The 48,019-nt window shown below is 63.0% G+C and carries 41 protein-coding genes and 2 pseudogenes; 31 read left to right on the top strand and 12 right to left on the bottom strand.

What is annotated here, in order from left to right; genetic code table 11:
- The coding region (gene scpB / locus AC1DNE_RS28925; RefSeq protein ID WP_476841343.1) for an SMC-Scp complex subunit ScpB at positions 1-504 on the top strand (504 nt) is incomplete at its 5' end.
- Between the two features lie 274 nt (positions 505-778).
- On the opposite strand, the pseudogene AC1DNE_RS28920 reads toward scpB, so the two are convergent.
- Positions 779-1,055, bottom strand: a pseudogene (locus tag AC1DNE_RS28920) (aldo/keto reductase); the annotation flags it as partial.
- Positions 1,056-1,346: 291 nt separating this feature from the next.
- Between AC1DNE_RS28920 and AC1DNE_RS28915 the strand changes: the two are divergent.
- From AC1DNE_RS28915 to AC1DNE_RS28880, 8 genes are all read left to right on the top strand, one after another.
- Positions 1,347-2,096 carry a Crp/Fnr family transcriptional regulator gene (locus tag AC1DNE_RS28915; protein ID WP_476767364.1) on the top strand — a complete coding sequence of 250 codons (750 nt, stop codon included), beginning with the start codon at positions 1,347-1,349 and terminating at the stop codon, positions 2,094-2,096.
- Between the two features lie 34 nt (positions 2,097-2,130).
- Positions 2,131-2,385 (top strand): DUF6894 family protein, encoded by a 255-nt coding sequence (locus AC1DNE_RS28910; protein ID WP_441473658.1) that lies wholly within the window; start codon positions 2,131-2,133, stop codon positions 2,383-2,385.
- Between the two features lie 169 nt (positions 2,386-2,554).
- Entirely contained in the window at positions 2,555-4,051 is a 1,497-nt protein-coding gene (locus tag AC1DNE_RS28905; protein ID WP_441473659.1) for a sensor histidine kinase, read from the top strand.
- A gap of 26 nt (positions 4,052-4,077) precedes the next feature.
- A complete protein-coding gene (locus tag AC1DNE_RS28900; RefSeq protein ID WP_441473692.1) occupies positions 4,078-4,491 on the top strand; it encodes a response regulator in 414 nt (137 codons plus the stop codon).
- Positions 4,492-4,513: 22 nt separating this feature from the next.
- Positions 4,514-5,581, top strand: coding sequence for a histidine kinase dimerization/phosphoacceptor domain -containing protein (locus AC1DNE_RS28895; RefSeq protein ID WP_441473660.1), 1,068 nt, complete (start codon positions 4,514-4,516; stop codon positions 5,579-5,581).
- A 1,058-nt stretch (positions 5,582-6,639) separates the two neighbouring features.
- The gene (locus AC1DNE_RS28890) at positions 6,640-7,275 is read left to right on the top strand and encodes a hypothetical protein (protein WP_476841342.1); all 636 of its coding nucleotides are present in this window, start codon (positions 6,640-6,642) and stop codon (positions 7,273-7,275) included.
- Between the two features lie 637 nt (positions 7,276-7,912).
- Positions 7,913-8,098 (top strand): hypothetical protein, encoded by a 186-nt coding sequence (locus AC1DNE_RS28885; protein ID WP_441473662.1) that lies wholly within the window; start codon positions 7,913-7,915, stop codon positions 8,096-8,098.
- Between the two features lie 804 nt (positions 8,099-8,902).
- Entirely contained in the window at positions 8,903-10,999 is a 2,097-nt protein-coding gene (locus tag AC1DNE_RS28880; protein WP_441473663.1) for a catalase, read from the top strand.
- 30 nt (positions 11,000-11,029) lie between these two features.
- Here AC1DNE_RS28880 and AC1DNE_RS28875 read toward each other — a convergent pair whose 3' ends face one another.
- From AC1DNE_RS28875 to AC1DNE_RS28850, 6 genes are all read right to left on the bottom strand, one after another.
- Entirely contained in the window at positions 11,030-11,533 is a 504-nt protein-coding gene (locus AC1DNE_RS28875) for a hypothetical protein (protein WP_441473664.1), read from the bottom strand.
- Between the two features lie 8 nt (positions 11,534-11,541).
- Positions 11,542-12,039, bottom strand: a complete 498-nt coding sequence (locus tag AC1DNE_RS28870) for an MmgE/PrpD family protein (RefSeq protein ID WP_441473665.1) — start codon at positions 12,037-12,039, stop codon at positions 11,542-11,544.
- A gap of 12 nt (positions 12,040-12,051) precedes the next feature.
- Entirely contained in the window at positions 12,052-13,113 is a 1,062-nt protein-coding gene (locus tag AC1DNE_RS28865) for a methyltransferase (protein WP_476765775.1), read from the bottom strand.
- A gap of 419 nt (positions 13,114-13,532) precedes the next feature.
- Positions 13,533-14,969, bottom strand: coding sequence for an NAD(P)/FAD-dependent oxidoreductase (locus AC1DNE_RS28860; RefSeq protein WP_441473667.1), 1,437 nt, complete (start codon positions 14,967-14,969; stop codon positions 13,533-13,535).
- 82 nt (positions 14,970-15,051) lie between these two features.
- On the bottom strand, positions 15,052-15,396 hold the full coding sequence (locus tag AC1DNE_RS28855; protein ID WP_441473668.1) for a RidA family protein: 345 nt from the start codon (positions 15,394-15,396) through the stop codon (positions 15,052-15,054).
- A gap of 57 nt (positions 15,397-15,453) precedes the next feature.
- Positions 15,454-16,071, bottom strand: coding sequence for a cupin domain-containing protein (locus tag AC1DNE_RS28850; RefSeq protein WP_441473669.1), 618 nt, complete (start codon positions 16,069-16,071; stop codon positions 15,454-15,456).
- Positions 16,072-16,372: 301 nt separating this feature from the next.
- Here AC1DNE_RS28850 and AC1DNE_RS28845 point away from each other — a divergent pair, with 301 nt between their 5' ends.
- The 3 genes from AC1DNE_RS28845 to AC1DNE_RS28835 are packed head-to-tail and all read left to right on the top strand — an operon-like array spanning position 16,373 to position 19,932.
- Positions 16,373-18,049 (top strand): peptide ABC transporter substrate-binding protein, encoded by a 1,677-nt coding sequence (locus AC1DNE_RS28845; RefSeq protein WP_441473693.1) that lies wholly within the window; start codon positions 16,373-16,375, stop codon positions 18,047-18,049.
- 45 nt (positions 18,050-18,094) lie between these two features.
- Positions 18,095-19,048: an ABC transporter permease gene (locus tag AC1DNE_RS28840; RefSeq protein ID WP_441473670.1), complete on the top strand. Its 954-nt coding sequence runs from the start codon at positions 18,095-18,097 to the stop codon at positions 19,046-19,048.
- On the top strand, positions 19,048-19,932 hold the full coding sequence (locus tag AC1DNE_RS28835; protein WP_476765774.1) for an ABC transporter permease: 885 nt from the start codon (positions 19,048-19,050) through the stop codon (positions 19,930-19,932). The genes AC1DNE_RS28840 and AC1DNE_RS28835 overlap by 1 nt, the downstream gene beginning before the upstream one ends.
- Positions 19,933-21,042: 1,110 nt before the next feature.
- Here the strand turns inward: AC1DNE_RS28835 and AC1DNE_RS28830 are convergent.
- From AC1DNE_RS28830 to AC1DNE_RS28820, 3 genes are all read right to left on the bottom strand, one after another.
- The gene (locus AC1DNE_RS28830) at positions 21,043-21,912 is read right to left on the bottom strand and encodes a flagellar motor protein MotB (protein ID WP_441473672.1); all 870 of its coding nucleotides are present in this window, start codon (positions 21,910-21,912) and stop codon (positions 21,043-21,045) included.
- A 28-nt stretch (positions 21,913-21,940) separates the two neighbouring features.
- Positions 21,941-22,984 carry a flagellar motor stator protein MotA gene (gene motA / locus AC1DNE_RS28825; protein ID WP_441473673.1) on the bottom strand — a complete coding sequence of 348 codons (1,044 nt, stop codon included), beginning with the start codon at positions 22,982-22,984 and terminating at the stop codon, positions 21,941-21,943.
- Between the two features lie 547 nt (positions 22,985-23,531).
- A complete protein-coding gene (locus AC1DNE_RS28820; RefSeq protein WP_476765773.1) occupies positions 23,532-24,275 on the bottom strand; it encodes a hypothetical protein in 744 nt (247 codons plus the stop codon).
- 104 nt (positions 24,276-24,379) lie between these two features.
- Here AC1DNE_RS28820 and AC1DNE_RS28815 point away from each other — a divergent pair, with 104 nt between their 5' ends.
- From AC1DNE_RS28815 to AC1DNE_RS28775, 9 genes are all read left to right on the top strand, one after another.
- Positions 24,380-25,810, top strand: a complete 1,431-nt coding sequence (locus tag AC1DNE_RS28815; protein WP_441473675.1) for a chlorohydrolase family protein — start codon at positions 24,380-24,382, stop codon at positions 25,808-25,810.
- Between the two features lie 243 nt (positions 25,811-26,053).
- Complete coding sequence (locus AC1DNE_RS28810; protein WP_476841341.1) at positions 26,054-26,773, top strand: FadR/GntR family transcriptional regulator; 720 nt, start codon at positions 26,054-26,056, stop codon at positions 26,771-26,773.
- A 229-nt stretch (positions 26,774-27,002) separates the two neighbouring features.
- Positions 27,003-28,622, top strand: coding sequence for an ABC transporter substrate-binding protein (locus AC1DNE_RS28805; protein WP_441473677.1), 1,620 nt, complete (start codon positions 27,003-27,005; stop codon positions 28,620-28,622).
- A gap of 18 nt (positions 28,623-28,640) precedes the next feature.
- Entirely contained in the window at positions 28,641-29,618 is a 978-nt protein-coding gene (locus tag AC1DNE_RS28800; RefSeq protein ID WP_441473678.1) for an ABC transporter permease, read from the top strand.
- On the top strand, positions 29,615-30,460 hold the full coding sequence (locus AC1DNE_RS28795) for an ABC transporter permease (protein WP_441473679.1): 846 nt from the start codon (positions 29,615-29,617) through the stop codon (positions 30,458-30,460). The genes AC1DNE_RS28800 and AC1DNE_RS28795 overlap by 4 nt, the downstream gene beginning before the upstream one ends.
- On the top strand, positions 30,438-31,958 hold the full coding sequence (gene hydA / locus AC1DNE_RS28790) for a dihydropyrimidinase (protein WP_476765781.1): 1,521 nt from the start codon (positions 30,438-30,440) through the stop codon (positions 31,956-31,958). The genes AC1DNE_RS28795 and hydA overlap by 23 nt, the downstream gene beginning before the upstream one ends.
- 29 nt (positions 31,959-31,987) lie before the next feature.
- Positions 31,988-32,902 carry an N-carbamoyl-D-amino-acid hydrolase gene (locus tag AC1DNE_RS28785; protein ID WP_441473680.1) on the top strand — a complete coding sequence of 305 codons (915 nt, stop codon included), beginning with the start codon at positions 31,988-31,990 and terminating at the stop codon, positions 32,900-32,902.
- 52 nt (positions 32,903-32,954) lie between these two features.
- Positions 32,955-33,695: an aspartate/glutamate racemase family protein gene (locus AC1DNE_RS28780; protein WP_441473681.1), complete on the top strand. Its 741-nt coding sequence runs from the start codon at positions 32,955-32,957 to the stop codon at positions 33,693-33,695.
- 337 nt (positions 33,696-34,032) lie between these two features.
- A complete protein-coding gene (locus tag AC1DNE_RS28775; RefSeq protein ID WP_441473682.1) occupies positions 34,033-35,445 on the top strand; it encodes a M20 family metallopeptidase in 1,413 nt (470 codons plus the stop codon).
- A 512-nt stretch (positions 35,446-35,957) separates the two neighbouring features.
- On the opposite strand, the gene AC1DNE_RS28770 is transcribed toward AC1DNE_RS28775, so the two are convergent.
- Together AC1DNE_RS28770 and AC1DNE_RS28765 are read right to left on the bottom strand one after the other, a co-directional pair.
- On the bottom strand, positions 35,958-36,164 hold the full coding sequence (locus AC1DNE_RS28770; protein WP_441473683.1) for a hypothetical protein: 207 nt from the start codon (positions 36,162-36,164) through the stop codon (positions 35,958-35,960).
- Positions 36,165-36,764: 600 nt separating this feature from the next.
- Positions 36,765-37,247, bottom strand: coding sequence for an alkaline phosphatase family protein (locus AC1DNE_RS28765; protein WP_441473684.1), 483 nt, complete (start codon positions 37,245-37,247; stop codon positions 36,765-36,767).
- A 339-nt stretch (positions 37,248-37,586) separates the two neighbouring features.
- Here AC1DNE_RS28765 and AC1DNE_RS28760 point away from each other — a divergent pair, with 339 nt between their 5' ends.
- The 10 genes and pseudogenes from AC1DNE_RS28760 to AC1DNE_RS28715 form a co-directional block, all read left to right on the top strand.
- Positions 37,587-37,904, top strand: a complete 318-nt coding sequence (locus AC1DNE_RS28760) for a carboxymuconolactone decarboxylase family protein (protein ID WP_441473685.1) — start codon at positions 37,587-37,589, stop codon at positions 37,902-37,904.
- 216 nt (positions 37,905-38,120) lie between these two features.
- Positions 38,121-38,280: pseudogene (locus AC1DNE_RS28755) on the top strand (IS6 family transposase); the annotation flags it as partial.
- A 179-nt stretch (positions 38,281-38,459) separates the two neighbouring features.
- Positions 38,460-39,482, top strand: a complete 1,023-nt coding sequence (locus AC1DNE_RS28750) for an ABC transporter substrate-binding protein (protein ID WP_476765770.1) — start codon at positions 38,460-38,462, stop codon at positions 39,480-39,482.
- An 82-nt stretch (positions 39,483-39,564) separates the two neighbouring features.
- A complete protein-coding gene (locus tag AC1DNE_RS28745; RefSeq protein ID WP_476841340.1) occupies positions 39,565-41,151 on the top strand; it encodes an ABC transporter permease in 1,587 nt (528 codons plus the stop codon).
- 10 nt (positions 41,152-41,161) lie between these two features.
- A complete protein-coding gene (locus AC1DNE_RS28740; protein ID WP_476765768.1) occupies positions 41,162-42,259 on the top strand; it encodes an ABC transporter ATP-binding protein in 1,098 nt (365 codons plus the stop codon).
- A 21-nt stretch (positions 42,260-42,280) separates the two neighbouring features.
- A complete protein-coding gene (locus AC1DNE_RS28735) occupies positions 42,281-43,513 on the top strand; it encodes a phosphopentomutase (protein WP_476765767.1) in 1,233 nt (410 codons plus the stop codon).
- A 158-nt stretch (positions 43,514-43,671) separates the two neighbouring features.
- Positions 43,672-44,997 carry an NAD(P)H-dependent oxidoreductase gene (locus AC1DNE_RS28730; protein ID WP_441473689.1) on the top strand — a complete coding sequence of 442 codons (1,326 nt, stop codon included), beginning with the start codon at positions 43,672-43,674 and terminating at the stop codon, positions 44,995-44,997.
- Between the two features lie 3 nt (positions 44,998-45,000).
- Entirely contained in the window at positions 45,001-46,032 is a 1,032-nt protein-coding gene (locus AC1DNE_RS28725) for a thiamine pyrophosphate-dependent dehydrogenase E1 component subunit alpha (RefSeq protein ID WP_441473690.1), read from the top strand.
- A complete protein-coding gene (locus tag AC1DNE_RS28720) occupies positions 46,032-47,030 on the top strand; it encodes an alpha-ketoacid dehydrogenase subunit beta (protein WP_476841339.1) in 999 nt (332 codons plus the stop codon). The genes AC1DNE_RS28725 and AC1DNE_RS28720 overlap by 1 nt, the downstream gene beginning before the upstream one ends.
- A 2-nt stretch (positions 47,031-47,032) precedes the next feature.
- A partial coding sequence (locus AC1DNE_RS28715; protein ID WP_476841338.1) for a dihydrolipoamide acetyltransferase family protein occupies positions 47,033-48,019 on the top strand: 987 nt, incomplete at its 3' end.

Here is a 48,019-nt window from a genome sequence, read left to right as displayed (position 1 = left end):
GAGTTGGCCGGCCGACCCTACGAGCTCGTTTCTGTCGCCGGCGGCTGGCAGCACCGGACGAAGAAGGGATTCGCGGTCGCGATCCGGACGGCGACCGGGCTTGGCGAGCGCTGCGACAAGGCCTTGTCGCAGTCCGAGAGCCTGGTGCTGCTGTGCATCGGTTACTTCCAGCCGATCACCCGCGCCGAGCTTGGCCAGGTTTTTGGTAAGGAGGTCAGCCGCGACACGATCGGGCATCTGCGCAAGCTCGGCTTCATCGCCGCAGGACCGCGCAGCCCACAGCCCGGCGCGCCCTATACCTATGTGACGACGCCAGCGTTCCTGTCGCAGTTCGGTTTCGAGACCCTGCGCGATCTGCCGGATTTCGAGCGGCTCGAGGATGCCGGACTGCTTAGCAAGGACAGGCTGCTGGAGGGGGATCTGCTGCCGCTACTGTCGGTCGGCGAGAGCGCGGGAGACGCTGAGCAAATTGATCGCGCGGACACCTCTTTCGACGACGAATGAGCGGGCAGGCGATTTCGGGCTAACGCGCAACTTTGGCCCTCTCCGGATACTGACAACGTCCGGTTTCGGGCGGTTCAGTTTGAGATAAACTGGCCATGCCCCCGGCCGGTTCGCATCCTCCCCGGGGCTTCCCGACTATAATGCCCCCCGCGGGGTCGGAAACAGTCTACAGCAGTCGCCGTCCGCGACCGCCCGACCCTTCCACGCTGTCGGATTCCCGCGCCCCCGTCACGACGATTTCCTGACGCGAAGGTCACCGCGAGTAATCCGCTGTTCACGCTTTGGGTGCCGACAGGGATTCGGCGATCGACTCTAGGCGGGCAAGAACCGCATCATCCAGGTCGACACGTGCAGCGGCAAGATTCTCGCGCAGATCGCCGCGTGACGTTGTCCCGGGGATCAGAAGGACGTTGGCCGACCGGCGCAGCAGCCAAGCCAGTGCGGTCTTGCATCGGCGTCACTCCAAGCGTGGCGGCGGCGTCCGACAGAACGGTCGATTGAAGCGGCGAGAAACCACCGAGCGGGAAGAATGGCACGCAGGCGATACCGTCTTCACGCATGGACAGTCTGCAACGGGTGACAGACATGTCTACGCTAACCGGACCCGCTTCAATCCGAATGCGCTTCGCAGGCAGTGTGAGCGGACGGCCCGGCCCATCTCAGCCCCAGACCGCCCTCGGGCTTCGCCGGGAGGACCGAAGGTTGATGTCAGGGCCAAGATGCGCGGCATGTGGCGATGACATCGAAGGGGTATAGTTGCGTTCTGCTGGCATCGCATTTGAAGTGCGCATGGAACTGGATGACACGTCCTGGCATCGCGCCACCTGAACGGCAGGGAACGAATGGATAAGCAGCTTTATCTGGAGCGTCTCGTTCTCAAGCTCGAAACCCATGTTCCTCTGCCGCCTGCCGAGCGGGAGAAGCTGCTGGATTTGCCGCTCGCCCTGAAGCGGTTCGAAGCCGGCCAGGACATTGTCCGCGAGGGAGAGATCACGAAGCAGTGCTGCTTGGTCGCCGAAGGGCTCGTTTGCCGCTACAAGATCGTGGGCGATGGCGCCCGACAGATCCTGTCGCTTCATCTTCCCGGCGACATTCCAGATATCCACTCGCTGCTCATCGAGCGCATGGATCATTGCCTGGGGGCACTGACGCCGGCGGTGGTTGGCTTGATTCCTCACGATGCCGTTCGCGCACTCACAAGGGCATCCTACCGAATTTCCGAAGCGTTCTGGCGAGAAACGCTCATTGAAGCCTCGATTTACCGCGAATGGATGGTGGGCATTGGGCGCCGCTCAGCGTCCAGTCGGATCGCCCACTTGTTCTGCGAGTTCATCACCAAGATGACGGCGATTGGCCTGTCCGATGGCGTGACCTGCAACCTGCCTTTGACGCAGCCCGAAATCGCCGACGCACTGGGGCTGTCCACGGTCCACATGAACAAGAAACTTCGAGAAATCCGGGAGGCCAAACTCGTTCGGATTCGAGCCAACCGCCTGACGGTTCTGGACTGGAAGGGGCTCTGCCATTTGGCGGGCTTCGATCCGGATTATCTGCATCTCCAGCCTGGCGCCGCGAAAATCGAGAGCGATTGAGGAACAGGTTGGGCCCCGAGGGCATTAGGCTGGCATGCCCAGCTACTTCTTTCATACGCGCGACGGAGAGAAGCTCGAGATCGACGAGGAGGGCACGGATTTGCCCGATGACCAAAGCGCGCGAAATGCCGCCAAGGAACTGCTCGCTGCTTTGAACCGTGAAAAGCTGCCCAATGGCGATCATATGTCGCTTTCGGTCACGGTGCAGAACGCGCAAGGGACAGAGATCTACGTAGCCAATTTGCGTTTGGACGGCCTTCCGTCGTCAAATCCCAACAGAAAAAGTTGAAGGTAGGCCCAGCGCGCAGCCGCACTCAGCCAATGCCGCATAGTGGCAATCCAGCGGATAAGTCTTTCGCCGCCCTGCACAGGGACAAGCGCGTAGCAATGTCTTTTGCTGTTGCTCGGGAAGCTTTGATTGGCGCAGAAGAGGTTTATCTCACCAACCGGTCCTCTGCATGCCTATCTCCCAGGCGTTCTTCCAACGCTCTAACGCCCTGCTTTTGGCCGTCGGCATCGCGGTGCTGGTCGTCATCGTGGCCACGTCGCTCTGGCTGACGACGGCCAGCGAACGCTATTTCGGCGAGGTGACCGCGGCCCGCGCGGTACGCAGCTCTTCCGCCGATCTGCTGTCGCTCGTGCAGGACGCGGAGACCGGCCAGCGCGGCTATCTGCTGACGCGCGATGAAAGCTATCTCGCTCCCTATAATGCTGCGGTCTCGAGGCTTCCGGAACAGCGCGCCAGGCTTGAACGGGCCGCGGCCCGGCTGCGCGAGATCGGCCCGATCCTACAGCGGGTCAACCGCGTACTCGACCAAAAGATGGCGGAGCTCGCCGCAACGGTCGAGACGACGCGCAAGGGCGATACCGAGGCGACGATGAACCTAGTCCGCAGCGGCGCCGGCAAGCGGCTCATGGATGAATTGCGAGCCGACCTGAACGCGATTCTCGCCATTTCGGAAACGGAGCTCAGGGAAGCGATCGACGCGCAAGTCACGGCATCGGCCAGGCTGCGCTGGACGACGATCATCGGCGCAATCCTGCTTCTGGCAATGGCCGGGGCGGCGAGCTGGACGATCATCAGCTACACGCGCGAGCTCGTCGAGACGCGCCGGGAGGTCGAGGGGCTCAATATCGGACTTGAGGAGCGCGTACGCCAGCGCACCGATGCACTCGTCAAAGCGAACGAGGAGGTTCAGCGCTTCGCCTATATCGTGACGCATGATCTTCGGGCGCCGCTGGTAAACATCATGGGCTTCACCAGCGAGCTGGAGGCGATGTTCAAGCCGATCGACACCTATGTCGGCGCCGGAGCCGTCGCCTCGCCGGAACAGAAGGCTGCGGCCGAGGAAGCGCTGCGCGTCGATGTCGCCGAGGCGATCGGCTTCATCCGCTCGTCGACGCGCAAGATGGACGGGCTCATCAACGCGATCCTCAAGATCTCCCGAGAGGGCCGGCGCGAGTTGCGGCCCGAGAGCCTCGATCTCACCGCGCTCATCGAGACCGCTGCAGCGGCGGTCCATCACCAGGCCAGCGCGGAGGAGGGCGGCGGGATCGAGATCGACGCGCACGTCCCTCGCGTCGTCAGCGATCGGCTGTCGCTCGACCAGGTCATGGGCAATCTCCTGGACAATGCCATCAAGTACCGGGCGCCGGATCGGCCGATCCGGATAGCCGTCCGGACACGGCGGGAGCGCCACGGCTGGGTGAAGATCGAGATCGAGGATAATGGCCGCGGCATCGCGGCGAGCGACCACGAGCGCATTTTCGAACTGTTCCGCCGGGCCGGTACACAGAACACGGCGGGCGAAGGCATCGGCCTCGCCCATGTCCGCACCTTGGTGCGCAATCTCGGCGGCGACATTACCGTGCGCTCAGAACTTGGAAAGGGCACGACTTTTACCGTGACCCTGCCACCCGACCTTGCGGCCTACAGACGGAGTGCCGAAGCGTGACCAATGGAAAGCCCGTTTCGATCATCATGATCGAGGACGATGAAGGCCATGCCCGCCTCATCGAAAAGAACATCCGCCGCGCCGGTGTCAGCAACGAAATCATTCCCTTCGGCACTGGGAATGATGCGCTGGCCTATCTCTTCGGCGCCGACGGCACCGGCGCCGTCAGCGCCGGCCGCCAACTCCTTATCCTGCTCGATCTCAACCTGCCTGACATGGGCGGCGTCGACATCCTCGAAAAGGTGAAGGGGAACATCCACACCAAGCGCTCGCCGGTCGTCGTGCTGACCACGACCGATGATAGCCGCGAGATCCAGCGCTGCTACGACCTCGGCGCCAACGTCTACATCACCAAGCCCGTGGACTATGACGGCTTCGCCAATGCGATCCGCCAGCTCGGGCTGTTCTTCTCCGTCATCCAGGTTCCGGAAACGCCATGACCGGCTTGCGGGGCCGCCGCTGATGCCGAACCGGCCGATCAACGTCCTCTATATCGACGACGACGCCACGCTGGGGCGCCTCGTGCAGCGCATGCTTGCGCGCCACAACTATGTCGTCGAGCACGTCGCGACCGACGAGGCAGGCCTCTCCCGGGCACAAGCGGGCGGGATCGACGTCATCATCCTCGATCATGATCTCGGAACGGCATCCGGGCTCGATGTCCTCTCGGCGCTTTCCGCCGATGCCGCCGCCCCCGCCGTCATCTACGTGACGGCTTCCTCGGAGCTGTCGATCGCGGTGACCGCCTTGAAAGCCGGTGCCATGGATTATGTCGTCAAGACCGTCGGCGAGGATTTCGAGATCCTGCTGCGGGCGGCGCTGGAACATGCCGTGGTGAAGACGCGGTTGACGCGCGCCCGCGAACAGGCGGAACAGGAAGTGCGGGCCGCGCGCGACCGGGCGGTGACGCTGCTGGCCGAGGTCAATCACCGGGTCGCCAACAGCCTGTCGCTGGTCGGCTCGCTCGTCCGGATGCAGGCCAATTCCCTCAAGGACCCCGGCGCCAAGGCGGCGCTCGCCGAGACGCAGGCCCGCATCACCGCGATCGGCAACCTCCATCGCAGCCTCTACACCTCCGACGATGTCCGCTTCGTGGATCTCGCCGGCTATCTTCGCTCCCTGATGGAGGATTTCGCGCAGTCGTTGACCGGCTCCGGCCAAATGCCGACGATCCGCTTCGAGGCGGTGCCGGCCCTGGCGAAAACCGACAAGGCCATCTCGATCGGGCTGATCGCGACGGAGCTCGTCACCAATGCGCTGAAATACGCCTACCCGAACGGCACCGGCGAAGTGCGGGTCATCCTTTCCAGCGAGGGAGACAAGGTAACCCTGAAGGTCCTCGACGACGGCATCGGCTGGACCGGGACGGGCACGATCAAGGGCACCGGCCTCGGCAGCAAGATCGTGCGTGCGATGGCCAAAAGCCTCGCCGCCGAACTGCGCTACGAGGATACGGGCGGACGCGGCACCCATGCCGTCATGGACCTGTCCCTAGCCGGACTCGCGCCTCCCATCTCCGAGATGGCCTGAGCCGCATCGAAAACTCGAAAGCAGGAGCGTGCTTCACTGTCGCAGAAATGCGTCGTCATTCCGGCAAGCCGTGTCAGCGGCGCCGACCCGGAATCCATCGAAGGACGTAGCGCTCTACGATGGATCCCGGGTCAAGCCCGGGATGACTATGCGTTTTCGCATCAAGTCAGCAGACCCTAGCCGGCACCAACAAGGTTGCGCCGCGCGCCTTCGAGCGAGGCGAGGCTATAGGGCTCGCGCAGCGTTGCAGTCTCCGCGACGCCCAGGAAGCGCGAGGTCGTCAATCCGGCAGCGTCGCGACGACATCGATGAAGGAGCCTCTGCTCCTATAGATTCGATAGATTTTCGCGGAAGCCGGGGCCGCTGCGCAGATTAGTCGGTGTCTTGTCCCGCGAATAGGCTGAGAGCCAGCAGAGGGCGACACCCTTTTGCTTCCCGCCGGGTGCCTTCCTCACGGCAGAAGCGATTTCATGGATTTCCAGCCAGCGGCTCGCCCTCTGGCGCTCTTCAGCGACGGTCGAGAGGATCGTCTGAACAGCATGGGCACGGCGATCAGATAACGCTCCCCCCCCCCCCGATCTCGATGAGAGACTGCGAGCCTAGCGATGCCCCATCGTCAATAACGCGCAGGGCGACAGGTTGCTGGCACGACCAGGAAGTATCCAGAGTAAGCAGTTCAGGAACCTATCCGCAGTGCCAGCCGTTTCGCCCTCACTTTCGCTCACGAGCAGGAGGGGCTCATGGACAGCATCATTTATCTCGTCGGTCTCGTGGTGGTCATCATGGCCATCCTGTCGTTCCTCGGTCTTCGATAGGARATCGCCATGTCCATGTCTGGAACGGACGTCGTCGTCGCMCCSGTSACCGTCAACAAGGAGAACCGCTCCTATGTGCAATGGGGYCCGATCMTYGGTGGCGCGGTSATCGCGACYGCCATYTCGACCATCATGACGGTCTTCGGATCCGCGATTGGCCTGTCGATGGTCTCCGTCGAWTTCGAMAAGAGYTCSAGYGCCACGGCKCTGGCGRTTGCMGGMGCKYTSTGGGCGCTCTGGGTCATGGCTTCGGCCACGATGGCTGGCGGCTATCTCGCAGGGCGAATGCGCCAGCCGAACTTTGATGCCAATGGCGAGGAGCGCAAGGTGCGCGATGCGACCCATGGTCTACTCGTCTGGGCGACCGGTGCGCTTCTGATCACCGTGGTCGCGACCTCATCGCTGTTCGGCGCGGCGAAGACGGCGGCCAGCGGCGTCGCCAGCGCCAGCTCCGGGCTGGCATCGCTAGTCTCGCAGAATGTCGATCCGCTCGCGATGACGCTCGACAACGTCATGCGCGCCAACGGTCAGCAGCCGCCGACGGCCCAGGAACGTGACGAAGCCTCGCGGATTTTCGTCAGCGCGCTCAAGAACGACAAGATCGAACAGAGCGACCGGGATTATCTCGCATCGCGGCTCGCCGCGCGATCCGGCATCAGTGAGCAGGATGCGCAGAAGCGCATCGACGATTCCTATGCCCGGCTCTCGCAGGCCAGAGAAACCGCCAAGCAGGCGGCGGAGCGGGCGCGCAAGATTGCGGTCCTCACGGCTTTTCTCACGGCGGCTGCGCTCCTGGTGGGGGCTGCAGCCGCGGCCTGGGCGGCGACGCTCGGCGGAGAGCATCGCGACGAGAACCTACGGGTCGATCCAACGCTCTGATTGATTGCGCCTGCGTAACCCGGCTCCGCTTGGAGCCGGGCGTTTTTGCGGTCCACGGAAACGATTGGATCGCGGCAGCGTTGCTCCGGCAACAAAGGGTATGCGCCGATCGACCGTAATTGCGAGCGAAATGGCGGACCAATGAGCACAACGACGCGCTCGCGCCCGCTCCCTCCATCGCCTCACTTCGTCATCCAGAAGAAAGACCCAACGCTTCTCTATTACAATCGGCCCCGTCAGCGGAGCTCGCGGGGTCTCTCATGACGGTGCGCGCATGGGGCAGCCTCTCCAGGCTGGGCTCCGTGCCATTGTCATCGCCACATCACCGGCAGATCTCGCGCGCGCCCAGGCGGCCTCCGATGAGGCATGGACGCGGGTCAAATGAGATCGTGAACGCGAGCGAAGGCGACTTCTTACATTGTGGCATCTTGCCGGCCTGCTCCACCGTTCCGAGAGAGTTTGCAACGGCGTGCGCCAGCGATGGCGGCGCCTTTGAATTCCATTGCATTGCGCATCCGCCGATGTCCTCGATGTCATCGAGAGATCGCCACGGCCTTTGAGCGAAAGTGGAGGGGAACGGCAGACCCGCTCTCGGCGTTCCTCCTCCGCTGCGCATAGGCAACGTGTGGAGGCTAAAATGGCGCAAGAGAAGAGCCCGGCGGTCGAAAGCCTCAAGCAAGAGCAAAAAACTCAACGAAAAGAAGAGCGCGAAATGACGCCCGACCAGAAATTGGAACGGGCGCTCAAGGATACATTTCCCGCAAGCGACCCTGTGGCCGAGCAAGTACCCGTCACGCCAGGGGCGGCAGAGAAACGGAAATGATCAGAGCCGCATTCTCGGGCCTGGCCGGAGCCTGGATCGCACGGAACGTCGAAAGGGGTGACATCCCTGAGAAACGCGCTGTCCCGCTAACGCTGCTGGCACGTGCATTCCGACTCCCGTTCTCCTGCAGGAGCCATCGGTTATGGATTCCACCGCTGGAACCAAGATGTTCGTGCCCGTGAGGCGAAGAATGTAACTCCACCGCCGCCACCAAGGGCGTCGGCCGGGAGCAGGAAATCTGGGCCTGGTCGGACGCGGCAGAAGCCAAACAGTGCTAAACCGCTCGCGAGCCGAGGATTGTCTAATGCTTAAGCGGCTCCCCACATTTCGATGCTGACGCTAGGAGGTCAACAAGCGATCCGGCTCCGGGAAACGATACCGGCCAGTTCCGCGAGCACGTCTTCGACATCAAATCCGCCGCCCGCCGCCTCGTTGGCCAGATACAGCCTCAGGGGTCTGACAATCACCCAGCTCCGCATCTGACCCTTTCGATGTCGCGCAGTTTGTCGCCCGGAACTTGCAACGCGATTGGGTCGGAGAGATGGTTCGACTTCGGCATCGAAGCCGCCGCTGAGGCATTCTCGACGAAGCCAGGCATCAGTCGAACAGTAAGGCCCTTACCAGCGGACGCTGGAACTCAGAACCGTTCCACTTCGTTCTGTGAGCACTCCGCGAGTGCGGAGATATCGACACTCCCTCGTCACCGAACCGATCCAGCTGCGCCTCGAGCCGCTCGACACGATCGCGACATCGGCGGCACGCGGATCGGCGGCTGACGCGTCAGCACATGAAGGAGAAAGATCCATGGCCCGCTCTCCCCGCCACGACACCTCCAATTCCAATGCCACGATCGGCAATGGCGGCGAACTGCACCAGACAGCCTGTGCGCCCGACACGCGGATCACCACCAATCACGGTGTCCCCGTTAGCGACAACCAGAATTCGTTGAGGGCAGGCAATCGCGGACCGACGCTGCTCGAAGACTTCGTTCTGCGCGAGAAGATCCAGCATTTCGATCACGAGAGAATTCCGGAGCGCATTGTCCATGCGCGCGGTTCGGCCGCCCACGGCTTTTTTGAACTGACGGAGTCCCTCGGCGAATTCACCCGCGCGAAGGTGCTGACCGAGGTCGGGGTCAGGACTGAGGTCTTCACGCGCTTCTCGACTGTCGCCGGTGGCGCTGGCTCCGTCGACACGCCCCGCGACGTGCGCGGCTTCGCGGTGAAGTTCTACACCAAAGAAGGCAATTGGGATCTCGTCGGCAACAACATTCCCGTCTTCTTTATCCAGGACGCGATCAAGTTTCCCGACCTGATCCATGCCGTGAAGATGGAGGCCGATCGCGGCTATCCGCAGGCAGCCAGCGCGCACGACACCTTCTGGGACTTCGTCGGCCTGATGCCAGAATCGACCCATATGATCATGTGGGCGATGTCCGACCGCGCTATCCCGCGCTCGCTGCGGATGATTGAGGGCTTCGGCGTCAACACCTTCCGCCTGCTCAACGACAAGGACGAGCCGACCTTCGTCAAGTTCCACTGGCGCCCCAAGCTCGGCACGCAGTCGACCTGCTGGGACGAGGCGGTGAAGATCGCCGGCGCCGATCCCGACTACCATCGCCGCGATCTGCATGAAGCCATCGCCAAGGGCGATTTCCCGGAATGGGAATTCGGCGTGCAACTCCTCAGCCAGGACGAAGCTGACGCGCTGCCCTTCGACATTCTCGACGCGACCAAGGTGATCCCCGAGGAGTTGGTTCCGATCCGCATGATCGGCCGCATGGTATTGAACCGCAACCCGGACAATTTCTTCGCCGAGACCGAGCAGGCGGCGTTCCTGCCGACCAACATGCCGCCCGGGATCGACGTCTCGGAGGACCCGCTTCTTCAGGGGCGCCTGTTCTCCTATCAGGACACGCAGCTCTCCCGGCTCGGGACGGTGAACTTCCACCAGATCCCAATCAATCGGGCCAAGGGCTGCCCCTTCCAGAATCTCCAACGTGACGGACATATGCAGACTCAGGTCTTTACCGGCCGGGCGAATTACGAGCCCAACAGCCTCAGCGAGGCAGGCGAGACTGGCGGTCCGCGTGAGGATCCGGTCGGCGGGTTCCGGACGGCTGCAATTCCGCTCGAAGAGCACAAGGTGCGACTGCGCGCGGAGAGCTTCGCGGATCATTACAGCCATGCACGATTGTTTTTTCGCTCGCAGAGCGAGATCGAGCAGGCTCATCTCGCCAGCGCTCTCGTTTTCGAGCTGTCGAAAGTCACGCTGGAGCATGTCCGCAACCGCGTGATGTCGAACCTCATCAATGTCGACGAGAGCTTGGCGCAGCGCGTGGCGGACGGGCTCGCCATGCCTTTGCCGAAGGCTTCCAAGCCGACGGTAGCGCCGGTCGACATGGAGCCGTCGCCGGCGCTCCGGATCGTCGGCAAGTACCCTGAGACCCTGAAGGGCCGGGCTGTCGGCATATTGGTCTCGGATGGGGCGGACGGATCCCTGATCGCCGCCGTCAAGGCCGCCGTCGAAGGCGATGGCGGAGCCGTCAAGTTCGTCGCGCCGAAGATCGGCGGCGTGAAGCTTAAAGACGGAGCGATGCTCAAGGCCGATGGTCAGCTCGCTGGCTCGCCGTCCGTGCTCTTCGACGCCGTCGCCATCATTCTCTCCGAGGCCGGCTGCGCCGCATTAATGAACGAAAGCGCGGCGATTGATTTCGCCAAGGACGCCTACGGGCATCTCAAGGCGATCGGATACAGTGGCGAGGCCAGGCCGCTTCTCGACAAGGCCGGAGTCGAGCAGGATGACGGCATCGTCGCGCTCGACAAGGACGCCAAGGCGTTCCTGCCCCCGGCACGCACGCGGCAATGGGCTCGCGAGCCGAATGTCCGCATGCTGGCGTGACGAGTGGGACGCGGCAGCCGAGCGAACGATTCAGCGGAGCGTGATGAAGACGCGCTCGGCGAGTAGGCGGGAATGTCCCATCTGGCGTGCCGCCCAAGTCTCGAACTCTGATAGAAAGTCAGCCGAAATCGTGACGCTGCGACCTCCACGGTCGACGCTGAAATAGCCGCGTCGTTCCGCGCTCGCGAGGATATTGCCGACGTGCTGTCGTGAGACTCGAAATCGCTCGGCCAGCCCGCCATAGGAGAGAGGCGCCGGCGCAGCGACGCCGGCGAGCGCGGCATAGTGCGCAGCAAGAACGGCCGACAGCACAGGGTAGCCGCAATCGTACCCTGTGAGCTCGACGACGTTGGAAAAGGGAACGAAGTAGAGGTCCTCCTGCAGAAACATCTCGTAGGACGCCCCCAGCCAATCGCCCATCCCGCCAGCGTCCAAGCGAAACGTCGCAGCCATTGGCGACGCAGCCGGATCCAAGTGCTCGGAGGCTTCAAGAAAAGCCAAGGGTGAGCGGCCGATTTCCTGAAGCAGCGCCATCGAAGGGCTCAGCCGCAAAGCTCGACGGTCTTCCGGGAGCTGGCTCGCGACGACGTAACCGCCCAGCTGGAGGGTGCCGACCAGTTCCGCAATCTGCCGAGCGCTGGCTGGCGCGATTGCACCTGCGCGGCCTTGGCCGGCGTCGGACGGATAGCTTCTCCCAACCCCAATGCCATTTCATAACCGGCTGTTAAAGCCGTGACGACCTCGCGCCCGGATAGCCCGAGTTCTTGCGCGACGGCCAAGGCACCGGGGATAATTGCTGTGCCGAGATGTCCCAAGTGAACATGAAAGTCGTCGAAGCTCAGAAGACAGGCTGCGTATGAATTCGCATAGCCGGCATGGGAGGCCGGAAGCGATATGTCGTCGCCAAGAACGTTTGCGCCGCCTCGACCGCTGATCTCCAGCAAATGCTCGAGAAGCAGCCGGATCGGTTTCAGCCGTGCGCCCGCAATCGCGCAGCCGATATTATCCAGAATCAGCAGCTTCAGGCGCTCACTAATCAATCACATCCCTGATTACGCCTCCTGCATCGCTTCGAGGACGCTCACATCGGAACTGGTGGGGATAGCCCGCGTCAGGCGGAAGCCGGCCTTGGCGAGGAGCTGGCGGTATTCCTCCTCCGTTCGCTCCTGGCCGCCGGGCAGCACCAGCATCACCATATCGAGCACCTTGCCCGGATGGGGCGTGTCGCCGGCGGGCAGCACCATCTCCACCAGCAGCAGCCGCCCGTCGGGCTGCATGGCCTTGCGGACATGGCCGAGGATGGTGAGGCAATGCTCCTCGCTCCAGTCGTGGATGACGTGGGACAGCACATAAGCGTCGCCGCCGGAGGGAACCTTCTCGAAGAAGTCGCCTGCCTCGATCGCCACGCGCGCTTGCACGCGCCGTTCCGCCAGCAAGGCCGGCGCGTCGACTACCACATGGGGCCGGTCGAACAGGATGCCGCGCGGCCCCGGGTGCCGCGCCAGGATCGCCGCCAGCAGGTTGCCGCTGGCGCCTCCTACGTCGACGACGGTGCCGAAGGCCGAAAAGTCATAGGCCTCTGCGACAGCGGGCGGCTCCCGACCATGGAAGCCGATCATCGTCTCGCTGAACAGCGAGGCATCGTCCGGATGCAGGCCGAGATAGTCGAAGACCGGCGCGCCCTGCGCCTTCTCGAACGCCGTCCTGCCGGTCTGCAGCGAATAGACGATTTCGTCGAAGGCCCCCGCGAACCAGGGGCTGCCGACGGTGAGGATGGCGGCCCGCGCCGAACCGGGCGCGCCCGTCTTCAGCGCCTCCCCCAGCTCCGTCAGGGCAAAGCGCTGGCCGACCTGCTCTGCGAACATGCCAAGGCTGGCGAGGCAGCGCAGGAAGCGATGGAGCGAGGGCGCGTGGAGCCCGAGCGGGCCGGCCAGGTCCTCGGCACTGCGAGGGCCGGTGGCCAAGTGGTCGGCCAGGTCGAGCTTCGCCGCTGCGTAGACCAGGCGCGAAACCCAAGCGGCCGTCGCCATCTGGATCAGGGTGACATGCGGGGGAAGCTCCCGCGGTGCCGCCGGCGGCGCAAGGGGCGAAGCGGCGTGGGGAGTGTCGTCCATGGTACTCTCCCGAGAGACCGACAACCGACTGCTACCGCAACCCTAGATATCACGACCGGCCAACCCCGGCACGACATTGATGAGGTTCAATCATGTCTTCGGGGACGTAGTCGGGTTCGCGTTGGCTCCAGCGCGACGGCAACTACGGGGCGCGCACCATGGGCGGCCTTGAGGATGAAGTTGTGATCGCGGCATCTGGCCTGCGGATGTCGGCTTGCGGGTGGTCAGTCAAGGTCAGCTTTTGGCGCGTCGCTGTCTTCGCGCTAGCCGGAAATAGACTGGGATATCTACCCTCCGGCCTGCGCGTCACGATGTGACTCGGACTGGCAGGCGCGAACTCGCGCTCAGATGCTGGCGGGAGCTAACCGCCAGCTCCAACCCTTGTTTCGTACCACCCTGCGAACATAAGCGGATGTCAGTCAGCGCGTTCCGATTCTCAAGCCAAAGGCCTTTGGGATCCCCGCTGCGCCCCGCATGAAGAGACCGGCACGCTCGCTTTTCTCCTCCGCCTCCTCGCATCCAATAATGCCCCATCGCACTAGCCTGCCGCCGACCGCGCGGAAGGGTTCCGGTGGCAACTTCGGCACATCGCGTGTGCAAAGCGGCAACGTCGACCATTCATCCTTCACGCCCAGAACGAGCGATGCCAGGCACTGTCCTCCCATATAGGTCGGGTTGACGCCGTGGCCTGAGTAGCCGGCTCCGTAATGGACGCGTGTCCCGGCCACGGTGCGGAAGAAGGGCAGCCGGTCGGATGAAACGTCGATGCCGCCGCCCCAAATCTTTTCAACGGGGACATCAGACAAACCAGGCAGGAGCCTGCGCAGCCCTTTCTCGGCCCTCGCCGCCGAGGCGCGGTCGGTGGTCAATGCCGGGTTTTTTGTGTTTCCACCAAAGCTGATTGGGCCGGAACCGGACCCCATGAGGATGCGGCCGTCCACTGTCTTGCGAAAATAGTGGACGAACATGCGCAGGTCCGCGAGGCCCTGGTCGCGGATCCAGCCCATCGCAGCAAGCTTGTCGGGTGCGGGGGCCGTCATCAGCGCATAAGACGAAAACACGCTGACATGCGGGCTGACTTCTGGACGTTTCGCCAATTCGATGTTCGTGGCGAGGACGACCTCACGGGCGATGATTTCGCCGGCCGGCGTTGAGATCTGGTTCGGCGAGCCGGCGGCAAGCCCCGTCATCGGGGAATTCTCGTAAACAGCGACGCCCGCCTCAATAGCAGCTTTGCGGAGTGCCCGCGCCAAACGAGCCGGATGCACATTCGCGCCTTCGGGCAGATACAGGCCGCCGCGGAACACCGGCGACCGACAATAGTCGGCGACCTGCTCGGGCGTCAGCGCCTGCGCAGTGTCCGGCACGCCAAGGCGCTTTGCAGTTTCGACGTAAAGCTGGATCTTAGCATCCTGAGCGGGTGCTGCCGAAACGCGGACATTGCCGGACTCGCGCCACCAGACGTCCCGCCCGGGGGCCGTCGCGAAAGCCCGAATGGCGTCTTGAGCGCGTGTGCCTGCCCTCGCCACGGCGAGTGCGCCATCCGCACCAATGTTAGCAGCCATACCAGCGAGCGAGGCCCAATATCCGTGGACCTTGCCGCCATTTTTGCCGCTCGCGCCGGAGCCGCATAGCGAGGCTTCGACGAGGGCGATCGAGAGCTGAGGCGCGCGCTCGCGCAAAGCTAGAGCTGTCCAGAGCCCGGTGAATCCTCCGCCGACGATCGCGACGTCGACAGTGATCTGGCCGGAGAGCGAAGGAGAGGGGTTTTCGCCGGCCTCGGCGCGAAGCGCATCGCTGAACCACCAGGAAGGATCACCGGGGCAAACCGATGGATAAACGGATGGCTGCGACATGGCTGTGCACCGGGCTGGCGAGGTGAAACGAAACGGAAGATCGATGCCCTCCGCCGCGCAGGAGGGCGGAGGGCTATCGGGCTCAGACCAGCGCCTGAACCTGGATCTCGACGAGGATGTCGTCGGCAGCCAACTTCGACTCCACCGTGGCGCGAGCCGGGGGCTGCTTGGGGTCGACCCAGGCTTCCCAGGCCTGGTTCATTTCGTTGAAGGTGCTCACGTCCTTCAGCCAGATGTTCCCGACAACAATGCGCGTTTTGTCGGTGCCGGCCATCGCCAGGTAATTGTCGATCTGGGCGAGGATGTCTGCGGTCTGCTCCTTGACGCCGCCGCTGCGGTCCTTGGCGGTCAGGCCGGACAGGAAAGCGAACCCGTTCGCAACCAGCACCTTGCTGAGGCGGCCGGTGACTTCGTGACGCGTAATCATGATTCCTCGTGACAGTTTAGAAGAATGGGCAGCCTCACGCGGCCCGACGCTATCGCCCTAGAGGTGCGATTCCCGGATGTTGATGATCCAGATCAGCCTAGCCTCACCGTCAGAGCGGTTGGTGAGGTAATGCGGGATCGTGCTCGGAAACTGGAAGCTGTCGCCTTCCGCGAGCTGAAAGACCTCTTCTCCCACTGTCAGATCAACATTGCCCGACGTCACGTAGCCCGCCTTGTCGCCCGGCCCAGTAAGCACATCCATGCTTTGGGCACCTGGCGGCACCGTGAGGATCATGAAGCGGAGCTGATTGTTGTCGCGGGGAGAAAGCAGCTCTTTGGTGAAATGGCTGCCGCCAACAACGATCTTGGGTCGCTCGCCAGGGCGTCGAACGTATGGGTTCTCGCGCGGAGCTTCCGCCTCGCTCTCTAGGAAAGACCACAGCGTCACACCGAGCGCAGCGCGCAGCTTCTGCAGGGTGCTGATCGAGGGGTTTGTCGCGCCGCGCTCGATCTGGCTGATGCTGCCGGCCGACACTCCAGCCTTCGCCGCCATCTCAAGAATGGTCATGCCGCGCTCGGTGCGCAGAGCGCGAAGGCGTCGGCCGATCCTTTGATTCTCCAACTGCTCTTCGGTCTCGGGTTCGAGGCTTTCGGCAGTCTGAGTGGTGTCCGACATGGGGGCTCGCGGCTGGGTAAGTTCAGTGAACGATATGATGAGGAGTGAGCGGATGCAACCATTATACTGAAAATATGAAGTTTTGCGGAGAAAGATATTCAATATCAGATAGTTAAAAGGTTTTGACGCCCGATAAGTCAACGTTCGCGCCCAAATTCAGCTTGACGGCAGCCGGCTATGATGAAAATTTTCGGCCAAAGTGAACCACGCGTACGGCAACTCTCGCTAATAGTTTCAATATTCTGATGTTTGATCAATGGCCGAAAGCGGCCGCGGGGCGCTTGGGAAGGGAGATACAAACATGACGAGTAACCGCGCCGGATGGCCGTTCGACCTCAATCGCCGTGATCTATTCGGGCTCGGTGCGGGGGCTCTGGCCGCCGCCACAAACTTCGGCGCTCATGCTCAGTCTGCAGGCAAGCCCAATCCGCCGCCTCCCACCAAGCCAAAAGGCGTGGTCGTCGTTGGTCTTTCTCAAGAGCCGGTCGCGTTCAATCCGCTGATGCCTGGCGTTGAAGTCGACGAGGTCGTCTGGACGAGCGTCTTCAACTCGCTGTGGGTCGCGGAGCCCGATGGCAGCCTGAAGCCCGACCTCGCGGTCGAGGTCCCCAGCGAAGCCAATGGCGGCATCGCGGAGGGCGGCCTCTCCTGGACAGTGAAGCTGCGCAACGACGTCAAATGGCATGATGGCACGCCGTTTACGGCGGAAGACGTCAAGTACTCGCTGGAACTGATCAACACTGCCGGCTTCAAGGCACGCACACGAGTCGGCCACGCCTTCGTCAAAGACATCGTAGTCAAGGGACCGCACGAGATCAGCTGGCGGATGGAGAAGGCCTATGCGCCCTATCTGGCGATGCTGGCCAACACCCACATCGTGCCGAAGCATATTCTTGGGAAGGCGGGGGACCCGAACACAGCGCCGTTCAACAACGCTCCCGTTGGAACAGGCCCTTTCCGCTGGGGTACACGTCAGCCGGGCGACAACATCACGCTCGTCGCGAATGAGAACTATCACGGCGACGGCCCCTATCTCGAAAAGGCCGTCCTCAAATACGTGCCGGACATGACGGCGCTGTACGCCCAATTCCGCACTGGGCAAGTCGACCTCGTCATCATCTCGGGCATTCCCGCCAATTTCTATCAGGAAGCGATCAAGCTGCCGGGGCGAAAGGTTGCGGTTGCGCCGAGCGGCAACCTCGAGATCATCATGCCGAACCTCGGCAACAAGGCCTTCGCCGAGAAAGCGGTGCGTCACGCGCTCTACGCGGCAATGGATAAGCAGGCCATCATCGACGCGATTTATTACGGCGTTCCGAAACCGACCGAGTCCTTCGCGCCGCGGGAATCCTGGGCGTTCAATCCCAACCTGCCGGCTCAGAAGCGTGACTTGGATCGGGCCAACAAGCTGCTCGACGATGCCGGTTGGAAGCGCTCGGGTTCAGGCGTCCGCATCAAGAACGGCACTCCGCTAGAATTCGCGGTCTCGACCACGACCGGCAACCAGCTGCGCGAGCAGTGCCAGCAGCTGCTGCAACAGGACTGGCAGCAGATCGGCGCGAAGATGACGATCAACAATATGCCGGCGGCCGTTATCTGGGGCGAGTTCTACGTTCGCTCGAAATTCCAGTCCCTGTTGGTCGGGACCACTTTCCGCACGGGCGTCGATCCCGACCCGGCCTCACGCTTCGCCTCCGATGCGATCCCGGTGAAGGGCGGCAGCGGGGGCAACTACATGCAGTGGGAAAACTCGGAGGCAGACGCCCTGATGAAACAGGGCCAGGAAATCTTCGACCAGGAAAAGCGCAAGGCGATCTATTTCAAGCTGCAGGAGATTGTCCGCGAGGAGCTGCCGATCCTTCCGATTTTCCAGTACGCCCCGATCGAAGGCGTCAAGGAAGGGCTCGTCGGATACCGCCCCAACATCAACCAGCGCCAGAATGCCTGGAACATGGGCAGCTGGTACTGGGCGAAGTAAGCCGGTCCGACGTGACTTCATGAAGAAGATCGGGAGAGCGATGTCTTGATCGGGTTCCTTATCCGCCGACTGGGCCAGTCGCTGTTGCTGCTGCTCATCGTCTCGATGATCGGTTTCGCGATCCTGCATCTGGCACCAGGCGGCCCGCTTTCGCAGTTCGCTGCGGGCGGCGATATGACCCAGGCCGATCTGGACCGGATAGCGGAACAGCTCGGCCTGAACCGCCCGCTGCCGATCCAGTATGTCGAGTGGCTCTGGCGCATGCTGAGCGGCGATTGGGGCCGCTCCTACCGCGATCAGCAGCCGGTGATTCACGTCATCGCGTCGCATCTGGGAGCCACGCTCGAACTGATGCTGACCTCCACGCTGATCGCCATGGCGATCGGCGCCTGGGTCGGCATCCTCGGAGCCATCAAGCGCTATTCGCTTTTCGATGCGCTGGCGACCGTCGGTGCGATGGTGGCTCTTTCGATCCCGACCTTCTGGTTCGGCCTCGTCGTGATCTACGTCTTTTCCGTCGGGCTCGGCTGGCTGCCGGCCGGCAACCGCTACACGGTCGGTGACGGCTCCCTGCTCAACCAGCTACATCACTTGATCGGGCCCTGCATCGTGCTGGCCCTGGTTTCGACCGCGGTCTGGAGCCGGTACATGCGCTCCTCGATGCTGGACGTCGTCAACCAGGACTACATCCGCACGGCTCGTGCGAAAGGCGTCCCCGAGCGCCAGATCTTGCTTCGGCATGCGCTCCGCAACGCGCTCTTGCCGATGATCACCATCACCGGCCTGCACGTTCCCACGCTGCTCTCGGGCGCCCTCGTGACGGAAACCGTCTTCACCTGGCCAGGGATGGGCCGCCTGTTCCTCGATTCAATCAGCTATCGCGACTATCCCGTCGTGATGGGCATCCTGATGTTCTCGGCCGTCCTCGTCCTGCTGGGTTCCTTGATAGCCGACCTGCTCTACGGGGTAGCCGACCCCCGCATTTCCGGGAGTCGCTGATGAGCGATGCGCCATTCATGAGCGGGGTTTCGATCGGACCGGCTCCAGGGTTCTGGAACAGCCCAGGGTTCCGGCGATTTCGCCGCCACAAGCTTGCGGTCTTCGGCAGCTGCAGCATCGTGCTGCTGACACTCGCCTGTGTATTCGGGCCGATGCTGCTGCCTTATACGGATACTTTCATCGATATTCGCTCCCGCTTTGCCGCGCCCTTCTCCGGCCCGCACCTTCTCGGGACCGATCCGCTCGGCCGCGATATCCTCGCCCGTCTTCTGATGGCGGGCCGTATCTCGCTTGCAGTCGGCTTCTCCGCCATGCTGATCGCCATGGGCATCGGCATCGCCGTCGGGATGGTCGCAGGCTTCTACGAGGGGGCTCTCGGCGCCGCGCTTATGCGCTTCGTGGACGCGATGCTCTGCTTTCCGTCGATCTTCCTGCTACTGGCCATTTCAGCGCTGGTCTCGCCTTCGGTGCCGTCGATCGTGCTTCTGATCGCGATGACGTCCTGGATGGAGGTCGCGCGGGTGGTCGAGGCCCAGATCCGCTCCCTCAAAACCCGCGAATTCGCCCAGGCGGCCATCTCCTTCGGCGCCAGCAGCCGACGCATCATGCTGCGCGAGTTGTTGCCGAATGCTGTGGCGCCCATCGTCGTCGCGGCGACACTCAACGTGGCACATGCCATCCTCGCCGAGAGCTATATCTCTTTCCTCGGCTTCGGCATCCAGCCGCCAACGCCGAGCTGGGGCAACATGCTCGAAAGCGCCCAGAGCTACCTCACCAGCGCGCCCTGGCTCGCGATCATCCCCGGCGCCGCCATAACGCTCGCGGTAACTTCGTTCAACTTCATAGGCGACGGGCTGCGGGACGCTTTGGACCCGAAGCTGTGAAACCGAACTCGCGCGGCCGGCCGATGATGCGCCAAACGTCCGCTTCGAGGCAGTAACTCGATGTCCGGAGCGGGTGGATTATGTTGAAAAAGTCGGCTGCAATACTTCGCGCCGGTTTACCCGGCCGAAGAGTAGAAATTTCACCTCTACGCTGAAGCGATGTTTGGACGCGAAGGGCATTTTCCTGAATCGTGAAGAAAATTCCTCTCCGTCGAGCGCCGATCTCAAACGAATTTGGCGCTAGCCGGACTTTTTCAACACAATCGGCGCATTTCGACCTGAGCGGAGCAGGGCGGTTCCGGCCCATTGCGGACGCCTAGAGCGTCCGCTTTCCGGCGGGCTGGCTGAGATACTCTTGAACCGCCAAAACTGGCCCATTAGCTCGCGCTCGGAATGTCGGTTTAGTGGCGCGCTATTGAGGTCGGTAGCTGCGCAGGCGGAACCAATGATAAGGCGTTCGCGCGCTAGCGGGGAATTGCTGCAAGCGCGGGCGCTCTGAGGCTAGGCAATAGCCGACGAAGAAGAATCTGGCGGCAATTCGGTCATCCGCTGGCCGAAGGCAGGGGACAGGCTTTTTGCCCAATCCGACCATCACCATGAAAACGCCGACCTCAACCTTTTCGGCTTCAGCCGCACATCGAGGATGACGAGCGAGTACAGGATGGCGGCGGACATCATGGTCGAGCGGGCAGCCGCAGATTACCGTGTTAAGGACCTGGTCGTTTTTCCCGATAATCTTCAATTATCGGCACTGTATCGGCCTGTCGTTGAAGTCCCAAGCGCGCACGGCCGAGCCGGGCCTCGCCGCGCCGCTGGGCAACGCCTCCTCGGGCTTAAGAGGGGAAGGCGGGCGCCTATAGGCATGGACCTTCCGCTCCTGGATCTAAGCCGAGCGCTTACGAACCGGAAAGGCTTCGAGGGTCCCACCGACGCCATAGGTCGTAGGACGGACCCCTGCGTAGATGACTGCTCGCGGCGCCCGGTCCGTAACTTCGCGCAGCGCATCGACGTCTCCGAGCCGATGATCCACGTCGCAATGGTCAGCCTCTTACGTGTCAGCCACTGAGCTCAATCTCAAGCGGAGTCTGAGGTGGCCGAAGCGCCTTGTCGTCAGGGCAAGGCGCCCGGGGGCAGCGGCGGCTCCGCATTGAGCAGCGTGATCGTCACCCGTCGGTTCGACGGGTTGTAGGGGTCATCGACGAAGAGCGGCTCGGTGTCGGCGTGTCCCACCACGGAAGCGAAGCGGTTGCTGGGGAGCCCGGCACCCGACAGGATCTCGCGCACGGCGAGCGCGCGCCCGGCGGTGAGGCTCCAGGAATCGGCGGCCTGCACCGAGCCCGGGCGCGCGGCGGCCGTGTGGCCGGCGACAGACAGTTGGTTGGGCAGCCGGCGCAGGGTGGGCGCGAGCGCTTCCAGCACGAGACGGGTGCGGTCGTAGGGCTGGACCGAGCCCTCGGGGAACATGGAGCGGCCGTACTCGTCCACGAGGGAAACGTTCAACCCCTCCTTGGTCGGCTCGATCACGATGTTGCGCGACAGCTCGGAAATTTCGGGCATTTTCTGGAGCGCCTGCCGGAGGCTGGCTATGGCGCTGTAGTTGGCCTCAACGCCGGCGGCCGGGCGGCTGACCTCGCGGTCGCTGCGGCCCGAGCTGGGTGGGCGCGCCTTGTCCTCCTGCCCGTTAGTGCCCCTCGCCGCGTCGCGGGGCGCCGACGGCCTGCTGCCTGACTTGTCCAGGGCGGTGCCCATCATGACACCGCCAGCGCCACTGGTTGTAAGACTTGGAGCCGCCGGCGCGAAGTATTCCGCCAGGCCGATCTTCTGCTCCTGCGTCGTCATGCTGATCAGCCACATCAGCAGAAAGAACGCCATCATGGCGGTCACGAAGTCCGCATAGGCGATCTTCCAGGCCCCGCCGTGGTGCGCATGAGCGGCCTTCTTGACCTTCTTGACGATAATCGGCTGGGTGGGCTTGGTCATCGAGGGCCTGCTGGAGATTGGGTCAGATCTAGGCGGGCAGACCGGCGGTTGCCGCTTCCACTTCGCTGAAGGTCGGGCGGACGTCGCTCATCAGAGCCTTGCGGGCAAATTCTACCGCCATCACCGGCGGCTGGCCGCTGATATGGGCGAGGAGACCCGCCTTGAGTGAAAGGTAGTATTTGGATTCCGCTTCATAGATGCCCTTGAGCGACTGCGCCATGGGCCCGAAGAAGCCGTAGGCGACGAAGACGCCGAAGAAGGTGCCTACGAGCGCGCCGCCGATCAGATGTCCCAGCACCTCCGGCGGCTCGGTGATCGCCCCCATCGTCTTGATCACGCCGAGCACGGCGGCGACGATGCCGAGCGCCGGTGTTCCGTCGGCGAGCGACTGCATGGCCGCAACGACACGCTCCTGCTCCTGATGGTGCGTCTCCAGTTCCTCGTCCATGAGAGCATCCATCTCGTGGACGTTGTTGGCGCCCATCGTCAACATGCGCATGTAGTCGCAGACGAACTCGACCGCATGATGGTTCGCTGCAAAAGTCGGGAAGGCGTTGAACAGCGTCGACTCGCTCGGATTTTCTATGTGCTGCTCGACCGCGAGCATGCCCTTCTGCTTCACAAGCTTATACAACGAATACTGCATCCCCAGCAGTTCGACATAGCATTCCTGCTTGTACTTGGGGCCCTTCATGAGCGTGCCGAGCATGGCGGGCACGGCCTTGAGCACCGGCGCGGGGTTGCCGATGACGAAGGCACCGATCGCTGCGCCGAGGATGATAACAAACTCGAACGGCTGCCAAAGGACCTCGAGGTGGCCGCCCATCGCCGCGTAGCTGCCGAAGACGCAGACGAAGACGATGATTGTGCCGACGATCAGCCGCATGGTTTGCCACCCTCGCGCCGCAGCAGGTACAGCCCGCGCGAAGCCACTAACTAGTCCGACGAAATGACCGATCGAGGTTAAGGGCGAGTTTATGGCCGCTGGCCGCAGGTTTGTAAGCATCGTCCTCCGGCCGCGGCTTTGAGGCTTGGGGCGGCGGGGTAGGCCAGCGAAGAAATCGGGGTGCAATGAGTCTCCGCCAATTCCGGTGATCGGCGTCCAATAGGGAACCGTTTCCGGGGATCATCTGCGCTGCGCCGCTTTGCTGTGGCGCGGCGAGGCTGAGGATGACGCGGGTGAGAACCAGGCGGGCAACGTGTGCGAGCGCTGCTTCGCGCCGACGCCGCGCTTCGCAAGCTACAGGGAGCTGAACGCCCGGCTTGTGGACCGCTGCGTCAAGCACTCTAAGGCGATGGCTCGCCCTCGGTTCCGTGGACCATCTGGCATGCCTCTGATTGCGTTCTCTCGCCGGCGCCAATCCAACCTCCGGACAACGCTATCGAGTCGCAGGAAAGCTGACCAAGAAGGTTGACCGAATATCGGATTTTTAGCCGATGCTTGCTGAGTGCGCAGAACCGGACTGTCACGTCCGCTTGGGGCGCCAGCTGGCACTGGCGCAACGAGGAGTGTCCGGATTTGAGCGAGCTCCCAATGTCCGGTTGTGGCGCGAGACGGTCAGAGGCGCTCCTACTCCGCCAGTCGCCGAGGCACACGCCGCTCAAATCTTCCCACGAGCTCAGCTCGTTGAGCGCAACTCTGGTCGAAAAAAGTTCACCGGACTTAGCTCGCCGACTTGTCCGCGTGCCGATCTGGCCTTTCCAAGCAGGAGCGGCTTCGTGATCGAACCGGTCATCACGATTTGCCCTGCCCGCAGACCTCCCATCTGGTCCGGCTGGCAGTTGGCATAAGCGAGGAGTGAAGCCAGCGGGTCGATCTGCGGGTGTTCTCCCGTCGCGGCGAAAGCCTCGTCGAGCCAGAGCTGGGCCCTGCATCCTTGCGGCGGAGGTGTCCAGGCGGCGGGCGGGCCGAGGACCGTCGCGCCGTTGCCGAGATAATCGGCAAGATAGAAACCAAAGGGGATCTCGGGCGGCTCGCCGGCACGCGGAATGACGATCTCGAAGGCCGAACTTGCGGACGCGATCGCCGCCACGATGTCCCCGCGTGTGTAGGGAACGGCCCGCGGCGGAAGGTCGCTGGCCAGGCGGAGCGCGAGCTCGGTCTCGATCTTGATGAAGTCACCGGCCGGAAGACCGAGACAGACGCCGTCGCCATGGATGGTCGAAGCCAGAAGCGGCGCACCGATCGGCACGCCGCCGGGGCCGATCGCCACCTTCCAGCCGCCGACGTTTTGGCCAAGGGCCTCGGCAACCTCGCGCTGGACCGTATAGCCGGTCTCATAGGGAATATCGGCAATCGGCTGCATGGTCCGGCCGGTTTCGCGCAGCTCCATCAGAATCCGGGTGGCATCTGCCGGCATCATGCGTTCTCCACTGGGCCGAGAACTCTTAATCATTATTGATGATGATTGTCCAATGCGATACTGAACCGGCAGGGCCCATGGCTCGGCATCGGGAGGGACGACGCATGCGCAGAATGATCAAGGCTGGCCACATCATCGCTTTTCAGAACGGAGGCCATCGCCATCTCCGCGACGGCGTCGTCGTCTGGGAGAACGACAGGATCATCCATGTCGGCAAGAGTTTCGAGGGAGAGGTCGACGAGGTCGTCGATGCGCCGGAGAAGATCGTCACGCCGGGTTTCATCAACACCCACGCCCATCTGACCGAATCCCCGCTCGACAAGAGCTATGTCGAGGATCGCGGGCCGCGCTCCTTCTATCTCTCGGGTCTGTTCGAGTTCCTGATCGCGCGCGACGTGTCGATCACCGACGACATGCGCCGCGCCTGCATCGCGTTCTCGGTCCCGGAGCTGATCCGCACCGGCACGACCACGATCATGGAGATCGGCGGCTATGGCGAGGATACGGTCAGGATGGCCGGCGGGGCGGGTCTGCGCGCCTATGTCGGCCAGGGCCATCGCTCCGGCCGCTGGTACACCGACGACGGCAAGACGGTGAAATACACCTGGCTGCCGGATGATGGCCAGGACGGCTTAGAAAAGGCCGTGCAGTTCATCACAAAACACGATGGCATGATGAACGGCCGCATCAAGGGCTTCCTGACGCCCTATCAGGTCGACACCACATCGGAAGACATGCTGAAGCGCACGCGCGCGGCTGCAACGGAGATGAAGGTGCCGCTGGCGCTGCACGTCTCGCAGTCTGTGCCGGAATTCATCGAGATGACGCGCCGCCATGGCTGTACGCCGATCGAATGGCTGAACAAGCTCGGCTTCCTCGGCCCCGACGTGATCCTCGGCCATGCCATTATGCCCGGTGGCACCTCCTGGACGAACTACCATGCCGACGACATCGGTATCCTCGCCGACACTGGCACCAATGTCGCCCACGCGGTCTGGGTCTTCGCGCGGCGCGGTATCGCCATGGAGAGTTTCGCGCGCTACCTCGCCCGCGGCGTCAACATGACGATCGCCACCGATACCTGCCCGCAGAGCATGATCGAAGCGATGCGCTGGACCGCCGTCGTCAGCAAGATCGTCGACCGGCGCACCGACGTCGCGACGGCGGCAGACGTGTTCAACGCCGCCACGCTCAATGGCGCGAAGGCGCTGGGGCGCGACGACCTCGGCCGGATCTCGGTCGGCGCCAAGGCCGACATGCTGCTCTGGGAAGGGCGCAGCATGTTCATGACCCCGGTGCGCGATCCGATCCGCAATATCGTCTATTCCGCGCAGGCCGAGGACCTGAACAGCTCGATCGTCGATGGCGAGTGGATCATGCGGGAGCGGCACATCCCCAATGTCGACCTGCCGAAGCTCGCCGCCGGCGTTCAGGAGGCGGCCGCGAAGATGTGGGCCGGAACCGAGAACGGCGACTGGGCCAAGCGGACGATCGACCAGCTCTCGCCGGAAAGCTTCCCGGCGTTCAAGCCCTGAGGCGCAGGCGCTTGCGCGGGGCGCGGCGGGCCGATGGCCCGTCGCGCTTTTCCGCTTTCCGGGAGGAAATTCACGCGGATTGTGGATTTAGGATATGCAGGCGGAATGACGATGGCTTGGGGATGTCTTTGCTGCAGGAGCCCGCGTGATTCGCGCAGCGACATCCGGTGCCTGGCGGTGGACCAGATGATGACGAACGGTAACGACGCGGGCTCCGATACGAATCTTCCACTGGAGGATCGCATGCAGCTGATCGCGTTGCGGGTTCTGGCTGAGGCGGAAGGCCCGTCCGGTGCGCTCAGTTTGGCGGGCGCCTTCCGCAGCGCGGGGATCGATGTCGCCGAGGCGACGGCGGGACGTTACCTGCGGCAGCTCGACGAGCTCGGCTTTACCCGCTCGCTTGGCAAGCGCGGGCGTATCCTGACCCCGCAGGGAGAAGACAGGCTCGCAGAACTCGTTCAGAGCGGCAGCCTCGCGGCCCATGGCGCGCGAGTCACGGCCGCTGTCGGCGGCAGCACGATCCAGCAGCTGATCGATCTGCTGCATGTGCGTCGAGCGGTCGAGATCGAGGCAGCCGGACTGGCTGCGCAACGGGCGACCGAAGCGGAGGTGGCGGAAATTGTTGCGGCCGCGATGCAGCATGTCGATTGCGTCGAAGCCAGCAGTCGGGCTGTGTCCGCCCATAATTTCCATGAGCTGATCTCGCGTTATTCTCACAATGAAATGCTCGCGGCGATGACGATGATGCTGCTCGACCCACGGCATGATCCGCTGGCTAAGTTGCTTGACCACATTGCCGACAACACTGGGACCGCGATGAGCATGGCGCTCGATCATCCTCGCATCGCCGAGGCGATCCGTGAACGCGACCCGGCGGAGGCCGAGCATGCGATGCGCCGGCACCTCGATAAGCTGATCGCCGTCGTTCGCGGCTACCGCGATTCGATGCAGGTCGGGGGCTGATCGGCCACTCCGGCCCGAGGCGCTCCATATACAGCCGCAAACAGAGCTTCGATGCCTATCGGCCAATCATTCCCTGCGCTGGCAAGGTGCAACCTGCCTCCCTTTTGAGCGCCGTTTTGCCGAGTTGAGAGCGACCGCATTCAAGCCTTGCCAAACCCAGTATCATCATCAATGATGATTGTATTAATGCCGCGTCCGCGCTGCGGGGCGAAAAAAGGGGACAGGTGTGATGACGAAGAGCGGGACGGGATTCCTGACGCGCCGTGCGCTGCTGGGCAGCGCCGCGGCCACGGCCTTGTCGCTGGGAATGGGCGGGGCTGGCGGGGTGCTGGCCCAGGAAGCGCCGCGGCGCGGCGGCGTCCTGACGGTCGCGCTGACCTGGGAGCCGGCCATGCTGACGGCGGCCTTCAACCCTTCGACTCCGATCGTGATGGTCTCCAGCAAGATCCTCGAGGGTCTCGTCGCCTATGACGCCAAGCAGCAGCCAGTGCCGGCCCTTGCAACCAGCTGGACCATCAGCCCGGACGGCCTGACCTACACCTTCAAGCTGCGCGAGGGCGTCAAGTGGCATGACGGCAAGCCATTCACGGCCGCCGACGTCGCCTTCTCGATCTCCGAGGTCTGGAGCAAGCTGCACCCGCGCAGCGGCGTGACCTGGTCGAACCTCTCAGGCGTCGAGACGCCCGATGACATGACAGTGGTGGTGAAGCTGTCCAAGCCTGTGCCGTTCCTGCTCTCGATGCTCGGCAATTGGGACGCCCAGGTTGTTCCCAAGCATCTCTACGAGAACACCGACATCCGCACTAATCCGGTCAACAATGCACCGGTCGGCACCGGGCCATTCGTCTTCAAGGAGTGGCAGCGCGGCCAGTATATCCGGCTTGAGCGCAATCCGGGCTATTGGCAGGAGGGCAAGCCCTATCTCGATCAGATCGTGATGAGGGTCATGCCCGATGGCGGTTCGCGGGCGGCCGCGCTGGAGGCCGGCGAGGCCCAGCTCGGCGTGTTCAACGCGGTTGCGCCCTCGGATCTCAAGCGCCTGTTGACCAAGCCTGAACTGGCAGTGACGACGGACGGCTACCAGATGTTCGCGCCGATGGCGATGGTCGAGGTGAACACGCGCAACGAATACCTCAAGGACAAGCGCGTCCGTCAGGCGATCATGTATGCGCTCGACCGCAAGTTCATCCTCGACAACATCCTCTTCGGCTACGGCAAGATCGCGACCGGCCCGCTCACCTCGGATTCACCATACTATACCACCGACGGCGTGCCGATGTATGGCCAGGATCAGAAGAAGGCCAATGATCTGCTCGATCAGGCCGGATTCCCGCGCAAGGGTTCCGCCCCGCGCTTCAAGCTGACGACGGAGCTGACGCCCTCTCCCGAATTCTCGCGCATGGCTGAGTATCTCAAGCAGAGCCTGGCCCGCATCGGCATCGAGGTCGAGATCCGCTCCTCGGATTCGCCGACCTTCCTGCGCCGCGTCTATACCGATTACGACTTCAATCTGTCGATCAACTTCCTCTTCATGTTCGCCGATCCCTCGGCCGGCGTACAGCGATTGTATTACGGTCCCAACATCCGCAAGGGCGTCACCTTCGCCAACGCCTCGGGCTACAGCAACCCCGATCTCGACAAGGTCTGGGAGCAGGCGCGTGAGGAAAACGACCTGACGAAGCGCAAGGCTCTCTTCGCCCAGGCGCAAAAGACCGTCGCCGAGGACCTGCCGATCCTGAACCTGTTCGAGTTCAGCTTTACCACCGTCTACAACAAGAAGTTGCATAACCCGACGGTCGGCCCGGACGGCGCTTATGGCAATCTGGCCACGGCCTGGCTGGCCGAATAGCGCGATAGGAGCCAGGCCGTGTCGAACCTGCCCCGTTTCGTGGCACGGCGGCTGATGCAGAGCGTGCTCACCATGCTCGTCATCATCGTCCTGCTGTTCGTCCTGCTCCACAGTGCCCCCGGGGACGTCGTCGACGTCCTCGCGGGGGAGGCGGGCGCGGCCTCGCCAGAATATCTGGCGCGCATGCGCCAGCAACTCGGGCTGGACCAGCCACTCCTGGTCCAGCTCTACAAATATGCCTTGAACATCCTCAGCTTCGACCTCGGCTATTCGCTGCGGACCAACCAGCCGGTGTCCGAGCTCATCATGACGCGGCTGCCGCCGACCTTCCTGCTGCTTGGCATCAGCATCACCACGGCGGTCAGCGCCGGCATCCTGCTCGGCGTCACCGCCGCGCGCCACGTCAACCAGCCGCTCGACAACGCCATCTCGCTGGCCGCGCTGCTGTTCTATGCCACGCCGATCTTCTGGATCGCGCTGATGATGATCGTGCTGTTCTCGGTCCAGCTCGGCTGGTTCCCGACCGGCGGCATGACCACGCTGGGCGTGCGCCTCTCGACCTGGGAGCGGATCCTCGACATCGCGCGCCATGCGGTGATGCCAAGCGCGGCGCTCTCGCTGTTCTATATCGCCATCTACACGCGGCTGATGCGGGCCTCGATGCTGGAGGTCCAGAGTTCCGACTATGTCCGCACCGCTCAGGCCAAGGGGCTCTCCGACGACACCGTCGCGTGGCGTCACGTCTTCCGCAACGCGCTCTTGCCGATCGTCACGATGGTCGGGCTGCAGGTCGGCTCGCTCATCGGCGGGGCCGTGCTGATTGAAACCGTCTTCGCCTGGCCGGGGCTCGGACGGTTGGCTTCCGAGGCGATCTTCCAGCGCGACTTCAACCTGCTGATGGGCGTGCTGGTTATCAGCTGCGTGCTCGTCCTCGTCATGAACATCGTCGTCGACATCGTCTACGCGCTGGTCGACCCAAGGATCATCCTGTCGTGACGCTCCTTCGCAGCAAGTTCCTCCGCGCCTTCTGCCAGCGCTGGACGAGCGTCCTGGGCTGCTTGCTCCTGATCGCGATCGTCGCCATGGCGCTGCTCGCATCCCTCGTCTTTCCGGAAGACCCCTGGTCGATGGTGACCCGCCCGATGCTGTGGCCTGGCGAGGAAGCCGGTTTCCCGCTCGGCTCCGACGCGCTGGGGCGCGATCTCGCCGCCGGCATCTTCCACGGCGCCCGGATCTCCCTCTGCATCGGCATCGCGGCGACGTTGGCGGCCCTGTTTCTTGGCATCGTCGCAGGCGCCTTCGCTGGCTATCACGGCGGCAAGGTCGACGACATCCTGATGCGCTGCACGGAATCCTTCCAGACCGTGCCGCCCTTCCTGCTGACGATCGTGATCGTGACCCTGCTTCATCCCTCGCTCCTCACCATCATCCTCGCCATCTCGCTGGTCTCCTGGCCGCCGGTGGCGCGCCTGGTCCGGGTCGAGTTTATGACGATGCGCGAGCGCGACTTCGTGCTGGCCTGCCGCTCGATCGGCATGAGCGATGTTCGGATCATCTTCCGCCAGATCCTGCCCAACACGCTCTCGCCGGTGATCGTCACCGCCTCGATCATGGTCGCGAGCGCGATCCTGACCGAGTCCTCGCTGGCCTTCCTCGGGCTCGGCGACCCCAATGTGATGAGCTGGGGCACGATGATCGGTGCCGGCCGCGACCAGCTTCGCACCGCCTGGTATCTGACGGCCATTCCCGGCGTCGCCATCCTGCTCACCGTGCTCGCCATCAATCTGATCGGCGAGGGCCTGAACGACGCCCTCAATCCAAGGCTGCGCAATCGCTGACGCGGAACGAGAGTCACGGAACGATCTCTCGAAGACCTCCCCGCGCCCGGGTCCGAAGGGGCAAGGCGCTGCAAGACAACAGATGAGAAAGGGAAGCGACGCGATGGATGTGATCATCCGCAACGGAACGGTCGTCAGCACGGCCGGGCTCTCGAAGGCCGACATCGGCATCGCCGACGGCAAGATCGTGCAGATCGGCGGCAGCTTCCCGAAAGCAGCGCGGGAGATCGACGCCGCCGGCTGCTACGTCATGCCGGGCGGCATCGACGTGCACACCCATATCGATGTAGGTGAGGGGGAGCGGCGCTCCGCCGATGATTTCCGCACGGGCACGATCGCGGCGGCCTGCGGTGGGACGACGACGATCATAGACTTCTGTGCGCAGAAGCGGGGCGGCAGCCTCGCCGACGCGATCGCCCATTGGGATGCCAAGGCGGCAGGCAAGGCGGCGGTTGACTATGGCTACCACATCATCGTCACCGACATGAACGAGGCGGTTTTCGCGGAACTCGCGACCCTGCCCGAGAAGGGCATTCCCTCCTTCAAGCTGTTCATGGCCTATCGCGGTGAGGTCATGATCGACGATACCGTCCTGCTCAAGGCGCTCGAACAGGCCAAGCAGAGCGGCGCGCTGGTCATGGTCCATGCCGAGAACGGCGACGCCGCCGACTATCTGCGCGACAAATTCGTCGCGGAAGGCAAGACCGCGCCGCTCTACCACGCGCTGAGCCGGCCGCCCCGCGTCGAGGCCGAGGCGACGGCGCGCGCCATCGCGCTGGCCGAGATCGTCGGCACCTCGATCTACATCGTCCATCTCACCTGCGCCGAGGCGCTCGACGAATTGCTGCGGGCCAGGCGGCGCGGCGTCGACGCCATCGCCGAGACCTGCACGCAATATCTCTACCTCACCAAGGACGATCTCGACCGGCCGGGCTTCGAGGGCGCCAAATTCGTCTTCACGCCGCCGGCCCGAACCAAGGCCGATCAGGAGCTGCTCTGGGACGCGCTGGCCGATCGGGTTTTGGAGACCGTCTCCTCCGATCACTGCTCCTGGTCGTTCGGCCGCCACAAGGTCCTCGGCAAGGACGATTTCCGCCAGATTCCGAACGGCACTCCCGGCGTCGAGGAGCGGATGATGCTGGTCTATCAAGGCGTCAATGAGGGGCGGATCGGCCTCACCGAATTCGTCGACCTCGTCGCGACCCGCCCGGCCCAGATCTTCGGCCTGTTTCCGCAGAAGGGCACCATCGCGGTCGGTTCCGACGCTGACATCGTGATCTGGGACCCCGAAGCCGAAATGACGATCACGCAATCAGCCATGCACAACGCCATGGACTACTCCTCCTATGAGGGGCGCAGCGTGAAGGGCCTGCCGCGCACGGTGCTGCTGCGCGGCAAGACGGTCGTCGAGAACCGCGATTATGTCGGTGAGCCCGGCGAGGGCCGCTTCCTCAAGCGCGCGCGCTACCGGCCGCGCGGCAACGCAGCCCGGCGTTGAAACGGATCATCGGACAAGGAGGCAGGACTATGCCAGGCAAGATCATCCTCGCGGTCGCCCAACAGGGGCCGGTCCAACGCAGCGACAGCCGGGAGCGCGTGGTGGCGCGGCTGATCGACATGCTGAAGCAGGCGGCGGCGCGAAACGCAGACTTCGTCGTCTTTCCGGAACTGGCCTTCACCACATTCTTTCCGCGCTGGTTGCTGGAGGACGAGGCCGAACTCGATTCCTTCTACGAGACGCAGATGCCGGGTCCGGCGACACGACCCTTGTTCGAGGCTGCGGCAGAGCTCGGCATCGGCTTCAATATCGGCTTCGCGGAACTCGTGGTCGAGGGCGGGGTCAAGCGCCGATTCAACACGGCGATCGCCGTCGACAAGGCCGGCCGCATCGTCGGCAAGTATCGCAAGGTCCATCTCCCCGGCCACAAGGACTACGAGGCCTACCGGCCGTTCCAGCATCTGGAGAAGCGCTATTTCGAGCCGGGCGACCTCGGCTTCCCGGTCTATGACGTCGAGGGTTTCAAGCTCGGCATGTTCATCTGCAATGACCGGCGCTGGCCCGAGACCTGGCGCGTGATGGGTCTGAAGGGCGCCGAGCTGATCTGCGGCGGCTACAACACGCCGCTGCACAACCCGCCCGTGCCGCAGCACGACCATCTAAGCTCTTTCCACCATCTGCTTTCGATGCAGGCCGGCGCCTATCAGAACGGCGCCTGGACTGCCGCCGCCGGCAAGACCGGTGTCGAGGAGGGCTGCATGCTGCTCGGTCATTCCTGCATCATCGCGCCCACGGGGGAACTCGCTGCCCTGACAACGACGCTGGAGGACGAGGTCATCACGGCGGTCGCGGATTTCGAGCGCTGCCGGGAGATCCGCGACAACATCTTCAACTTCGTCCAGCACCGGCAGCCGAAGAACTACGCCCTGATCACCGCCGAGTAAGGGCAGGATGACTGCAGGGCGGTGCCCCGCAGTCGCGCCGCAGAAGAGAGGCATGAGGATGAAGCTCAAGGTCATCAATCCCAACACGACGCTGTCGATGACCCGCAAGATCGGCGAGGCGGCCTTGGCAGTTGCGCGGCCGGGCACGGAGATCCTCGCGGTCAGCCCGGCCATGGGGCCGGTCTCGATCGAGGGGCATTACGACGAGGCGATCAGCGCGCTCGGCGTCCTCGACGAGGTGCGCAAGGGCGCGGCCGAAGGCTATGAAGGCTACCTGATCGCCTGCTTCGACGACCCGGGCCTGCGCGCCGCCCGCGAGATCGCGAATGGCCCGGTCGTCGGCATTGCGGAGGCGGCCATGCACATGGCCTCCTTCATCAGCGGCGGCTTCTCGATCGTGGCAACGCAGCATCGCAGCCGGATCATCCTCGAGCATCTCGTGCGCGCCTACGGCATGGACCACGCTTGCCGCAGTGTGCGCACCACCGAGCTCGCGGTGCTCGACCTGGAGACCGAGGGGAAAGATGCAGCCTCGGTCATCCTGGCCGAGTGCCGGCTGGCCATCGCCGAAGACAAGGCCGACTGCATCGTTCTCGGCTGCGCCGGCATGGCCGATCTCGTAGACCCACTGGCCCGCGAACTCGGTGTGCCGATCGTGGACGGGGTGGCCTGTGGCGTCAAAATCCTGGAAGGCCTCATCGACCTGCGGCTGTCGACGAGCCGCAGCGGCGGCTATGCTTCTCCGATCGCGAAGCCCTATCTCGGCGAGCTCGTCCGCTTTCAATCTCCGTAGCGTTAGGCGTCCCGCATATCTGCGACGGGAGGATGTGCGCGGTTGAACACGTGCTGGCAATGAAGGCCCGCTATCAGGCAGGCAGCCAATTTCCGCTTTTGGCGCAAGGGAAGCCCTGAACGCGGGAGCAGATAATGGCAAGCTTCCCGAGTTTCGGAGGGCGCGCGTAAACGCGATCGGCCTGCAACATTCGCCCATTCTTCGGAGCAAAATTCGGCCGTTCTGCCGCCCGCCTTGTAGTAGCTTCTCGCGGCTGAGGCAGCCGACGCCGGAGCAACGCGGCTGACGACGGCCTTCAGCGGCCCATGCGGGCGCGGATGCATCTCGGGAGAAGACTGTGCAGAATACCGATAAGATTTGGACGATCGTCGATTCAAAGCAGGCGGACTACATCGAGCTGAGCGACCGCGTCTTTGAAATGCCCGAGCTCAACTACCGGGAGGTCAAGTCGGCCGCGGCCCATGCCGAGCAGCTTCAGCGCGAGGGATTTCGCGTGGAGACAGGCATCGCCGGATTGCCGACCGCCGTCATGGGCGAGGCGGGAGAAGATGGCCCGGTGATCGCCATCCTCGGCGAATACGATGCGCTGCCGGAGCTGTCGCAGGCTCCCGGCGTCTCCGAGCACCAGCCGCTTCCGAACCAGCCGGCCGGTCATGGCTGCGGCCATAACCTGCTGGGAGCCGGTGCCATGCTGGCGGCCGCGGCCGTCAAGGATTTCCTTGCGGAGCGTGGGCTCAAGGGCCGTGTCCGCTACTATGGCTGCCCGGCGGAGGAAGGCGGGGCTGGCAAGGCGTTCATGGTCAAGGAAGGCGCCTTCAAGGATGTCGACATCGCGATTTCATGGCATCCGGCGGATTTCGCAGCGGTGACCGCGGCCATGTCGCTCGCCAATACAACGATCGACTTCGAGTTCTCCGGTCGCGCCAGCCACGCCGCCGCAGCGCCGCATCTCGGCCGTTCAGCACTAGACGCCGCGGAGCTGATGAATATCGGTGTCAACTACATGCGCGAGCACATGCCATCCGATGCCCGCATTCACTACGCCTATCTTGATGCCGGCGGCATTGCGCCGAACGTCGTGCAGGCCAAGGCCAGGCTGCGCTACGTCGTGCGCGCGACGATGGTCTCCCAGGTGCACGAGCTCCTTGCCCGCGTTCGGAAAATCGCCGAAGGCGCGGCGCTGATGACCGAGACCACTGTCACCGATGAGGTCGTCAGCGCGATGAGCAACCTGCTGGCGAACACACCTCTCGAAGAGGCCATGCAGCGCAATTTCGATCGCCTCGGTCCGCCTCCGTTCGATGGGGACGACGTCGCCTTCGCCCGGCGCATGCAGAAGACCGTGACGCCTGCACATATCGAAAGCGCTTTCCGCCGCTCGGGTTTGCCGGTGACCGATTTCCCGCTCTGCAACGCGATCGCGCCTAAGGAGGTGCCGGGACCGCGGATGATGGGCTCGACCGATGTCGGTGACGTCTCCTGGGCAGTGCCAACAGTCCAGGCGCGCGGTGCGACCTATACGATTGGGACGCCGGGCCATTCCTGGCAGTTGACGGCTCATGGCCAGTCACCCTTGGCGCACAAGGGCATGGTTCACGTCGCGAAGGTCATGGCGGGCGTCGCCGTGGACGTGCTCGTCGAACCGGGGCTGTTGGAACAAGCTAAGGCCGACTTCCAGGAGCGTCTGGTCCGGACGCCCTACAAGGCGCTCCTGCCGGACGATGCCAAGCCGCCTTTCCACATGTTCTGACGAATGGGAGATCGATGGCCGGGTCGACTTTTGGTCGGGCCATGCCCAAGCGCTTAGGCGAGTTCGCCAATTGCCGGCCCCGAAACTCACTAGGACCTGTGCTGTAACAGCATTCTGGAGGTCCGCTTGCGGACAGGATGTTAACGAGCTCCGACCATGTAACTTCTGATCTATCGAGGCATTTGCTCTTTCTTCGTGCTTCTGCCCGACTCAGCAGTCAGGCGCGATGCTGAAAAATAGCCGAGGCGATCGGTATCACGGCGAATGTTGACCGGCTGGAGGCTTGGTACAGGCAGGCACCAGACGACAAGGTAGGCCTCGGACGGCTGATGATCGAGCAAGCTGGGCTGCCGGAGGCCTGGTTCAAACTGCAGCGATTTCGACCTGCGCCCGATCTCATGGAGGTCCAAATTCTTTAACGCGCTTTCGCGGGATCGTTCGGCCGCCAGAGTAGGGGGCGTCCTTGTCTTCCGAGACATAGTCAAGTGCGGCGATGCAAGAGGCAATTTGGTTCAGCGTGTCGCCCGCCGCGTCTCCCGCACGACCGTTGGCGCTGTAACAGCACCTGCTGCTCCGCCGACAACCGCGCCAACCGGGCCGCCCACTGCGGCGCCGGTGCCGGCTCCGACCGCGGCTCCGCCGACGCGCTGCTCGGTCGTGCTACAGGCTGTCGCGGCGATCGCGGCTGCGAAGAGCAGAGCTAAAGTCAGTGCATTCATGGCGTATCCTCCTTGGGCCATGAACACATGCCGAGGGGCGCAGTTCCTCAAATAAGAATGGCCCGATCCCCTTCAAACCGCTCTGTTCGACAAGGATGCAGCAGCCTCGAAGCCTTACACCTTCTCGGATTGGCAAAGCCGCTCGGCCAGTGAAAAGATTTCCGACTGGATATCCAGTCTCGCCCGGCCACAGGTTTGAACCCGCTCTTTCCCCATTTGCGGGGCGAAAGCGAACGCTCAGCGTGGTGATGCTAACGTCCGCTTCCTGGAGGCCAGCCAATGTCCGGAAATGGGGCGCGGATCGGCAGAAACTGAGCGTGCCGCCGAACCTAAGCTCCCAGTCATTCGCCGCCATAGGGGCGGCGATCGAAGTTTGGCCCAAAGCGGCCACCTGCAATGTCCGCTCGGGGGCTAGCCCGATCGTGCGAACGGTAAGGCAACGAACCGGCCCGTAACGTCCCCCGCAGCGTCAGCTGATTTCTGGCTCCGTCTGCGACACTGAAATGAGCCTCACGCCTCGCAACGGCCTTCGGGGGATTGTGAGGCCTGTCAGCCCAGCCGAGCCAGTTGCCATGCGGTGAACTGTCGGTTCAGTCGGCTCTATTTGCTTCCAGCCGACGTCTGCGTCAACGCCTCCATGGCTTGATCCACGGTGAAGCTCGTGGGTCTCTGCCGGGGTGGGAAGTCCTTGAACGACGCCAGGGTCTGCGCAATGATATTCTGCGCCGGAACCGCGATGAACGCCCTTCGATACCACCAGTCGTTGTATCCCATGCCTTCCTGGGCGCGCTCGCCGGGGTCGATGCTGAGATCGAAAAAGATCGGTGCCCGCAGGGTCGTAAAGGGACGGCGCCAGACGTCGATGCCGGTCGCTTCCTGGATCATAAAATGGATCTTGATGTGCTCATAGCGCAGTGCGAGCAAGTCTCCGTCGTCGCTGAAGTAGAAGAACTCCTTGCGCGCGGTCTTCGGGCTCTTTCCAGAGAGGTATTCCACCTGATTATAGCCGTCGAGGTGCACTTTGAAGCTCTTGCTTCCGGCATTATGGCCAGCAAGCGCCTTCTCCGACCTTCCGCGCTTCATCGATCAGGCCTACAATGCAGACCGACGGCACTCCGCGCTCGGTTATCTCAGCCCGCAGCAGTTCGAGGATCAACACGCCCGCCTCACGGTCAAATCCGCAGCTTGATCCTGTCTACCCGCAGGGGTGCACTCCAAAACACACGCCTGTGGCCGTCTACCAGTCGCGCATGCCTTCTTACAGCGGCTACCGCTGGCGTGGAGGGCGCTCCAACGATACACGCTGAAAGTCACGGTTGCACCGGTTGCTGACGATGCACCGATTGCCATAAACCGTTCGCAGCAGAAATGGCGTCAAATTGATATTATTGAACAGATTCAAATCGGGGTGGGGGGGTGGCAATGACGGCCAGTTCACGCGTAAGTAATGCGTTTCAGACATTCTTGACCGACGCGCCTGATCATCAGAAGGCGTGGCTTGAAGCTGTCGAGAAACTTGGAACGGCATCGGCTTTAGATGCGAAAACAGAGGCGCTCGTTTACATTGGCATCCTAGCAGCCACACGCTTGGACAGCGGCCTGCCTTTTCACGTTGCCCAGGCGAAAGGCCATGGCGCTAGCCGGAATGAAATAGTGAGCGCCGTTCTTGCCGGTTTGCCAGCCGCAGGAAACGTGGTCATACAATCACTGCCAGTTGCGCTTGCCGAATATGATCGATGAGTGCACTAGTTTGATCTTCAATAGCTTTCGTATAAAGCGCCACTGCGGTCTTTGATGTGGCGAGATCGGGCTAGTCTTTGACATACCATTTGATTACCGTGCCCGACGGAAGCATCCGGAATACCTTCACGTTGACCGCATAGAACCCGTCGACGGCATTGTCACGTTAACTTCGGCCTAGCACCAGCCTTGTAGGTGGGTTCGCATAAGCCTGCCCTGCGTACCTACAAGCGCCATCGTTTCCCGCCCGCGATCATCGCCCATGCGGTGTGGCTGTACTTCCGCTTCCCGCTGAGCCTTCGACTGGTCGAGGAGATGCTGCTGCAGCGCGGCATTTGCCGTTTCCTCCGAGACGGTTAGGCGCTGGTCGCTGAAGTTAGTGCTTGATTATTAGGGACGCCCGCCATGGATTTCTAAGTGCTTAGTTTGCTGGAAAGTGAGGTGCATGCCCCCCAGCTGACGGGACCAACCAGTGCTTAAGGCTGAGGCTGCTTGACAAATAAGTGACTGAACAAATATTCCTTGCGCAACAATAATGTTCAAGGAGGGAATCTGATGAAATTGAATCGCCGGCGGTTCGCGGGCGGCCTTTTAGGCACGACCCTGCTCCCCGCTTTCGCCGCCCAGGCGCAGGTTAAGAAATTGACCGCCTATATGGGGCCGCCTGAGCCGACATGCGCGGCGTTGGCAAAGGATTTCGAGAGTAGCTCGGGCATCTCGACCACTTTCCTCCGCCTATCCGCGGGAGAGGCCGTGAACCGGATCCGTGCCGAGCGCGCGCGCCCGCAGGCCAGCGTGCTTTACGGCATCGGCTTGCCCTCGATGATGACATTGAAGAGCGAGGGGTTGCTGCAGCCCTACAAGCCGAAGGGCGTCACGGACATCCCGGCGAAGCACGTCGATCCGGAGGGCTACTGGACCGGCATCGACGTCGATTTCATTGGCATCGCCTCGAATAAGACTTTTCTCAAGGAGAAGGGCCTCAAGGCGCCGACCAGTTGGGAGGACCTGACCAAGCCGGAATTCGCCGGGCAGATCTGCATCGGCAGCCCTGCGACGTCCGGCACCGGCTACACCTTCCTGGCGACCGTCCTTCAATTGATGGGCCAGGAAAAGGGCTGGGATTATATCAAGCGCTTCAATACCAACGTTTCGCAATACACCCGTTCGGGAATTGGTCCGACCCAGCTTGTCGGCCGTGGCGAAGTCGGCGTCGGCATTCTTTTCGCGCACGATATCCTCGGCAGCATGCACAAGGGCTTCCCGCTGGAGATGACACTACCGAGCGAGGGCACGGGTTACGATCTGTTCTGCGCCGTCATGCTCAAGGATGCGCCGGAAGCGGAAGCCGCCAAGGCATTCCTCGACTGGGCGGTGACACCCGCCTCGCAGGAGATCCTGGCTGCGTCGGAATATTTCGACATGCCGACCAACTCCAAGGCCAAGGTCCATGATCTCGTGAAGCCGTTCGCCAGCGCCAAGCTGATCGACTTCGATTTCGACTGGGCCGGTAATTCGGAAACGCGCAAGACGATCATCGCGCGCTTCCAGAACGATATCCTCGCGGGGCGCAAGTGAGCCAATGACGTCCGTTGCGCCTGCGGGCATGGCGGAGGGAACGCAACGTCGGGATTGGACCCTTTATTGGGTCTTTCCCGGCGTGGCAGTCTTCGTCTTCATCTTCACAGCCTATCCCATGCTCGACCTGCTGGCCCGGGCATTCACGACCGACGGGCGCTTCTCCCTGGCTTCGCTGACGGGAACCGTCGCCGATCCCTATAATCGCAAGGTTTTCTGGAACACGCTGCTGCTCGGCGCAACCGTCGCGGTGCTCGGCACGGTTCTCGCGACGCTCTATGCCTATACCATCGCCCGCGTTGCCATACCCGGCAAGAAGATCTGGCACTTCTTCGCGTTGCTACCGACGATCTCGCCGCCTATTCTGATGGCACTTGCCCTGATCATGCTTTACGGCCGCCGCGGCCTGATCACGCATGAATTGTTGGGCGTGCAGACAACCGGGCTCTACGGATTTACCGGCCTCGTCGTCGCGCAACTGATCTCATATTTTCCGTTCGCCTATCTGCTGATGCTGAATCTTTTCCGCGGGCTCGATGCCTCGCTGGAGGAGGCTGCCTCGACCATGGGGGCGAATGGCTGGAACGTGCTGCGAACGGTCAGCCTGCCTCTCCTCGTGCCGGGTCTGGCAGGGTCGATGCTGCTGATGTTCAGCTACTCCTTCGCGGACCTTGGAAACCCCCTCCTGCTTGGTGGCGATTTCCCGGTCCTGTCGTCTCAGATCTATCAGACCATCATTGGCATGTACGATATTCCGAAAGGGGCGGCGCTGGCAGTGCTGCTGCTTTTGCCCGCTGTGCTGATGTTCTTTGCGCACAAGGCGCTGACGGCGCGGATGTCCTTCTCATCGGTCGGCGCCAAGGGCTCCAGCCGGCATCGCGAAGTGCGCCATCGGGGTGTTCAGTTCGCCGCGCTCGTTTTTGTCGGTGTGATCACCCTCGTGATCTGCCTGCAATACGCGACAATCCTGGCTGGCGCATTTACCCAGCTATTCGGGATCAACTACAGCTTCACAACGAAACATTTCGTCGCTGCACTGACCAAGTCGCGCGGCGCGCTCATGGACACGCTGCTGCTAGGGGTCGTCGCGTCCTTCCTGTCCGTGACGATCGGCCTGCTGATCGCCTGGGTCGTGGCCCGCACGCGTGCGCCAGGCCAATCGCTTCTCGATTTCGTGGCCAATTTGCCGCTGGCCATTCCCGGGACGGTCATCGGCCTGGCCTTCGGACTGGCCTTCAACGCTCCGCCCTTGATGCTGACCGGCACGGCCGCGATCATCATCGCCGCCTTCGTCGTCCGCTCGCTGCCGTATGGCATCCGTTCCGGCGTGGCGGCGCTGAACCAGATCAATCGGACGTTGGACGAGGCCTCCACCACCATGGGGGCGACCTCGGGCCAGACGCTGTGGCGGATTCTGCTGCCCATCGTACAGCCGGCGCTGCTCGCCGGCATGATCTTCTCCTTCACGCGCAGCGTCACCACGCTCAGCGCCGTCATCTTCGTGGTCTCACCCCATTGGTCTCTGGTTACACCGACGATCCTCTCGCAGATGGATCGCGGTGACGTCGGCGAGGCCGCCGCTCTCAGCGTCATCGTCGTCCTGATGGTGCTTGCGGTGATTCACGGTGTGCCACGGCTGCTCGGCAGCGACTGGCGCGAAGCACGCTAGGAATACCGATATGCAACAGACACTCGCCAAGGCCCTCGCAATCCGCAATCTCGACAAATCTTACCCGCTTGGCCGCGGGCGGCGTCTGCCGGTCGTGACGGATTTCAACCTCGATCTTGCACCTGGCGAGTTCGTCACCCTGTTGGGCCCGTCGGGTTGCGGCAAGACCACCGTGCTGCGAACCCTCGCAGGCTTAGAAGATTTCGAATCCGGCGAGATCCTGCTCGACTCCCGCTCGATCGCGCGGCTGCCGGCCCATCACCGCCGAATCGGCCTCGTTTTTCAGAACTACGCGCTGTTTCCGCATATGAGCGTGTTCGAAAATGTCGCCTATTCGTTGCGGCTAAGGCGCGTCGCCGAGGCGACTGTCCGCAGCGAGGTTGCTACCGCGCTCGCTGCGGTGGGATTGGACGACTATGGGCCACGTCTGCCCGGCCAGCTCTCTGGCGGCCAGCAGCAGCGTGTCGCCGTGGCGCGAGCTCTTGTCATGCATCCGGACCTGCTCCTCTTTGACGAGCCACTCTCCAATCTCGATGCCAAACTGCGCGTGCAGGTGCGCTCGGAGCTGCGCCGGCTGCAGCGGCGGCTCGGCACGACGGCACTGTTCGTGACCCACGACCAGGACGAGGCAATGAGCCTCTCCGATCGTATCGCGGTCATGAAAAGCGGGCGGATCGAGCAGGTCGGTGCGCCGGAGGAAATCTACGCCCGTCCGGCCACACTCTTCGTCGCCCAATTTGTCGGCAAGGTGAACGCACTGCCTGCAGGCGTGGTCGGCGAGCCGAACGGGAAGGTCGAGATCGAGCTTCTGGGAACCCGCGTGCGAGCTCCCGTTCCAAGCGCGACCTTCCCCAAAGACGTGCTGGCGCTTCTGCGGCCGGAGGCGATTACCCTCGGCCAGCCGGGCGAAGGGCTTCCTGGCCGTGTCGAGGAGATCGAGTATCTCGGCGACCTGACGGAATACCGGGTTCGCGTTGGCGATACGGTCTTGACGGCCGTCCGGTCTGCGCTCGGGGATTCGTGGAGGATCCGCGAGGGCGATCAGGTGGGGGTCGGCTTCAAGGAACAAACCATCCATCTGCTGCCGCGCAGCGACTCGAACGCCTGAAGGGCCGCGACGGGATCAGCCATGACAGGCACAACACCCTCCTTCGATCGTGTCATCATCCTCGTCCTCGACGCGCTCGGCATCGGCGCGCTTCCGGATGTGCACCTTGTCCGTCCCAATGATGTTGGCTCCAACACGCTGAAACACGTCGTCAGCGCGGTGGGCGGGCTTTCGCTGCCGAACCTGGAACGTCTCGGTCTCGGCACCGTCGCACCGGGGTCCGGCCTCAGGGTCGACCCTGCTCCTATCGCGGTGCATGGCATGTGCAATCTCGGCTACAAGGGCGCCGACACTTATCTCGGCCATCAGGTCATCATGGGCTCGCGCGTGCCCGACGTGCCGGAAGAGCTGTTCGATGCGGTGAGTGCCGATGTAGCTGCGGCGCTGCGGCGGGCCGGGCATCATGTCGAACCGGCGGGAGATGGGCTTTCTGCCCTGTTCGTCGATGGCAAGATGATCTGCGGGGACAATCTCGAGAGCGATCCGCTGCAGACCTATCACTGCGTCGGCTCGATCGAGGACATGGCCTACGAGGATATCGTCAAAGTCGGTGAGATCCTGCGTTCGGTGGCACGGGTGCGCCGGGTCGTCGTGATGGGCGGCTACGGTTTCCACGCCGCCGACATCCGCCATTGCACGGAGCGCCGGCCGACAGGTCAGTGCGGCGTCAACAATGTCGCGCTTGGCCTCTACACCAGCAACTACGTGGTGCGGCATCTGACGCGCGGCACCACGCCGGACGTTCAGGTCCCGACGATCCTGAAAAAGGCGGGCTATGAGGTCGAACTTCTCGGCAAAGTTGCCGACGTCATTACATGCGAAGGCGCACACAAGGAGCCGCATGTTCTGACACAGCCGGTGCTCGATGCGACCTACGCGTCGATGGCGCGTGTCCGCTCCGGGCTCATCGCGATCAACATCCAGGAGACCGACCTGGCAGGCCATGACGAGAGCGCCGAGCGCTATGCCGCCTGTCTGCGGCTAGCCGACGAGGGCATCGGCAACATGATGTCGATAATGAGTTCGCGGGATTTGCTGATCGTCACGGGCGATCACGGCAACGATCCCACGATCGGCCATGACAAGCACACCCGCGAGTTTACTCCCCTGCTTGTCTGGACGCCCGGTATCAAGCCCAAGGGCATCTTCATGCGCGACAGCCTGTCAGACATCGCGGCGACGACCGCCGAGATCTTCTCGGTAGCGGCGACAGAGATCGGCACGAGCTTTCTGGACGATATCGCAGTGGACTGATCGCAGGCGCAGGTCGGCGAAGCGGTTCTTGGCGCTTTGGCAAATGACACGATGGACGCCTTTGCATGCGCCAAAAATGAACATTATTATCAAATAAGCACCAAATGTACGAATCTGTGCTGATTGGTCAGCCCGATGATTCGAATAGGAGAAGCTCAATGGGCAGCAATGTCGCACCAACCGGACTGACTCGTGATCTCCTGGCACGTGCCGAAAGTGGGCGCCCGATCCGCATTGGCCTAATAGGTTCCGGCGAAATGGGCACGGATATCGTGACCCGCGTCGCGCATATGTCGGGCGTGACGGTTGGCGCCATCTGCGACCTCAATATCCCCGCCGCACGGAAAGCCGTCGAGATCGCCTATCAGGAGGACGGTCATTACCGTGACGCGTCCGACCAATCCGGGCTGAACGCAGCGATGGAAGCCGGTAAAGTCGCGGTGACATCCGACCCCGGGTTGATCCTCAACAGCGGCCTGATTGATGTCGTCATCGACGCCACCGGGGTGCCATCGGTTGGCGCCGAGATCGGGCTGGCCGCGATGGAACACGGCAAGCATCTCGTGATGATGAACGTCGAGGCGGACGTCACCATCGGCGCCTATCTCAAGAGTGAGGCAGACCGGCTCGGCGTCACATACTCTCTCGGCGCCGGCGACGAGCCCTCTTCCTGCATGGAGCTGATCGAGTTCGTCACCGCGATGGGGCATCCGATCGTGGCAGCCGGAAAGGGCAAGAACAATCCGCTCAATTTCGACGCCGTCCCGGACGACTATGCCGAGGAGGCCGCGCGCCGGCACATGAACGTCCGTATGCTCGTCGAGTTCGTCGATGGCTCGAAGACGATGGTCGAAATGGCCGCGATCGCCAATGCGACCGGCCTAATTCCTGACAAGCCCGGCATGCACGGCCCCGCCGCCACCTTGGACCAGCTGACCTCGACCTTGATTCCGGAGAAGGACGGCGGCGTACTCTCGCGCGTCGGCGTCGTCGACTATTCGATCGGCAAGGGGGTCGCGCCTGGCGTCTTCGTCGTCGCGGAGATGTCACACCCGCGCATTTCCGAGCGCATGGAAGACCTGAAGATGGGAAAGGGTCCCTACTTCACCTTCCACCGGCCTTATCATCTGACGTCGCTGGAAGTCCCGCTGACCTGCGCGCGCGTCGTTCTCTACGGCAAGCCGGACATGGTGCCACTCGCCCGGCCGGTGGCCGAGGTCTGCGCGCTTGCCAAGAAGGATCTGCAGCCTGGCGACCGGCTCGATGCCATCGGCGAGTACGCCTATCGCGCTTGGATTATGACCGCTGACGAGGCTCGCGCCGAGCGCGCCATCCCCTGCGGCATGCTCCAGGGCGGCACGGTCACCGCGCCCATCCGAAAGGGAGAGATGCTGACCTACGCGAATGCGGCGGTCGCGGAAGGCTCGAAGCTCGCCGCCCTTCGCGCCCGGCAGGATGCGCTCATCTACGGCAAAGGAGCCTGAAACATGACGGATCCCCAAGACGTGCCTGCCGCGGCAGGTGGAACCAATCTGCCGTTCCTTTACCGGCAATACCCGCGCGAACAGCTGCTCGACGCGCTGCGGCGCATGCATCTGATCCGCCGATTCGAGGAAGCCGCCGAAGAAAGCTACATGCGGGGCCTGATCCACGGCACCATGCATCTCTCGATCGGCCAGGAGGCCAGCGCGGTTGGCATCTGCCTGCCGCTGACCCGCGATGACCAGATTACATCGACGCATCGCGGCCATGGCCATTGCATCGCGAAAGGCGCCGAAGTGAAGCGAATGTTCGCGGAGTTCTTTGGCAAGACAACCGGCTATTGTGGCGGCCGGGGTGGCTCGATGCACATCGCCGACGTCTCTACAGGCAATCTCGGCGCGAATGGGATCGTCGGCGGCGGCATCCCGATCGCCGTCGGTGCCGCTCTAACGGCCAAGCGTCTGCGCACAGGGAAGGTCGCAGTCTCGTTCTTCGGTGATGGAGCGAATAACGAAGGCGCTTTCCATGAAGCGCTCAACATGGCCTCGGTCTGGAAGTTACCGGTCGTTTTCGTCTGCGAGAACAACGGTTACGGCATGTCGACATCAACCGAGCGCTCGACCGCTGTTCCCAACATCGCCGACCGTGCCGCCGGCTATGCCATGCCGGGCGTCATCGTCGACGGCAACGACCTTTCCGCGGTGGCGGAAGCTTCCCATGACGCCGTGGAGAGGGCCCGCCGTGGCGAGGGGCCTAGCTTGATCGAGTGCAAGACCTATCGCCATCGCGGCCACTCCAAAAGCGACCGGAACCGCTATCGCACCAAGGACGAGATCGAGGACTGGATGGCCAATCGCGATCCGATCGCGCGCTACGAGGCGCAATTGATCACGTTCGGCATCGCTTCTGAGGCAGAGCTCAAGGACGTTCGCCAAACCGTGGAGGTGGAGATCGCTGCGGGTATCGATTTCGCGAAGGCGAGCCCCATTCCCGCGGCGATTGACCTCGCCGATTACGTTTATACGGAACAACAGTGATGGACACCCAGGTCAGGGAGTTGAGCTATTCGCAGGCGATCCAGGAGGCGATGGCGATCGCGCTGGAGGCCGACGAGCGTGTCGTCCTGATGGGCGAGGATATTGGCGTCTATGGTGGAGCCTTTCAGGTCACCGGAGATCTGATCGAACGCTTCGGGCCTGAGCGCGTGATGGACACGCCGATATCAGAGCTCGGTGGCGCTGGCGTCGCAGTCGGCGCAGCCGTGACGGGTCTTCGGCCGATCTTCGAGTTTCAGTTCTCGGATTTCGCGACGCTCGCCATGGAGCAGATCGTCAATCAGGCTGCGAAGATGCGCTACATGCTCGGCGGAGCGGTCTCGGTGCCGGTGGTCATGCGCTTCCCGGCCGGGTCGGGGACCGGCGCCGCCGCGCAGCATAGCCAGAGTCTGGAAGCCTGGCTCGGTCATGTTCCGGGTCTGAAGGTCGTTCAGCCGGCGACGCCACACGATGCGAAGGGCATGCTGCTCGCCGCAGTCGCGGACCCCGACCCCGTGATGATCTTCGAGCACAAGCTGCTCTACAAGATGAAGGGGCCGGTTCCCGAAGGCCATTATACCGTGCCGATAGGCAAGGCTGCGATCCGTCGCGCCGGGACGGATCTGACCATCCTCGCCACCTCGATCATGGTGCACAAGGCGCTTGAGGCCGCTGAGATCCTGGCTGCAGAGGGGATCGACGTCGAGGTCGTCGACTTGCGCAGCATTCGTCCGATGGACAATGCGACGATCATCGCCAGTGTCATCAAGACCCACAGGCTGCTCTGCGTCTACGAGGCGGTGAAAACGCTCGGCATAGGCGCCGAGATCAGCGCGATGATCGCCGAAAGCGAGGCCTTCGACCGCCTTGATGCGCCTATCGTGCGACTGGGCGGCGCGGAAACACCTATTCCCTACAACCCCGATCTAGAGAAGGCCGCCGTTCCTCAGGTTCCCCGGATCGTGGAGACAGCGCGGGATCTCGTCCGGGGAGTACGCTGATCATGCCCGTCGAAGTCATTTTACCGAAGGTCGACATGGATATGTCGACCGGGCGCATATCGAAATGGTTCTTCGCGGACGGGGCGAAGGTCGAGAAGGGCGACGTGCTCTTTGAGATCGAGACCGACAAGGCGGCTATGGAAGTCGATGCGCCGGCTGGTGGTGTCTTGCGCGGCATCACAGGCAAGGAAGGCATCGACATTGCCGTCGGATCGACTGTCGCATGGATCTACAAGGATGGGGAAGCTCATGGCGCCGTTGCGGAGGCTGCTGCCGTCGTGGCTGAAAACGGCGTCTCGGTAGCATTGGCCAAGCCTGGGCCTGCAGCCGCTTTGCTAGAGCAGCCCCTAACCGATGGAACTGCCTTCGATGGTGATGTGCGCGCGACCCCGCTCGCTCGCCGCATCGCCAAGGACGCCGGGCTCGATCTTGCCGCCATCAACGGCTCCGGTCCGCATGGCCGCATCGTCGAGAAGGATGTCGAGGCAGCCAGGAAGGGCGGCGGAGCCAAGGCTGCCCCGGCAGCTGCACCTTCTGCCGCTCCGGCTGCGCCCAAGCCCGCCGCCGCGCCGCTTGCCACCGGCCCCTCCGACGAGCAGGTCAAGAAGCTGTTCGAGCCGGGCTCCTATGAGGAGGTTCCGCATGACGGCATGCGCAAGACGATCGCGCGCCGCCTGACCGAGGCCAAGCAGACCGTCCCGCATTTCTACGTCACCGTCGATTGCGAACTCGACGCGCTGCTCAAGCTGCGCGCGGAGCTCAATGCTGCAGCGCCGGAGAAGGACGGCAAGCCGGCCTACAAGCTCTCGGTCAACGACATGGTGATCAAGGCACTGGCGCTGGCGCTCAAGGCCGTTCCGGATGCGAACGTATCCTGGACCGAGAACACGATGCTCAAGCACAAGCATGCCGATGTCGGCGTCGCCGTCTCGATTCCGGGCGGTCTGATCACGCCGATCATCCGCGATGCCTGCCACAAGACCACAAGA

The organism is Allobosea sp. 05L423, assembly GCF_056397745.1.
This window is presented reverse-complemented; position numbering and strand designations above follow the sequence as displayed.

What these genes read in the sequence shown, in the direction of transcription:
- AC1DNE_RS28855 (WP_441473668.1), bottom strand. Translation starts at nt 15,396, where the DNA reads ATGATTACGCGTCACGAAGTCACCGGCCGCCTCAGCAAGGTGCTGGTT.
- AC1DNE_RS28900 (WP_441473692.1), top strand. Translation starts at nt 4,078, where the DNA reads ATGATCGAGGACGATGAAGGCCATGCCCGCCTCATCGAAAAGAACATC.
- AC1DNE_RS28820 (WP_476765773.1), bottom strand. Translation starts at nt 24,275, where the DNA reads ATGATGCCGGCAGATGCCACCCGGATTCTGATGGAGCTGCGCGAAACC.
- AC1DNE_RS28740 (WP_476765768.1), top strand. Translation starts at nt 41,162, where the DNA reads ATGCAACAGACACTCGCCAAGGCCCTCGCAATCCGCAATCTCGACAAA.
- AC1DNE_RS28885 (WP_441473662.1), top strand. Translation starts at nt 7,913, where the DNA reads ATGGCGCAAGAGAAGAGCCCGGCGGTCGAAAGCCTCAAGCAAGAGCAA.
- AC1DNE_RS28915 (WP_476767364.1), top strand. Translation starts at nt 1,347, where the DNA reads ATGGATAAGCAGCTTTATCTGGAGCGTCTCGTTCTCAAGCTCGAAACC.
- AC1DNE_RS28910 (WP_441473658.1), top strand. Translation starts at nt 2,131, where the DNA reads ATGCCCAGCTACTTCTTTCATACGCGCGACGGAGAGAAGCTCGAGATC.
- AC1DNE_RS28845 (WP_441473693.1), top strand. Translation starts at nt 16,373, where the DNA reads ATGACGAGTAACCGCGCCGGATGGCCGTTCGACCTCAATCGCCGTGAT.
- AC1DNE_RS28895 (WP_441473660.1), top strand. Translation starts at nt 4,514, where the DNA reads ATGCCGAACCGGCCGATCAACGTCCTCTATATCGACGACGACGCCACG.
- AC1DNE_RS28785 (WP_441473680.1), top strand. Translation starts at nt 31,988, where the DNA reads ATGCCAGGCAAGATCATCCTCGCGGTCGCCCAACAGGGGCCGGTCCAA.
- AC1DNE_RS28830 (WP_441473672.1), bottom strand. Translation starts at nt 21,912, where the DNA reads ATGACCAAGCCCACCCAGCCGATTATCGTCAAGAAGGTCAAGAAGGCC.
- AC1DNE_RS28890 (WP_476841342.1), top strand. Translation starts at nt 6,640, where the DNA reads ATGGCTTCGGCCACGATGGCTGGCGGCTATCTCGCAGGGCGAATGCGC.
- AC1DNE_RS28815 (WP_441473675.1), top strand. Translation starts at nt 24,380, where the DNA reads ATGCGCAGAATGATCAAGGCTGGCCACATCATCGCTTTTCAGAACGGA.
- AC1DNE_RS28725 (WP_441473690.1), top strand. Translation starts at nt 45,001, where the DNA reads ATGACGGATCCCCAAGACGTGCCTGCCGCGGCAGGTGGAACCAATCTG.
- AC1DNE_RS28730 (WP_441473689.1), top strand. Translation starts at nt 43,672, where the DNA reads ATGGGCAGCAATGTCGCACCAACCGGACTGACTCGTGATCTCCTGGCA.
- AC1DNE_RS28750 (WP_476765770.1), top strand. Translation starts at nt 38,460, where the DNA reads ATGAAATTGAATCGCCGGCGGTTCGCGGGCGGCCTTTTAGGCACGACC.
- AC1DNE_RS28765 (WP_441473684.1), bottom strand. Translation starts at nt 37,247, where the DNA reads ATGAAGCGCGGAAGGTCGGAGAAGGCGCTTGCTGGCCATAATGCCGGA.
- AC1DNE_RS28810 (WP_476841341.1), top strand. Translation starts at nt 26,054, where the DNA reads ATGCAGCTGATCGCGTTGCGGGTTCTGGCTGAGGCGGAAGGCCCGTCC.
- AC1DNE_RS28770 (WP_441473683.1), bottom strand. Translation starts at nt 36,164, where the DNA reads ATGAATGCACTGACTTTAGCTCTGCTCTTCGCAGCCGCGATCGCCGCG.
- AC1DNE_RS28850 (WP_441473669.1), bottom strand. Translation starts at nt 16,071, where the DNA reads ATGTCGGACACCACTCAGACTGCCGAAAGCCTCGAACCCGAGACCGAA.
- AC1DNE_RS28880 (WP_441473663.1), top strand. Translation starts at nt 8,903, where the DNA reads ATGGCCCGCTCTCCCCGCCACGACACCTCCAATTCCAATGCCACGATC.
- AC1DNE_RS28735 (WP_476765767.1), top strand. Translation starts at nt 42,281, where the DNA reads ATGACAGGCACAACACCCTCCTTCGATCGTGTCATCATCCTCGTCCTC.
- AC1DNE_RS28875 (WP_441473664.1), bottom strand. Translation starts at nt 11,533, where the DNA reads ATGGCGCTGCTTCAGGAAATCGGCCGCTCACCCTTGGCTTTTCTTGAA.
- AC1DNE_RS28780 (WP_441473681.1), top strand. Translation starts at nt 32,955, where the DNA reads ATGAGGATGAAGCTCAAGGTCATCAATCCCAACACGACGCTGTCGATG.
- AC1DNE_RS28805 (WP_441473677.1), top strand. Translation starts at nt 27,003, where the DNA reads ATGACGAAGAGCGGGACGGGATTCCTGACGCGCCGTGCGCTGCTGGGC.
- AC1DNE_RS28720 (WP_476841339.1), top strand. Translation starts at nt 46,032, where the DNA reads ATGGACACCCAGGTCAGGGAGTTGAGCTATTCGCAGGCGATCCAGGAG.
- AC1DNE_RS28860 (WP_441473667.1), bottom strand. Translation starts at nt 14,969, where the DNA reads ATGTCGCAGCCATCCGTTTATCCATCGGTTTGCCCCGGTGATCCTTCC.
- AC1DNE_RS28760 (WP_441473685.1), top strand. Translation starts at nt 37,587, where the DNA reads ATGACGGCCAGTTCACGCGTAAGTAATGCGTTTCAGACATTCTTGACC.
- AC1DNE_RS28905 (WP_441473659.1), top strand. Translation starts at nt 2,555, where the DNA reads ATGCCTATCTCCCAGGCGTTCTTCCAACGCTCTAACGCCCTGCTTTTG.
- AC1DNE_RS28865 (WP_476765775.1), bottom strand. Translation starts at nt 13,113, where the DNA reads ATGGACGACACTCCCCACGCCGCTTCGCCCCTTGCGCCGCCGGCGGCA.
- AC1DNE_RS28835 (WP_476765774.1), top strand. Translation starts at nt 19,048, where the DNA reads ATGAGCGATGCGCCATTCATGAGCGGGGTTTCGATCGGACCGGCTCCA.